The sequence below is a fragment of the Flavonifractor sp. An92 genome (genome assembly GCF_002159175.1).
Classification (GTDB): Bacteria; Bacillota; Clostridia; order Oscillospirales; family Oscillospiraceae; genus Pseudoflavonifractor_A.
Genome location: NZ_NFGZ01000004.1, coordinates 55,144 through 111,786, shown reverse-complemented (window position 1 = coordinate 111,786; position 56,643 = coordinate 55,144). Strand labels below are relative to the sequence as shown.

Annotated in this window: 51 protein-coding genes and 2 tRNA genes (2 of these 53 cut by a window edge); 29 read left to right on the top strand and 24 right to left on the bottom strand. The window is 64.1% G+C overall.

All coding sequences use genetic code 11. The annotated features are described in order from the left end of the window. Positions 1-461 carry the 5' portion of a molybdenum cofactor guanylyltransferase gene (locus B5G43_RS04720; RefSeq protein WP_087259320.1) on the bottom strand. Its footprint begins 130 nt before the window's first position, so 461 of the gene's 591 nt are visible here — the first part of the coding sequence; its start codon is at positions 459-461; its stop codon lies beyond the left edge, outside the window. Positions 462-614: 153 nt separating this feature from the next. On the opposite strand from B5G43_RS04720, the gene B5G43_RS04715 reads away from it, so the two are divergent. The 6 genes from B5G43_RS04715 (at position 615) to B5G43_RS04690 (ending at position 11,306) form a co-directional block, all read left to right on the top strand. Next, positions 615-1,748 carry a D-alanyl-D-alanine carboxypeptidase family protein gene (locus tag B5G43_RS04715; RefSeq protein WP_087259319.1) on the top strand — a complete coding sequence of 378 codons (1,134 nt, stop codon included), beginning with the start codon at positions 615-617 and terminating at the stop codon, positions 1,746-1,748. Between the two features lie 258 nt (positions 1,749-2,006). Further along, entirely contained in the window at positions 2,007-4,082 is a 2,076-nt protein-coding gene (glgB, locus tag B5G43_RS04710) for a 1,4-alpha-glucan branching protein GlgB (RefSeq protein WP_242960461.1), read from the top strand. Positions 4,083-4,198: 116 nt separating this feature from the next. Continuing rightward, the gene (locus B5G43_RS04705) at positions 4,199-5,413 is read left to right on the top strand and encodes a glucose-1-phosphate adenylyltransferase (RefSeq protein WP_087259317.1); all 1,215 of its coding nucleotides are present in this window, start codon (positions 4,199-4,201) and stop codon (positions 5,411-5,413) included. Further along, entirely contained in the window at positions 5,410-6,525 is a 1,116-nt protein-coding gene (gene glgD, locus B5G43_RS04700; RefSeq protein WP_087259316.1) for a glucose-1-phosphate adenylyltransferase subunit GlgD, read from the top strand. The genes B5G43_RS04705 and glgD overlap by 4 nt, the downstream gene beginning before the upstream one ends. A gap of 173 nt (positions 6,526-6,698) precedes the next feature. After that, positions 6,699-8,699, top strand: coding sequence for a glycogen synthase GlgA (gene glgA / locus B5G43_RS04695; RefSeq protein WP_242960456.1), 2,001 nt, complete (start codon positions 6,699-6,701; stop codon positions 8,697-8,699). 159 nt (positions 8,700-8,858) lie between these two features. Further along, the gene (locus B5G43_RS04690) at positions 8,859-11,306 is read left to right on the top strand and encodes a glycogen/starch/alpha-glucan phosphorylase (RefSeq protein WP_087259315.1); all 2,448 of its coding nucleotides are present in this window, start codon (positions 8,859-8,861) and stop codon (positions 11,304-11,306) included. A 460-nt stretch (positions 11,307-11,766) separates the two neighbouring features. Here the strand turns inward: B5G43_RS04690 and B5G43_RS04685 are convergent, their stop codons facing one another. From B5G43_RS04685 to B5G43_RS04660, 6 genes are all read right to left on the bottom strand, one after another. After that, positions 11,767-12,207 carry a helix-turn-helix transcriptional regulator gene (locus B5G43_RS04685; protein ID WP_087259314.1) on the bottom strand — a complete coding sequence of 147 codons (441 nt, stop codon included), beginning with the start codon at positions 12,205-12,207 and terminating at the stop codon, positions 11,767-11,769. Positions 12,208-12,352: 145 nt separating this feature from the next. Further along, positions 12,353-13,102 (bottom strand): DNA repair protein RecO, encoded by a 750-nt coding sequence (gene recO, locus B5G43_RS04680; protein ID WP_087259313.1) that lies wholly within the window; start codon positions 13,100-13,102, stop codon positions 12,353-12,355. A gap of 1 nt (position 13,103) precedes the next feature. Next, a complete protein-coding gene (era, locus tag B5G43_RS04675) occupies positions 13,104-13,997 on the bottom strand; it encodes a GTPase Era (protein ID WP_087259312.1) in 894 nt (297 codons plus the stop codon). Between the two features lie 29 nt (positions 13,998-14,026). Continuing rightward, the gene (locus B5G43_RS04670) at positions 14,027-14,779 is read right to left on the bottom strand and encodes a hypothetical protein (protein ID WP_087259311.1); all 753 of its coding nucleotides are present in this window, start codon (positions 14,777-14,779) and stop codon (positions 14,027-14,029) included. Continuing rightward, positions 14,766-15,278, bottom strand: a complete 513-nt coding sequence (ybeY, locus tag B5G43_RS04665; protein WP_087259310.1) for an rRNA maturation RNase YbeY — start codon at positions 15,276-15,278, stop codon at positions 14,766-14,768. Before ybeY ends, B5G43_RS04670 begins: the two co-directional genes overlap by 14 nt. Positions 15,279-15,359: 81 nt before the next feature. After that, positions 15,360-15,436: transfer RNA gene (locus tag B5G43_RS04660), tRNA-Pro, on the bottom strand. A gap of 248 nt (positions 15,437-15,684) precedes the next feature. Between B5G43_RS04660 and B5G43_RS04655 the strand changes: the two genes are divergently transcribed. From B5G43_RS04655 to B5G43_RS04625, 7 genes are all read left to right on the top strand, one after another. After that, the gene (locus B5G43_RS04655; protein WP_087259309.1) at positions 15,685-16,866 is read left to right on the top strand and encodes an ABC transporter ATP-binding protein; all 1,182 of its coding nucleotides are present in this window, start codon (positions 15,685-15,687) and stop codon (positions 16,864-16,866) included. Beyond that, entirely contained in the window at positions 16,856-17,710 is an 855-nt protein-coding gene (locus tag B5G43_RS04650; protein WP_087259308.1) for an ABC transporter permease, read from the top strand. Before B5G43_RS04655 ends, B5G43_RS04650 begins: the two co-directional genes overlap by 11 nt. Before the next feature lie 32 nt (positions 17,711-17,742). Further along, positions 17,743-18,573, top strand: a complete 831-nt coding sequence (locus B5G43_RS04645) for an ABC transporter permease (RefSeq protein WP_087259393.1) — start codon at positions 17,743-17,745, stop codon at positions 18,571-18,573. A 52-nt stretch (positions 18,574-18,625) separates the two neighbouring features. Further along, the gene (locus B5G43_RS04640; RefSeq protein WP_242960455.1) at positions 18,626-19,723 is read left to right on the top strand and encodes a spermidine/putrescine ABC transporter substrate-binding protein; all 1,098 of its coding nucleotides are present in this window, start codon (positions 18,626-18,628) and stop codon (positions 19,721-19,723) included. A 125-nt stretch (positions 19,724-19,848) separates the two neighbouring features. Continuing rightward, complete coding sequence (locus B5G43_RS04635) at positions 19,849-20,241, top strand: thioesterase family protein (RefSeq protein ID WP_087259307.1); 393 nt, start codon at positions 19,849-19,851, stop codon at positions 20,239-20,241. 1 nt (position 20,242) lies between these two features. Beyond that, positions 20,243-20,719 (top strand): YbaK/EbsC family protein, encoded by a 477-nt coding sequence (locus tag B5G43_RS04630; RefSeq protein ID WP_087259306.1) that lies wholly within the window; start codon positions 20,243-20,245, stop codon positions 20,717-20,719. 16 nt (positions 20,720-20,735) lie between these two features. Beyond that, positions 20,736-21,323 carry a DUF308 domain-containing protein gene (locus B5G43_RS04625; protein ID WP_158097355.1) on the top strand — a complete coding sequence of 196 codons (588 nt, stop codon included), beginning with the start codon at positions 20,736-20,738 and terminating at the stop codon, positions 21,321-21,323. Positions 21,324-21,360: 37 nt separating this feature from the next. Here B5G43_RS04625 and B5G43_RS04620 read toward each other — a convergent pair whose 3' ends face one another. From B5G43_RS04620 to B5G43_RS04605, 4 genes are all read right to left on the bottom strand, one after another. After that, complete coding sequence (locus tag B5G43_RS04620) at positions 21,361-23,445, bottom strand: diguanylate cyclase (protein ID WP_087259304.1); 2,085 nt, start codon at positions 23,443-23,445, stop codon at positions 21,361-21,363. A gap of 168 nt (positions 23,446-23,613) precedes the next feature. Continuing rightward, positions 23,614-24,282, bottom strand: coding sequence for a TIGR03936 family radical SAM-associated protein (locus B5G43_RS04615; RefSeq protein WP_087259303.1), 669 nt, complete (start codon positions 24,280-24,282; stop codon positions 23,614-23,616). A gap of 28 nt (positions 24,283-24,310) precedes the next feature. Continuing rightward, the gene (locus B5G43_RS04610) at positions 24,311-26,152 is read right to left on the bottom strand and encodes a TIGR03960 family B12-binding radical SAM protein (protein WP_087259302.1); all 1,842 of its coding nucleotides are present in this window, start codon (positions 26,150-26,152) and stop codon (positions 24,311-24,313) included. Positions 26,153-26,246: 94 nt separating this feature from the next. Then, on the bottom strand, positions 26,247-27,362 hold the full coding sequence (locus B5G43_RS04605) for an SLC13 family permease (protein WP_087259301.1): 1,116 nt from the start codon (positions 27,360-27,362) through the stop codon (positions 26,247-26,249). Positions 27,363-27,586: 224 nt separating this feature from the next. Between B5G43_RS04605 and B5G43_RS04600 the strand changes: the two genes are divergently transcribed. Genes B5G43_RS04600 through B5G43_RS04585 form a run of 4 tightly spaced genes read left to right on the top strand, consistent with a single transcriptional unit; the run spans position 27,587 to position 31,681 of the window. Continuing rightward, positions 27,587-28,573 carry an ABC transporter ATP-binding protein gene (locus tag B5G43_RS04600; protein WP_087259300.1) on the top strand — a complete coding sequence of 329 codons (987 nt, stop codon included), beginning with the start codon at positions 27,587-27,589 and terminating at the stop codon, positions 28,571-28,573. Further along, positions 28,570-29,274, top strand: coding sequence for an ABC transporter permease subunit (locus B5G43_RS04595; protein WP_087259299.1), 705 nt, complete (start codon positions 28,570-28,572; stop codon positions 29,272-29,274). Before B5G43_RS04600 ends, B5G43_RS04595 begins: the two co-directional genes overlap by 4 nt. Positions 29,275-29,285: 11 nt before the next feature. Next, positions 29,286-30,689, top strand: coding sequence for a GldG family protein (locus B5G43_RS04590; RefSeq protein ID WP_242960454.1), 1,404 nt, complete (start codon positions 29,286-29,288; stop codon positions 30,687-30,689). Further along, a complete protein-coding gene (locus B5G43_RS04585; protein WP_087259298.1) occupies positions 30,689-31,681 on the top strand; it encodes a DUF4340 domain-containing protein in 993 nt (330 codons plus the stop codon). Before B5G43_RS04590 ends, B5G43_RS04585 begins: the two co-directional genes overlap by 1 nt. A 100-nt stretch (positions 31,682-31,781) precedes the next feature. Here B5G43_RS04585 and B5G43_RS04580 read toward each other — a convergent pair whose 3' ends face one another. Together B5G43_RS04580 and B5G43_RS04575 are read right to left on the bottom strand one after the other, a co-directional pair. Then, positions 31,782-33,173, bottom strand: a complete 1,392-nt coding sequence (locus tag B5G43_RS04580) for an AbgT family transporter (protein WP_087259297.1) — start codon at positions 33,171-33,173, stop codon at positions 31,782-31,784. A gap of 34 nt (positions 33,174-33,207) precedes the next feature. Beyond that, entirely contained in the window at positions 33,208-34,566 is a 1,359-nt protein-coding gene (locus tag B5G43_RS04575) for a carboxylesterase family protein (protein ID WP_087259296.1), read from the bottom strand. Between the two features lie 223 nt (positions 34,567-34,789). Between B5G43_RS04575 and B5G43_RS04570 the strand changes: the two genes are divergently transcribed. After that, on the top strand, positions 34,790-35,515 hold the full coding sequence (locus tag B5G43_RS04570; RefSeq protein ID WP_087259295.1) for a GntR family transcriptional regulator: 726 nt from the start codon (positions 34,790-34,792) through the stop codon (positions 35,513-35,515). Positions 35,516-35,571: 56 nt separating this feature from the next. On the opposite strand, the gene B5G43_RS04565 is transcribed toward B5G43_RS04570, so the two are convergent. Together B5G43_RS04565 and B5G43_RS04560 are read right to left on the bottom strand one after the other, a co-directional pair. Next, positions 35,572-36,705 carry a DUF4317 domain-containing protein gene (locus tag B5G43_RS04565; RefSeq protein ID WP_087259294.1) on the bottom strand — a complete coding sequence of 378 codons (1,134 nt, stop codon included), beginning with the start codon at positions 36,703-36,705 and terminating at the stop codon, positions 35,572-35,574. Positions 36,706-36,804: 99 nt separating this feature from the next. After that, positions 36,805-37,578 carry a hypothetical protein gene (locus tag B5G43_RS04560; protein ID WP_087259293.1) on the bottom strand — a complete coding sequence of 258 codons (774 nt, stop codon included), beginning with the start codon at positions 37,576-37,578 and terminating at the stop codon, positions 36,805-36,807. A gap of 189 nt (positions 37,579-37,767) precedes the next feature. Between B5G43_RS04560 and B5G43_RS04555 the strand changes: the two genes are divergently transcribed. The 4 genes from B5G43_RS04555 (at position 37,768) to B5G43_RS04540 (ending at position 41,133) form a co-directional block, all read left to right on the top strand. Continuing rightward, complete coding sequence (locus B5G43_RS04555) at positions 37,768-38,820, top strand: FAD:protein FMN transferase (protein ID WP_087259292.1); 1,053 nt, start codon at positions 37,768-37,770, stop codon at positions 38,818-38,820. Beyond that, a complete protein-coding gene (locus B5G43_RS04550) occupies positions 38,789-39,214 on the top strand; it encodes a NusG domain II-containing protein (protein ID WP_158097354.1) in 426 nt (141 codons plus the stop codon). Before B5G43_RS04555 ends, B5G43_RS04550 begins: the two co-directional genes overlap by 32 nt. Before the next feature lie 48 nt (positions 39,215-39,262). Then, positions 39,263-39,763, top strand: a complete 501-nt coding sequence (locus tag B5G43_RS04545) for a Gx transporter family protein (RefSeq protein ID WP_087259290.1) — start codon at positions 39,263-39,265, stop codon at positions 39,761-39,763. Positions 39,764-39,867: 104 nt separating this feature from the next. Next, complete coding sequence (locus B5G43_RS04540) at positions 39,868-41,133, top strand: hydrolase (protein WP_087259289.1); 1,266 nt, start codon at positions 39,868-39,870, stop codon at positions 41,131-41,133. A gap of 43 nt (positions 41,134-41,176) precedes the next feature. Here the strand turns inward: B5G43_RS04540 and B5G43_RS04535 are convergent, their stop codons facing one another. Beyond that, positions 41,177-41,764: a LysE family transporter gene (locus B5G43_RS04535; protein WP_087259288.1), complete on the bottom strand. Its 588-nt coding sequence runs from the start codon at positions 41,762-41,764 to the stop codon at positions 41,177-41,179. A 123-nt stretch (positions 41,765-41,887) separates the two neighbouring features. Between B5G43_RS04535 and B5G43_RS04530 the strand changes: the two genes are divergently transcribed. Then, entirely contained in the window at positions 41,888-42,439 is a 552-nt protein-coding gene (locus tag B5G43_RS04530; protein WP_087259287.1) for an XRE family transcriptional regulator, read from the top strand. A 45-nt stretch (positions 42,440-42,484) separates the two neighbouring features. Here B5G43_RS04530 and B5G43_RS04525 read toward each other — a convergent pair whose 3' ends face one another. Next, on the bottom strand, positions 42,485-44,644 hold the full coding sequence (locus tag B5G43_RS04525; RefSeq protein WP_087259286.1) for a UvrD-helicase domain-containing protein: 2,160 nt from the start codon (positions 44,642-44,644) through the stop codon (positions 42,485-42,487). Positions 44,645-44,672: 28 nt separating this feature from the next. Beyond that, positions 44,673-45,362, bottom strand: a complete 690-nt coding sequence (locus B5G43_RS04520) for a FadR/GntR family transcriptional regulator (RefSeq protein ID WP_087259285.1) — start codon at positions 45,360-45,362, stop codon at positions 44,673-44,675. Positions 45,363-45,471: 109 nt separating this feature from the next. Between B5G43_RS04520 and ilvD the strand changes: the two genes are divergently transcribed. The 3 genes from ilvD (at position 45,472) to B5G43_RS04505 (ending at position 47,921) form a co-directional block, all read left to right on the top strand. Further along, entirely contained in the window at positions 45,472-47,133 is a 1,662-nt protein-coding gene (gene ilvD / locus B5G43_RS04515; RefSeq protein WP_087259284.1) for a dihydroxy-acid dehydratase, read from the top strand. Between the two features lie 75 nt (positions 47,134-47,208). Then, positions 47,209-47,550, top strand: coding sequence for a DUF4234 domain-containing protein (locus B5G43_RS04510; protein WP_087259283.1), 342 nt, complete (start codon positions 47,209-47,211; stop codon positions 47,548-47,550). Next, complete coding sequence (locus B5G43_RS04505) at positions 47,550-47,921, top strand: DUF2752 domain-containing protein (RefSeq protein WP_087259282.1); 372 nt, start codon at positions 47,550-47,552, stop codon at positions 47,919-47,921. The genes B5G43_RS04510 and B5G43_RS04505 overlap by 1 nt, the downstream gene beginning before the upstream one ends. Positions 47,922-47,962: 41 nt before the next feature. On the opposite strand, the gene B5G43_RS04500 is transcribed toward B5G43_RS04505, so the two are convergent. Genes B5G43_RS04500 through B5G43_RS04485 form a run of 4 tightly spaced genes read right to left on the bottom strand, consistent with a single transcriptional unit; the run spans position 47,963 to position 51,767 of the window. Further along, complete coding sequence (locus B5G43_RS04500) at positions 47,963-48,730, bottom strand: DUF975 family protein (RefSeq protein WP_087259281.1); 768 nt, start codon at positions 48,728-48,730, stop codon at positions 47,963-47,965. 12 nt (positions 48,731-48,742) lie between these two features. Continuing rightward, positions 48,743-49,822 carry a TPM domain-containing protein gene (locus B5G43_RS04495; RefSeq protein ID WP_087259280.1) on the bottom strand — a complete coding sequence of 360 codons (1,080 nt, stop codon included), beginning with the start codon at positions 49,820-49,822 and terminating at the stop codon, positions 48,743-48,745. 21 nt (positions 49,823-49,843) lie between these two features. Further along, on the bottom strand, positions 49,844-51,040 hold the full coding sequence (locus B5G43_RS04490) for a toxic anion resistance protein (protein ID WP_087259279.1): 1,197 nt from the start codon (positions 51,038-51,040) through the stop codon (positions 49,844-49,846). A 28-nt stretch (positions 51,041-51,068) separates the two neighbouring features. After that, positions 51,069-51,767, bottom strand: coding sequence for a 5-bromo-4-chloroindolyl phosphate hydrolysis family protein (locus B5G43_RS04485; protein WP_087259278.1), 699 nt, complete (start codon positions 51,765-51,767; stop codon positions 51,069-51,071). A 142-nt stretch (positions 51,768-51,909) separates the two neighbouring features. Between B5G43_RS04485 and ilvA the strand changes: the two genes are divergently transcribed. Further along, positions 51,910-53,121 (top strand): threonine ammonia-lyase, encoded by a 1,212-nt coding sequence (gene ilvA / locus B5G43_RS04480; protein WP_087259277.1) that lies wholly within the window; start codon positions 51,910-51,912, stop codon positions 53,119-53,121. 317 nt (positions 53,122-53,438) lie between these two features. After that, the gene (gene recR, locus B5G43_RS04475; protein ID WP_087259276.1) at positions 53,439-54,041 is read left to right on the top strand and encodes a recombination mediator RecR; all 603 of its coding nucleotides are present in this window, start codon (positions 53,439-53,441) and stop codon (positions 54,039-54,041) included. Positions 54,042-54,088: 47 nt separating this feature from the next. On the opposite strand, the gene B5G43_RS04470 is transcribed toward recR, so the two are convergent. Continuing rightward, the gene (locus tag B5G43_RS04470; RefSeq protein WP_087259275.1) at positions 54,089-55,684 is read right to left on the bottom strand and encodes a potassium/proton antiporter; all 1,596 of its coding nucleotides are present in this window, start codon (positions 55,682-55,684) and stop codon (positions 54,089-54,091) included. Between the two features lie 183 nt (positions 55,685-55,867). On the opposite strand from B5G43_RS04470, the gene B5G43_RS04465 reads away from it, so the two are divergent. After that, positions 55,868-55,943 (top strand) — tRNA-Thr (locus B5G43_RS04465). Between the two features lie 81 nt (positions 55,944-56,024). Here B5G43_RS04465 and ispE read toward each other — a convergent pair. Beyond that, on the bottom strand, positions 56,025-56,643 hold the 3' portion of the coding sequence (ispE, locus tag B5G43_RS04460) for a 4-(cytidine 5'-diphospho)-2-C-methyl-D-erythritol kinase (protein ID WP_087259274.1). Its footprint extends 242 nt past the window's final position; the window shows 619 of its 861 coding nt (coding positions 243-861); its start codon lies off the right edge, out of view; its stop codon occupies positions 56,025-56,027.

Sequence of the window (56,643 nt, the reverse complement as noted above, 5' to 3'; positions counted from 1 at the left end):
AGCCCGTGGACGAAGGACCGCTCCCCCGCCGCCAGGCCCTCCCGCACAGCGGGGAGGCAGCCGGGGCCGTACACGGCAAAAAGGGGCTCCAGGCGGCCACTCTCCCGGCGGATGAGGCACACGTCGTCCTCCCCCAGCCGCGCCGCCAGCGCCCGGGCCAGGTCCGGGTCCCCGAAGGGCATGTCCACCGCGGTGAGGAACACCCCGCCGGGGAAGGCGGACAGACCCGCCTCCAGCCCCGCCATGGGGCCCGCGCCGGGAAAGCCGTCGGACAAAGCCGCCGTGTCCGGGGGGAGCGGACGGGGATGTTCCCCGATGGACACTGCGACGCCGGAAAAGACGCCCTGCCAGCGCGCCACCTGGCGCTCCAGCAGCGTGGCGTCCCCCGCCCGCAGATTTCCCTTGTCCTGTCCCATCCGGCGGGAGGCCCCGCCCGTCAAGATCACCGTGGTCAGTTCCATGTGTTCCTCCTGTATCGCGCTTGTCTCAATTATGGTTTGCAGAGCTGATTGTATCAGTCTTTGCGCCGTCTGACAAGTTTTTCCCCCTGCATAGAATGGCCCGTCCTTCCATATCCTCTGAAATAGAAACTTCTCTAGACTGGAGGAACCGCCATGAAACGATGGTGCGCGGCCCTGGCGGCCGTGATGCTGCTCTCCTTCCCGGCCGGTGCGGCGGAGGCCACGCCGACGGTGGAGGCGGGAGCCGCCGTACTGATGGAACAGGAGACGGGCACCGTGCTCTGCGAGTCCAACGCCCACGACAAGATGGAGCCCGCCAGCGTCACCAAGGTGATGACCATGCTGCTGGTGATGGAGGCCCTGGACAGCGGGCAGCTGTCCAAGGAGGACATGGTGACCGTCAGTGCCCACGCCGCCTCCATGGGCGGCAGTCAGGTCTATTTAAAGGAAGGGGAACAGATGACGGTGGACGATCTCATGAAGGCCGTGGCGGTGGCCTCGGGCAACGACGCCGCCGTGGCCCTGGCCGAGCACCTGGCCGGCAGTGAGGAGGCCTTCGTCACCCGGATGAACCAGCGGGCCCGGGAGCTGGGCATGCACGACACCACCTTCTTCAACTGCACCGGCCTGCCCGCTGCCGGGCACCTGACCAGTGCCTACGACATCGCCCTCATGAGCCGGGAGCTGATGGTCAACCACCCCGGCATTCAAGCGTATACCACCATCTGGATGGACTCCCTGCGGGACGGGGCATTCCAGCTGGCCAACACCAACAAGCTCCTGCGCCGCTACCAGGGGGTCACCGGCCTGAAAACCGGCTCCACCGACTCGGCGGGCTACTGCCTGTCCGCCACCGCCGAGCGGGACGGCATGGCCCTCATCGCCGTCATCCTGAAGGCCCCCACCTCCGACGCCCGGCTGGCCGCCGCTGAGACGCTGCTCAACTACGGCTTTGCCAACTACACGCTGGTGGACGTGGGACCCGGCCAGGCCCTGCCCCCGGTCACCGTGCGCCTGGGCGTCACCAGCCAGGTCCAGCCCATCCTCTCCACCCCCGGCCGGGTGCTGGTGGAGCGCAGCCAGGTGGACTCGGTGACCACCCAGGTGGAGCTGGCCGCCGACGTGGAGGCCCCCGTGGAGCCGGGTCAGATCCTGGGCCGGCTCTCCGTCCGGGTGGACGGCGAGGAACGACAAAATCTCCCTCTCGTGGCCGACCAGGGCGTGGCCCGGATCTCACTGGGAGGTATTTTTTCCAATTTGCTGCAGCGTCTTCTGATGGTCGCATGACCAGGCGGGAGGGCCCGAATGGTGGGCCCTCCCGCCTGGTTTTCCCGGTTTTATTCACTTTTTATGCGAGAATAAACCAATTCTTCTGGAAAAGACCTGCTCTTGACGCGCCCTGGATTCTGTTGTATAATTTATACAAAATAGCCATTCATCCTTTTGAGGGCTATTATCATCTATGACAACAAAAAATCCGTCTGAAGCGCCGAATTTATGGTTGTTTTTACCAGTAAGGAGAGATTGCCTATGAATCCCAAACCGATGACATCCGTGAGCGCTCTCGAGGCTTTCGCCAGTGGAAACGCCGTGCGTGCCCAGGACTATTTGGGTTCCCATGCCGAGACCAGAGACGGGACCGCCGGTTATGTCTTCCGTGTCTGGGCCCCCCACGCCACCGCGGTGGCCGTGATGGGCGACTTCAACGACTGGGATCAGGCCAGCCACCCCATGAAGCTCATCGGCGATGGCGTGTGGGAGGGGTTCGTCCCCGGCCTGAAGCGCTATGACAGCTACAAATATGCCGTCACCGCCCGCGACGGGCGCATTTTGGCCAAGTCCGACCCCTACGCCTTCCACGCCGAGACCCGTCCCGGCACCGCCTCCAAGATCTATGACCTGGGGGACTACCAGTGGGGCGATCAGGGCTGGATGGCCGCCCGGAAAGCCAATCCCATCTATCAGAATCCCCTGAATATCTATGAGATCCACCTGGGCTCCTGGCGGCGCACCGGCGAGGATACCTTCCTCAGCTACCGGGACATCGCCCAGTACCTGGTCCCCTACGTCAAGGAGATGGGCTTCACCCATGTGGAGCTGCTGCCCGTCAGCGAGCATCCCCTGGACGCCTCCTGGGGCTACCAGTGCACCGGCTACTTCGCCGCCACCAGCCGCTTCGGCACCCCCGATGACTTCATGTACTTGGTGGACCAGCTCCACCGGGCCGGCATCGGCGTCATCCTGGACTGGGTCCCCGCCCACTTCCCAAAGGACGCCTTTGGCCTCTATGAGTTCGACGGCGAGCCCTGCTACGAGTACGCCGACCCCCGCAAGGGTGAGCACGCCGACTGGGGCACCCGCGTCTTTGACTACAGCCGCTACGAGGTCCGCTCCTTCCTCTTCTCCTCCGCTCTCTTCTGGCTGGAGCAGTACCACATCGACGGCCTGCGGGTGGACGCCGTGGCCTCCATGCTGTATCTGGACTACGGCCGCCAGGGCGGCGAGTGGTGCCCCAACATGTTCGGCGGGCACGAGAACCTGGAGGCCGTGGACTTCCTCCAGGCCCTGAACACCCACATCTTCACCGCCCACCCCGACGTCATGATGATCGCTGAGGAGTCCACCGCCTGGCCCCGGGTCTCCCATCCCGTGGGACAGGGCGGTCTGGAGGGGGGCCTGGGCTTCAACCTGAAGTGGAACATGGGCTGGATGAACGACATCATCCACTACATGAAGCTGGACCCCTACTTCCGCCAGTTCAACCATCGGGACATCACCTTCTCCCTGATGTACGCCTTCTCGGAAAACTTCGTGCTCCCCCTGTCCCACGACGAGGTGGTGCACATGAAGGGCTCCTTCATCAACAAGATGCCCGGCACCGACGACGAGAAGTTCCCCGGCGTGCGGGCCTTCTACACCTACATGCTGACCCACCCCGGCAAGAAGCTGCTCTTCATGGGCGCCGAGTTCGGTCAGTTCAACGAGTGGCACTATGAGCACTCCCTGGACTGGCACCTCCTCAAGCAGGAGCGGCACAAGAAGCTTCAGAAGTTCTTCAAATCCGCCAACCAGTTCTACCTGGCCAATCCCGAGCTGTGGCAGCTGGACTTCTCCTGGGAGGGGTTCCAGTGGATCTGCGCCGACGACAACCAGGGCAACTGCGCCGCCTTCCTCCGCAAGGACAAGAAGGGCCAGTTCCTGCTGGTGGTGTGCAACTTCTCCCCCGTCCACCGCAAGGGCTACCAGGTGGGCGTCCCCTTCCCCGGCCGGTACGAGCTGGTGTTCAACACCGACGACGAGTCCTTCGGCGGCACCGGACTGGGCGACAAGGAGCCCCTCAAGACCGAGTACATCGCCTGCCATGGCCAGGAGCAGTCCATCTCCATCGATCTGCCCCCCATGAGCGCTGTCATCTATAAGTGCGTCAAGAAATTCCCGCCCCGCCGCAAGAAGGCGGAGCTTCAGCCGGCGGCCGAGCCCAAGAAGGCGGTCAAGCGTACGGCCAAGACCACCACCCGGACCCGGTCCACCAAAACCGATGCAAAGGACAAGGACACCCCCGCGAAACCCAAGGCTGCCGCCAAAAAGCCCGCGGCCAAAAAGCCGGCGAAGCCGTCCTGAGTCGATCCGAGAAGAGAGGAGAGGGTAAACGGAAAGCCAATCGCTCCCGGGCCGACCGGAGAGAGGGAATGTATGGAACCGAGTCGTCGGTATCTGCAATAAGAGGTGAACGTGTTATGAAAAAGGAATGTGTCGCCATGCTTCTGGCTGGCGGACAAGGCAGCCGTCTTCACGCGCTGACCAGTCACGTGGCAAAACCCGCCGTCCCCTTTGGCGGCAAGTACCGTATCATTGATTTTCCCCTGTCCAACTGTGTCAATTCCGGTATTGATACGGTGGGCGTGCTGACCCAGTACCGTCCCATGGAGCTCAACGCCTATCTGGGCAACGGCCAGCCCTGGGACCTGGACCGCTCCGACGGCGGCGTCCATGTGCTGCCCCCCTACATGCGTGAGGGCGAGAAGGGCACCTGGTACAAGGGTACTGCCAACGCCATCTATCAGAACCTGGACTTCCTGGAGCTGTATGACCCCGAGTACGTGCTCATCCTCTCGGGTGACCATATCTATAAAATGGACTACTCCAAGATGCTGGCCCACCACAAGGAAGTGGGCGCCGCCTGCACCATCTCGGTGCTGGAGGTCACCCTGGAGGAGGCCACCCGCTTCGGCATCATGAACGTGGATGACCACGACACCATCTACGAGTTCGAGGAGAAGCCCAAGCACCCCAAGAGCAACCTGGCCTCCATGGGCATCTATATCTTCACCTGGAAGAAGCTCAAGCAGTACCTCATCGCCGACGAGGCCGACGAGAAGAGCGCCAACGACTTCGGTAAGAACATCATTCCCGCCATGCTGAACGCCGGCGAGAAGCTGGTGGCCTACCGCTTCAAGGGCTACTGGAAGGACGTGGGCACCATCGACTCCCTGTGGGACGCCAACATGGACATGCTCTCTCCTGAGAACGGCATCGACCTGTACGATCCCGAGTGGCCCATCTACGCCCGCACCCCCACCAAGCCTCCTCTCTTCACCGGCTCCAGCGCCAAGGTCTCCCACTCCATGCTCACCGGCGGCTGCAACGTCAACGGTACCGTGGAGAACTCGGTGCTCTTCCACTCGGTCACCGTGGAGGAGGGCGCCAAGGTCAGCTACTCCATCCTCATGCCCGGCACCGTGGTCAAGACCGGCGCCGTGGTGGAATACGCCATTGTGGCGGAGAACACCGTCATCGGCAGCAATGCCCGGGTGGGCGCGCCCCCAACGGCGGAGAATAACGCCGACTGGGGCATCGCCGTGGTGGCCCAGAACCTGAAGGTGGGCGACAATGCCATCATCTCCCCCAAGGCTATGATCACCAAGAATGTGAAAGGAGGCGATGTGAAATGATGAACAAACTGCATGGCATCGTCTTCGCATATCGCTCCAACCCCAACCTGCGGGAGCTGACCCAGCCCCGTAACACCTGCTCCGTGCCCTACGGCGGCCGCTACCGCGTGGTGGACTTCATGCTCTCCAACATGGTCAACGCCGGCATCACCGATGTGGGCCTCATCGTTCACACCAACTATCAGTCCCTGCTGGACCACGTGGGCTCCGGCAAGGACTGGGATCTCTCCCGCAAGCACGGCGGTCTGCGCATCCTGCCCCCCTTCAGCTACGCGGACAAGCGCGAGAGCCTCTACCGGGGCCGCATGGACGCTCTGGCGGGCGTGCGCTCCTACCTCGCCAACATCCGGCAGGACCATGTGGTGCTGGCCGGCGGCGATCTGGCCGTGAACCTCCCCCTGCGGGAGATCTACGCCTCCCACATCAAGAGCGGCGCCGACATCACCGCCGTCTGCACCGCCACCCCCAAGGGCGCGCCCCACAGCTGCGACTACTTCACTGTGGACTCCAAGGGCTTTGCCTCCGACATCGCCATCCACCCCGAGACTCCCTCCGGCTGTGAGTCCCTGGAGGTCTACATCCTCTCCAAAGAGCTGCTGCTCAACCTGGTGGACTACTGCTCCGCCCACAACATCTCCTCCTTCAGCGAGGGCGTGCTCTCCCGCATGTGGGGCCAGCTGAAGATCCACGTCTACATCCACGATGGCTACGCCGCCCGGCTGCAGTCGGTGTCCGGCTACTTTGAGCGCAGCATGGAGCTGCTGGACCCCGCCGTCCGCTCCCAGCTCTTCGTGCCCGAGCGCCCCGTCAAGACCAAGGACCAGTCCAACCCCTCCACCTACTACGGCCCCGAGGCCAAGTCCACCAACTCCCTGGTGGCCGACGGCTGTATCATCGAGGGCGAGGTGGAGAACTCCATCCTCTTCCGCGGCGTCAAGGTGGAGAAGGGCGCCCGCGTGTCCAACTGCGTCCTGATGCAGGGCACCACCATCCAGGCCGGCGCTGTGCTGAAGTACACCATCACCGACAAGAACGTCCGCGTCAACGCCGGTCGTATGCTCATGGGCCACTCCTCTTATCCTCTGGCCATTGCCAAGAATGAAATCGTATAATTATTGACGAATTTTCCTGTATCATGCGAGAGACGAAGGCGTTTTTTCAACACTTCGTCTCTCGCATTGATGTACCGTTTCTGCTATAATGAGAGAAGCATCGGCCCTGCACCCGTAAAGCGTGGGTCTTGTTGTGTCATTCGGCGGGCGAAGGGCTACGAAAGGAGTCTTTTATGAACATCCTGTTTGCCTCTTCCGAGGTTGCCCCTTTTATTAAGACCGGCGGTCTGGCCGACGTTGCCGGCAGCCTTCCCAAGGCGCTGGCCGCCGCGGGCCACGATGTGCGCGTCATTCTCCCCCTCTACGAGGGCATTGGCTGGGAGTGGCGCAACCAGATGAACTATCTGTTCAACTTCAATGTCACGCTGGCCTGGCGCACCCCCTACTGCGGTATCTTTGAGCTGAAGCGGGACGGCGTCACCTACTACTTCGTGGACAACGAGTACTACTTCAAGCGCGCCGGCCTCTACGGCCACTACGACGACGCCGAGCGCTTCGCCTTCTTCTCCCGCGCGGTGGTGGAGACTCCGGGCTACCTGAACTGGCATCCCGACGTCATCCACGCCAACGACTGGCAGACCGCTCTGGTGTGCATCTACCTGCTGGAGGAGCGTCACCGCATCCCCATGCTCTACGGCACCCAGTCCGTGTACACCATCCATAACATCGAGTATCAGGGCCGCTACGGCAAGGACCTGATGGTGGATCTGTTCGGCCTGAACTCCGGCTACTTCCACGAGCATATGCTGGCGTATCACGGGGATATCAACCTGATGAAGGGTGCCATCTATGCCGCTGACTATGTGACCACCGTCTCCCCCACCTACGCCGAGGAGCTGCAGTACGCCTTCTACGCCCACGGCCTGGAGGGCGTCATCGCCGACAACCGCCACAAGATCCGCGGCATCCTCAACGGCATCGACACCTCTCTGTACGATCCCTCCAACGGCAACGGCCTGGCCGCCGCCTTCAACGCCGACGACCTGAGCGGCAAGGCCGCCTGTAAGGCCGCCCTGCAGCAGGCCGTGGGCCTGCGCCAGGAGCCCAATGTGCCCATCATCGCCTGCATCTCCCGCCTGGTGAAGCACAAGGGCTTCGACATGGTCACCGCCGCCATCCACGACATCATGGCCATGGATGTGCAGATGGTGGTGCTGGGCACCGGCGACTGGGGCTATGAGGAGGCCTTCCGTCAGGCTCAGGCCCAGTACCCCGGCCGTTTCTCTGCCAATATCATGTACTCCGCCGCTCTCTCCAACGCCATTTACAGCGGCGCCGACATCTTCCTCATGCCCAGCGAGGCGGAGCCCTGCGGCCTGTCTCAGATGATCGCCATGCGCTACGGCACCATCCCCGTGGTCCGGGAGACCGGCGGCCTGAAGGACTCCGTCATCCCCCACGGCGTGTTCGGCGACACCGGCTTCACCTTCACCAACATCAACGCCCAGGATATGGTCTGGGTGCTGGGTGAGGCAGTGGGCCTCTACTACAACGACAAGGCCGGCTGGAACGTCCTCCAGCGCAACGGCATGACCGCCGACTTCTCCTGGAGCCGGTCCGCTGAGGACTACCTCCAGATCTACAACTGGATCACCGGCAAGGAGATGCATCCCGGCCACCCTTTTGAGGAAGGCCCGGCGGAGGAGCCTGTGGTCTCCGTCGAGGCCGCTCCGGTGACTGAGGAACCCGCCCCGGTGGAAGAGAAGGCGGAAGAGCCCGCCCCCGCCCCGGCGGAGGAGAAGCCCGCTCCCGCCAAGAAGCCCGCGGCCCAAAAGACCACCACCCGCAAGAAGGCCCCCGCCAAGGCGAAGGCCGCTGCGGCCAAGGAGCCCGCTCCCGCCGAGGAGAAGGCTGCTCCCGTGGAAGAGAAAAAGGCTCCCGTGACCGAGGAGCCCGCTCCTGTCGCGGTGAAGGCTCCGAAGGCGGAAAAGGCTGCTCCTGTCGAGGCAAAGGCCCCGGAGGCGGAAAAGGCCGCTCCTGTCGAGGTCAAAGCCCCGGTGGAGGAAAAGGCCCCCGTGGCCGAGGAGCCCGCTCCCGCCGAGGAAAAGGCCCCCGCCAAGAAGCCGGCCGCGCGCAAGACCGCGGCCAAGAAGCCGGCGGCCAAAAAGACCACCACCCGCAAGACTTCGACCAAAAAGGCCCCGTCTAAGGCCTCTTCCGCTGAGGAAAAATAAATAGACCTGCTCACCCCCACCCCGCAATCTTTTCACCCTCCGCCCGTTCCCCCGCGTCCGTGGCCGGAGGCATCGGACAATGCGCGAGCCCGCGGGCACGGCTCCTCACCTGCCCGCGGGCCATTTGTCTGATTTTGAACCGAATGGAGGTATATTTCCATGCATCAGTATACAAAGAAAGAGCTTATGGACCTGATCACCGGCAAGCTGCGCCGCAACTTCGGCCGGGACATTGACGAGGCCACCAGTCTGCACATGTTCAAGGCCTGCGCGCTGGTCCTGCGCGACATCATGTCCGCCCAGCAGATGAAGACCCAGGACAAGGTGCAGGCTACCCACGCCCGCCAGGTCCACTACCTCTCCCTGGAGTTCCTGATGGGCCGCTCCCTCATGAAGAACGCCTACAACCTGGGCGTGCTGGAGCCCCTGAAGGAGGCCATCGAGGGCCTGGGCTTCTCCGCTTCCGACCTCTTCGAGTCCGAGCCGGACGCCGGCCTGGGCAACGGCGGCCTGGGCCGTCTGGCTGCCTGCTACCTGGACTCCATGACCACCCTGGAGATCCCCGCCACCGGCTATTCCATCTGCTACGAGCTGGGTATCTTCAAGCAGAAGATCGTGGACGGCGAGCAGGTGGAGCTGGCCGACAACTGGCTGGGCCTGGGCGACGCCTGGCTCATCCCCAAGATGGATGAGGTGGAGGAAGTCCGCTTCGGCGGCCAGGTGAAGGACGTGTGGGACGATCAGGGCCATCACTCCATCCAGCACACCGGGTATACTTCCGTTCTGGCCATCCCCAAGGATATGGAGATCGCCGGCTTCAAGACCGAGCACGGCAACACCCTGCGCCTGTGGGACGCCAAGAGCCCCACGCCCGTGGATATGTCCCTCTTCTCCCGCGGCGAGTACCTGAAGGCCGTGGAGCAGCGGGCTATGGCCGAGACCATCTCCAAGATCCTCTACCCCGATGACAACCACTACGAGGGTAAGTCCCTGCGTCTGAAGCAGCAGTACTTTTTCGTCTCCGCCACCGTGCAGTCCATCGTGCGCAAGCACCGCGCCGAGTACGGCACCCTGCGCAACTTCCACCTGAAGCACGTGCTGCAGATCAACGACACCCACCCCACCCTGGTCATCCCCGAGCTCATGCGCATCCTGCTGGACGAGGAGGGCTACGGCTGGGACGAGGCCTGGAACATCGTCACCCACTCCGTGGCCTACACCAACCATACCGTCATGGCCGAGGCCCTGGAGCGTTGGCCCCAGCAGCTGGTCATCGACCTGCTGCCCCGCATCTGGCAGATCATCGTGGAGATCTCCAACCGCTACCAGAATGAGCTGACCACCTACTTCCACGGCGACATGTCCAAGGTGGAGCCCATGGCCATCATCTGGGGCGGCGACGTGCGCATGGCCAACCTCTGCATCTGCGCCTGCTACGCCGTCAACGGCGTGTCCGCCCTCCACTCCGACATCCTGAAGAAGGAAGTCTTCCACGACGCCTACGTCCGCACCCCCGCCAAGTTCAAGAACGTCACCAACGGCATCGACCACCGCCGCTGGCTGGCCGAGTGCAACCCCAAGCTGAACGCCCTCATCCAGGAGTGCACCGGCGGGGACCGCTACCTCCTCCAGCCCGAGGCCATGAAGGACCTGGAGAAGTACAAGGACGACGCCTCCGTGCTGGAGCGCCTGGAGAACATCAAGAAGGAGAACAAGCGCGCCTTCGCCTCCTGGGTGGCCCGCGAGAGCGGCATCGTCCTCAACACCGACGCCATGTTCGACGTCCAGGTCAAGCGCCTGCACGAGTACAAGCGCCAGCTCCTCAACGTGCTGCACATCATCTACGAGTACCAGCACCTGAAGGATGACCCCAACTTCATGATCACCCCCAAGGTGTACCTCTTCGGCGCCAAGGCCGCCCCCGGCTACTATGTGGCCAAGGAGATCATCCACCTCATCAACTCTCTGGCCGACACCGTCAACTCCGACCCCGTCTGCAAGGATAAGCTGCAGGTGGTCTTCCTGGAGAACTACCGCGTGAGCCTGGCCGAGAAGCTGATGCCCGCCAGCGAGCTCTCCGAGCAGATCTCCACCGCCGGCAAGGAGGCCAGCGGCACCGGCAACATGAAGTTCATGATGAACGGCGCGGTGACCATCGGCACCCTGGACGGCGCCAACGTGGAGATGCACGAGGTGCTGGGCGACGAGAACATCTTCCTCTTCGGCCTGAAGGCCCACGAGGTCACCGAGCTGAAGAACAAGAACTATCGCTCTTACGAGTACTATATGCACAACGCCGACCTGCGCGCCGTCATCGACAACCTGTCCCACGGCTTCAAGGACGGCGTGAGCTACGACAACCTGACCAAGCGCCTGCTCTTCGGCAACGGCAGCCCCGCCGACGAGTATATGCTCCTGGCCGACTTCGACAGCTACCGCAATGCCCACAAGCGCGCCGCTGAGCAGTATCTGGACCGCAAGACCTGGAACCAGATGTCCCTCATCAACGTGGCCCGCTCCGGCATCTTCGCCGCCGACCGCTCCATCCGGGATTATGCCCGCGATATCTGGAACGTGCCGGTCCGCGATCTGAGCGAGAAGAAGTAAATTCCAAAATCATAATGAGCCGTTGCAGGGCCTCTTGCTCTGCAACGGCTCGTTTTCTATTCCGGGAGCCCGGAGGATTTGTCCTCGCCGGACGGGCCGCCTGCTCGGCGGGAGCACCGCTTTCTTTGCAAAGAAAGCGGTGGGAAAGAAAGCCCAGAGGGGGGATACCCCCCTCTGGACTCCCCCAAAACGCTCCCCGGCTTTCATTCTTCTGCGGCAATATTTCCAAAGTGCGGCGTGGCCAATTCCAGGCTTTCCGCCTATCCGGAAAGCGTTGTACCCCGGCAATCAAGGCGGCCCCCGAAATGGCCGTCCGCTGGAGGGGAGTGGAGAGGGGAACGAGAAGTTCCCCTCTCCGCCTTTTCTTTCCCCGGTTTCTTTTCGAGAAAAGAAATCGGGTCCCCGCTGGATAAGCGGCCCGCCCGGCGAGGGCAACTGTTCCGGGCTTCCCGGGAATCCTCTATCCCTCCTGCTCCTCCAGCCAGGCCTCCACCGCCGCGTCATACCGGCTCCGGCGGTACCACCCCACCGCGATCAGAATGAGAGACACCACAATCACCAGCGTCCTTTGCACCGAATCCGGGGAGAGCAGGCAGGACGCCAGCGCACCGGTCCCCCCGCCCGTACAGAACTCCGTAATAGATTTTGCCCGCTTCGCCTGTTTGCCCCACAGCCGTTCCCGGTCCATGGTCCGTATCATCGTCCGATCCCCCTTCATCAGCTGGTCCAGCGTCACGCCGAACTCCTCGCTCAGTCTCACCAACGTCTCCAGGTCCGGATAGCTCTTGCTGTTCTCCCAGTTGGACACGGTCTGCCGGGTCACATGGAACAGCGCCCCGAACTCCTCCTGGGTCATGCCCCGCTCCCGGCGCAGCCTGCCGATCTCTTCTCCCACACGCATGGCCGCTCCCTCCTTTCGCCCCTATTATCGCCAGATGTACCTCAAAAGGCAAGCAAAGATCCTTTGACACGGCTGATAAGTGCCGAAAATGAGCTAGTTCATACAAAAACAAGCCCTCCCGCGCCGCAGCGCAGGAGGGCTTGTTTTATCTTCCCATTAAACTCCGGTAAAAGTCCAGGGTGGAAAATCCCCGGTCCAGCTGAGCGGTGAGGAACCCCTCACACACCCGTCCAAACTGCTTCCAGTCCTCGCTCGGCAGCCGGAAGGAGAAGAGCCGTTTGGGGTCGCCGTACACCACATGGCGCATGGCCGCCAGAATGGCGGGGGTGAGGGCCAGTCCCTCCCCTCCCCTGCCCCGGCCGCAGGCTCCGCAGCGCAGTAACCCCTCCTGCCGGTCAAAGCGGGGCTCTACCGGCTCCAGAGCGCCGCACACGGCGCAGGAAGAGATGAGGGGCTCGTAGCCGATGAGGGCCATCAGCTTGAGCTCAAAGGCCCCCTTCACGATGGGCTGGGGCTTTTGCAGCTTGTCCAAAGCGTAGAGGGAGTTCAGGATCAGCGACAGCAGGGCGGGCTCGGGCTGCTCGTCCCCGGTCACCCGCTCCACCACCTCGGCGAAGTAGGAGCCCAGGGCCAGCTTCTCCACGTCCTGCCGCACCCCCCAGAAGAGCTCCAGGGGCTCGGCGCTGTTAAGGCCGTACCGCTCCCGGTAGCCGAAGAGGGTCACTTCCGACCAGGTCAGCAGCTGGCTGGAGGCCGCCAGGGGGCTCCCTCGGCGGCGGCAGCCCCGGGCCCGCACCGTCACCTTGCCCAGGTCCTGGGTGAAAAGGGTGAGGATGCGGTCGCTGTCCTTATAGTCCACGGCGCGGAGGACCAGCGCCTTGGTGTCGATGAGCATGTTACTCGTCCTTGTACCCGAAATTGTGGATCAGGTTCAGATTGTCCCGCCAGTTCTCCTTCACCTTCACCCAGGTCTGGAGGTAGACCTTGGCGCCCATGAAGCGCTCAATGTCCTGACGGGCCAGGGTGGAGATCTTCTTGAGCATGGAGCCGCCCTTGCCGATGATGATGCCCTTATGGCTCTCCTTCTCGCAGTAGATGGTGGCGTCGATCTCAATGACCTCGTCCCGCTCCCGCTCCACGAAGCGCACCAGCTCCACGGCGGTGCCGTGGGGGATCTCCTTGTCCAGGCAGAGCAGGAGCTTTTCCCGCAGAATTTCGGCACAGACCTGCCGCTCGGGCTGGTCGGTGACCATGTCCTCGGGGAAGAGCTGGGGTCCCTCGGGGAGGAACTCGTCCAGCACCTTCAGAAGCTCCTCCACGCCCTCGCCCTTCTTGGCGGAGATGGGCAGGATGGCGTTGAACTCATGGGCCGCGCCGTAGGTCTGCATGACGGCCAGGAGCTCCTCCTTCTCCACGGTGTCGATCTTGTTGATGAGGAGCAGGGACGGCACGCCCAGGGCCTTGATGCGCCCGATGAGCTCCTCCTCAGGGCCGCCGATGTGGGGGATGGGCTCCACGATGAGGCACACCGCGTCCACGTCGGCCACGCTGTCCTTGACCACCTTCACCATATAGTCGCCCAGCTTGGTGCGGGCCCGGTGGAGGCCCGGGGTGTCCAGAAAGACGAACTGGCTCTCCCCCCGGTTCACCACCGCGCAGATGCGGTTGCGGGTGGTCTGGGGCTTGTTGGAGACGATGGCGATCTTCTCGCCCACCAGGGCGTTGGTCAGGGTGGATTTGCCCACGTTGGGCCGCCCCACCAGGGCGATCATACCGGATTTTTTAATCATTTAGGTCATCCTCAACTTTCTTGAGCTTTTTAAACTTCTCCGTAGTAATTCAGGTCCTGCCAGGCCTCTTCCAACGGGACCCAGCCGCGGCCGTTCATATCGTACTCCTGGCGGACCACCTCGGTGAGGGCTCCGTCCACCCGGTCCTCCACGGTCAAAAGGACCCGGTCCTGATCGGAGGTCTCGCCGGGGAGCACCTGGCTGTCGGTGCGGCGGACGCACACCAGATTGCCGTCCTCCCAGCGGTAGAAGGCGTGGGTCCCCACCAGCCCGGCATAGCCGCCCCGGGCATAGCTGCGGACCACCTGCTCAGCACTGTCAAACTCCGGCGAGCAGACTTCCGCCAAGGCGGGCTCCTCCACAAACTGTCCCGCCTCCGGGTCCCAGAGCCAGTAGTTCCAATAGGTGGGCTGGTTGCCCATAAAGCGCAGGCATCCGAAATCGGGGTAGCCGTCGAAATTGGCGTCCACCACCTCGCTCACGCCGAAGAAGGAGGAGGTCTCCAGCTCCTGCTCCATCGTCTGGAGGGGGGCGGACAGGTCGGCGGGGTCCCACACCTGGATGTGGGACTGGTTCTCCTCCACATGGTCCAGGGTGACCCAGAAGTCCCCCACCTGGAGGGCCCTGTGGTTTTCATCCGCCAGCCACCGGACCGCGGTCTGCTCCGTGGCATGGTTGGCCTCCGCCGTGGGCGTGGGCTCGGCCTCCGGGGCCGAGCAGGCGCACAGCCCGCCCAGCAGCAGGGCGGCGCTCAGGGCCAGGGGGAGTTTATTCCGCGCCATGGTCCTCCTCCCGGGTGATGCCCAGCGCGCCCAGGATGGCCTCCTCCCGGGCTCTCATCTGCTTTTTCTGCACACCCTCGTCCAGGTGGTCGTACCCCAGCAGGTGGAGCACCGAGTGGACTGCCAGGTAGCACAGCTCCCGGCGCTCACTGTGGCCGAACTCCGCCGCCTGGGCCTTGATGTGGTCCACCGACAGCACCATGTCCCCCAGGGGCAGCAGGCCGCTGCCCGGGTCCAGAAGGTCGGTGTCCTCCGCCGTGGGAGGCTCCCCCGGGTTGAACTCGAACATGGGAAAGGAGAGCACGTCGGTGGCGCGGTCCACGTCCCGCTGCTCCTGGTTGATCTGGTGGATGCCTTCGTCGTCGGTGAACAGTACGTCGATCTCGCAGGGCAGGCCCACCCCTTCGGCCGCCAGGGCCGCGGGGATCACCTCCCGCAGGGCGTCGGCAAAGGGCTCCACGCCCTCCACCTCAGTCTCGATGATGATCTGGTGCTCCATGCAGGCTTTCTCCTTTCTTTCTGCGTCGAGCGGTGAAAAAACGAAAAGCCGCCGTGAACGATGCAGCGTTCACGGCGGCGGTGGTCGGAGTGCCGGGATTCGAACCCGGGGCCTCTTGGACCCGAACCAAGCGCGATACCAAACTTCGCCACACCCCGATAGGACAGTTTCTAATTATAAGTGCTCTTTCTCCGTTTGTCAAGCCTTCCAGACAAATCTTCCCGCTTCGTCCGTCCGGCGCGGACATTCGCCCACTTGCCTCCCCACTTCTTTTTACAAGGTAAAAAACTTGGGAATATTATTGACATTTTGGGCAGAAGCATATATAGTTGTGTCGTTCGAAAAGGCGTACCCAACCGCCAATTGGGTGCGCCTTCTATTTCTAATGTGAAATGGGGGAGGATACATGGCTAAGGAGCTGATCCGTCTTTCGGACTGTTTTGTCCAGTTCGATGACGACATCATCTTGGATCATATCAATCTCTACATCAATGACAAGGAATTCCTGACACTTCTGGGCCCCAGCGGCTGCGGGAAAACCACCACCTTGCGCCTCATTGGAGGGTTTTTGAAACCGACCTCCGGCGAGGTGCTTTTTGACGGCGAACGGATCAACGACGTGCCTCCCCACAAGCGGGCGGTCAACACTGTGTTCCAGAAGTACGCCCTCTTTCCCCATCTGAACGTGTTTGAAAATATCGCCTTCGGCCTGCGGATCCCCCAGGCCGCGCCCGGCGAGAAAAAGAAGCGCAAGCTCCCCGAGAGCGAGATCCAGCAGCGGGTCATGGAAATGCTGGAGATCGTCAACCTGAAGGGCTTCGAGAAGCGCTCCATCGCCTCCCTCTCCGGCGGCCAGCAGCAGCGTGTGGCCATCGCCCGGGCTCTGGTCAACCAGCCCAAGGTCCTGCTGCTGGATGAGCCTCTGGGCGCGCTGGACATGCGCCTGCGCAAGGACATGCAGAACGAGCTCAAGCGCATCCAGCAGACCATGGGCATCACCTTTATCTATGTCACCCACGATCAGGAAGAGGCCCTGGCCATGTCCGACACCGTGGTGGTCATGGACGGCGGCCACATCCAGCAGATCGGCACCCCCGAGGACATCTACAACGAGCCCAAGAACGCCTTCGTGGCCGACTTCATCGGCGAGTCCAACATCATCGACGGCATCATGCGCGCCGACGGGGTGGTGGAGATCTTCAATCGGAAGTTCCAGTGCCTGGACAAGGGCTTTGAGAAGGACGAGCCGGTGGACGTGGTCATCCGGCCCGAGGACGTGGACATCGTGCCCGAGGATCAGGGTCAGCTCCGGGGCACCGTCACCTCCGTCACCTTCAAGGGCATGCAGTACGACATCATCGTGGATTTCTACGGCTTCAAGTGGCTCATCCAGACCACCGACTTCTGCCCCGTGGACTCCCGCATCGGCATCAAGATCGACCCCGACGGCATCCACGTCATGAAGAAGAGCCAGTACTCCGGCATGTTCGGCGATTACAGCTCTTACAGCGAGGAGTACGAGGAGATCAGCGACGCCGAGTACGACCCGGAGGCCGAGGAGGAGCAGGAGGACGGCCATGAAGAATAGGCTCTCCCTCTTCGCCGGCCCCTATGTGGTGTGGATGGCCCTCTTTGTGGTCATCCCCATCCTGATGATCGTCTTTTACGCCTTCTCCAGCGCCGACGGCGGCTTCACGCTGGACAATTTCACCCGTATCGGGGAATATCTCCCCGTCTTTCTCCGCTCCTTTGAGCTGGCGTTCCTGGCCACCCTCATCTGCCTGCTCATCGGCTACCCCATCTCCTGCGCCCTGGCCCGGGAGGGGGCTCAGTTCCAGCGCATCGCCATGATGCTCATCATGCTGCCCATGTGGATGAACTTCCTCCTGCGTACCTACGCCTGGATGTCCATCCTGGAGAACACCGGCCTTCTGAACCGCTTCTTCTCCGCCATCGGGCTCTTTGATCTCATCAACAGCATCTTCGGCACCGACATTCAGTACTTCAAGATGATCAACACCCCCGGCGCCGTGGTGCTGGGCATGGTGTACAACTTCCTGCCCTTCATGATCCTGCCCATCTACTCGGTCATCGTCAAGCTGGACCACCGGCTCATCGAGGCCGCCCGGGATCTGGGCGCCGACTCCGCCACCGTGTTCCGCCGGGTCACCCTCCCCCTGTCTCTGCCGGGTGTGCTCAGCGGCATCACCATGGTGTTCGTCCCCGCGGTGTCCACCTTCGCCATCTCCCAGCTGCTGGGCGGCGGCAAGCAGATGCTGCTGGGCAATCTGATCGAAATGCAGTTTAAGGGCGCGGCCTACAACCCCTATCTGGGCTCCGCCGTGGCTCTGGTCATGATGATCGTGGTGGTCATCTGCATGGCCGTGATGAATCGCTTCGGTGAGGGCGAGGAACAGGCGGTGGTCCTGTGAAAAACAAACCTTCCGTGTTCAGCCGGGTCTTTATGGCCCTGGTGTTCGTCTTTCTGTACGCCCCCATCTTCGTTCTCATCGTCTTTTCCTTCAATGACTCCAACTCCCGCTCGGTGTGGGCCGGGTTCACCCTGGACTGGTATGTGGAGCTCTTCAAGGATCAGCAGATCATCGACGCCCTCTACACCACCCTGGCCGTGTCCGCCCTGGCCTCGGTCATCGCCACTGTGGCGGGCACCTTCGCCGCCATCGGCTTTTACAACATGCGCCGGCGCTGGCGCACTCCCCTGATGACGGTGAACAACATCCCCATGATGAACGCCGACATCGTCACCGGCGTGTCCCTGTGCCTGTTCTTCGTGGCCGCCTTCGGGCTGTGGAGCACGGTGGCCTCCTGGCTCAACGCCAACCTGGGCACCGCCCTCCCCACGACGCTCTATCTGGGCTTCGGGACTATGCTGGTGGCCCACATCACCTTCAACATTCCCTATGTCATCCTGTCCGTCATGCCCAAGCTCCGGCAGATGGACAAGAACCTGGTGGATGCCGCCCAGGACCTGGGCTGCACCTGGATGCAGGCCTTCTGGAAGGTCGTGGTGCCCGAGATCAAGCCGGGCATCGTCAACGGCCTCCTCATCGCCTTCACCATGAGCGTGGACGACTTCGTCATCTCCTACTTCACCGCCGGCTCGTCCACCGCCAACCTGGCCATGCGCATCTACGCCATGACCAAGAAGCGCATCAGCCCCAAGGTCAACGCCGTGTCCACCCTGCTGTTTGTCACGGTGCTGGCCCTCCTCATCGTCATCAACGTGCGGGAGGCCCGGCAGGCCAAGGCCGAAGAGCGGCGCAAAGCGGCTTGATTTTTACCCTGCGGGGTGAAAATAGATTCTTACACATTGGAGGAATGATCAATTGAAGAAAACAGTATCCCTGACGGTGGCTCTGGCCCTGTCCGCCGGCCTGCTGGCCGGCTGTTCCGGCACGGCGTCCAATCCCGGTTCCGGTTCCGAGGACCGCGTGGTCAACGTGTGCAGCTGGGGGGAATACATCGACGAATCGCTCATCTCGGAATTCGAGGAGCAGACCGGTATCAAGGTCAACTATCAGACCGTCCCCAGCAATGAGGAGCTCTACTCCATCCTCAGCCTGGGCGGCGCCAACTATGACGTCATCGTTCCCTCCGACTACATGATCTCCCAGCTCATCGAGGAGGACATGCTGGCCGAGCTGAACTATGACAACATCCCCAACTTCGACCTGATCGCCGACCGGTTCAAGAACCTCTCCTACGACCCCGAGAACAAATATACTGTTCCCTATGCCTGGGGCACCCTGGGTATCATCTACAACTCCTCCATGGTGGACGAGGAGATCACCAGCTGGGACGCCATGTTCGACACCAAGTATGCCGACCAGGTGCTGATGATCAACAACTCCCGGGACGCTCTGGGCATCGCCCTGATGGACCTGGGCTACTCGGTGAACACCGACAGCGAGGAAGAGCTCCAGGCCGCCTACGAGCGCCTGGCCAAGGCCAAGGAGGACGGCGTCTATCAGGCCTTCGTCATGGACGAGATCTTTGATAAGATGGAGTCCGGCGAGGCCGCCATCTCCACCTACTACGCCGGCGACTACCTCTCCATGCTCCAGAACAACCCCGATCTGAAGTATGTGGTCCCCGAGGAGGGCTCCAACTGGTTCGTGGACGCCATGTGTGTCCTCAAGGACGCCGAGAACAAGGACGAGGCCGAGGAGTGGATCAACTTCATGTGCTCCACCGAGGCCTCCCTGCGGAACATGGACTACATCTGGTACGCCTCCCCCAACGAGGAGGCCCTGGAGCAGTACCCCGCCTACTACGAGGAGAACTACGGCGAGCCCCTGGACCAGGAGCTCTATGAGATCATGGCCGCTCCCCAGGAGGTGCTGGACCGCTGCGAGGCCTATCTGGTCCGCCCCGTAGAGACCCGCACCCTGTACAACGACCTGTGGACCCAGCTGAGCATCTGATCCCACAACACCATGACCGGCGACAGCCTTTGGGCTGCCGCCGGTTTTTTCTTCTCTTGCAAAGCCGGGAAAAAACGTGTACACTTGCCTTGTTATCCCAAAATCAAACTGGAGCGTGATCACCCATGTCCATTTCCGTCGGCGCTCGTGGCTGTGCTGAGACCACCGTCACCGAGCAGAATACCGCCCTTGCCATGGGCAGCGGCCTGCTGCCCGTGTTTGCCACCCCCGCCATGGCCGCCCTGCTGGAGGCCGCCGCCGTCAACGCCTGCCAGGCCGGCCTGGAGGAGGGCCAGGGCACCGTGGGCACCCATCTGGACATCAGCCACGACGCCGCCACCCCCGTGGGCATGACCGTCCGGGCTGAGGCCGAGGTCACCGCGGTGGACGGCCGGGCCGTCACCTTCGCCGTGCGGGCCTTTGACGAGGCCGGGCAGATCGGCGGGGGCACCCACCAGCGCTTTGTCATCGACAACGATCGCTTCCTCAGTAAGGCGCAGAAACGGGGGGCGAAGTAACATGTCCATCGAAGCCTGCCGCGCCTACTTCCGGGCCCTGGGCCGGGAGAGCGACATCCTGGAGTTCAGCGTGTCCAGCGCCACCGTGGAGCTGGCCGCCCAGGCCGTGGGGGTGGAGCCCGCCCGCATCGCCAAGACACTCTCCTTCCTGGTGGAGGACGCCTGCGTCCTCATCGTGGCCGCCGGGGACGCCAAGATCGACAACAGCAAATTCAAAGCCCAGTTCCACACGAAAGCCAAAATGCTCACCCCCGAGCAGGTGGAGGCCTTCACCGGCCACGCCGTGGGCGGCGTGTGCCCCTTCGGCATCCCGGAGGGCAGCGCCGTGACCACCTACCTGGACGTGTCCCTCCGCCGCTTCGAGACGGTCTACCCCGCCGCCGGCAGCTCCAACTCCGCCATCCAGCTCACCTGCGACGAGCTGGATGCGTACGCCCACAGCGCCGGCTGGGTGGATGTGTGCAAAAACTGGGCCTGAGAAAGGAACCATTATCATGCGCCGTTTTCTGCAAAACTTCCAGCTGAATTTCCTGCTGGCCTCGGTCCTCTATATCGTGCTGGGCGTGGTGCTCATCCTGCGTCCCGGCTTCACCGGCATCCTGCTGTGCCGCCTGTTGGGCGGCGGTCTGCTGCTCTACGGCCTCTTCGCCCTGGGCGGCTACCTCATCCGCAGCCGGGAAATGGAGGCCTTCCGCCTGGAGCTCTTCTTCGGCGTGGTGGCCGCCGCGCTGGGACTCTTCTTCCTGCTGAATCCCACCGCCATCCTCTCCATCCTCCCCACCATCCTGGGCGTCTATGTGGTCATCGACAGCCTGGTGGCCCTCCAGCGGGCCATGCGGCTCTACCGCATGGAATACCCCCGGTGGTGGGCCAGCCTCCTGATGGCCCTGCTGGGCGTGGTGCTGGGCGTGCTGCTGGTACTGCGTCCCTTTGGCGCCACCCGGCTGCTCATCCGCTTCATCGGCGTGGTGTTCGTCTACCTGGGCATCTCGGACCTGTGGTCCCTGCGCAAGCTCTCTGCCCTTATCCGGGATCTGCGGGAGCGCGCCCCCATTGAGATCGACCCTATTGACCTGGAATAAGCATGAAAAAACGCCGGGCTTGCCGCCCGGCGTTTTTTTACTGATCTTCGTAGAAGCTGATGCGGCCCCGGCCCGCCCGCTTGGAGGCGTAGAGGGCCTTGTCCGCCTTGCGGAGCAAGTCGTCGAACTCGGCGCCGTCCTTGGGGAAGAAGGCCACCCCGATGCTGCTGCTGATCTCCAGGGGGGAGTCCACGCAGGCGATCTTCACCGTCTGGCGGCACAGCTGTCCCAGCTTGTTCTCAGCAAAGGTGCGCTCCCCCATCCCCTTCATCACCACCAGGAACTCGTCGCCGCCGAAGCGGGAGACGATGTCATCCGGGCGGAAAAGGCGGCGGACGCTGTGGCCGAAGGCGGTGAGGATCTGATCCCCCGCCTCGTGGCCCAGGGTGTCGTTGAGGGTCTTGAAGCGGTCGATATCCATAAAGGCCACCGTCAGCTCCAGCGGGGTCTGGCGGCTCTCCTGCCGCAGTTCCTCAAAGAGGATGTGGGCCCCGGCGCGGTTGTAGAGCTGGGTCAGCGCGTCGGTGTTGGCCCGCTTCTGCCACTCGGTGGCCTCCTTCTTGATGCGGTTGATGTTGGTCAGCTTTCCCACGTACCCCAGCTCCCGGGTACGGTCGTTCTTGTCGTTGATGGCGTGGATCACCAGGTGGAACCAGGGCCGACTACCGCTGGGCAGCGGGAGGCGCAGGTCCATCTCCATCTCGGGCACCGCCCAGGTGAGGCCCCGGCGCTTTTTCAGCAGCTCCTCGTACTCCTCCGGGTAGAAGGTCCGCTCCGAGAGGGGGCGCTTGCTGTACGCGTTGACGTAGGCCGGGACCTGGAACACCTTGCAGAACTTCTCGCTGAACTCCATGGAGTCGAAGAGGGCGTTGTAAGTAAAGATCATATCCTCCGAGAGCTCGGCGATGATGCGGTACTTCTCCTGCTCCAGGTCGAAGAGGAGCTGGGCCTCCTCCGAGCTGGTCACCGACTCCGGCGGCTTGGCGATGGGGGGCAGCATCTCCTCCCGAAGGGAGAACGGCGCGTGCTTTTCCTCCCACTCGGCCTCGCCCGCCACCTCCTTCACCAGCTGCGGGGAGATCCGCCGGAGGGATTCCAGGATCTTGGGGTTGAAGGCGCCGCACTCCCCGTACAGGATCATCTGCACCGCCTCGTTGGCGGTATAGGCCGCCTTATACACCCGGCGGCTCACCAGCGCCTCGTAGGCGTCGGCGATGGACACCGCCTGGACCCAGATGGGGATCTCCTCTCCCTTCAGGCCGTCGGGGTAGCCGCTGCCATCCCAGCGCTCATGGTGGTGGCGGCAGATCTCATAGCAGTACTGCCGCCCCTCCTCCCCGGTCTGGAAGTCCATCCGCTCGGCCAGCTCGCCGCCGTAGATGGTGTGGGACTTCATGCACTCGTACTCGTCCTCGGTGAGGCGGCCGCTCTTGTTCAGAATGGCGTCGGGCACACCGATCTTGCCGATGTCGTGGAGGATCGACAGCTCCGCCACCCGCTTCACCAGCTCCTCGGTGAGCTGGTACTCGGGGAAGTGCTCCATCACATCGGTGAGGAGCAGCCGGGTGATCTGCCGCATCCGGCGCACGTGGACTCCCGAATTCACGTTCCGGAAGCCGATGGCCGCACTGAGGGTCTCCACGATGGATTTGTTGGTCTTGCGCAGGCGGGCGTCCTGCTCCCGGATGCGGGCGGTCTGCTCCTCCACCGCCTGCTCCAGCTCGTAGCGGTGGCGGTAGAGCTCCACCATGCTGTCCACCCGGCGGCGCACCACCTGGGGCCAGAAGGGCTTGGTCAGGATGTCCATGGCCCCCAGCTCATACCCGCGCTCCAGGACCTCCTCCGCCCGCTCCTCGGCGATGAGAAAGACCGGGACGGCCCGCAGCCAGCCCTTCTGCCGGGCGATCTGAAGCACCTCGAACCCGTCCAGGCCCGGCATGTCCACGTCCAGCAGCACCGCCGCCAGCTGAAGGCAGTAGGTCTCCATCATCTGGATGCCCTCGTTGCCGTCGGCGGCCTCCACGATCTCATACTCCGGGCTGAGCAGCTGCCGCAGCTGGGCGCGGTCCTCGGACTGATCGTCTACCAGTAAGATTGTCCCTCTCTCCTGCACTGTGTTCACATCCTTGTCACTCCGCGGGTCTGATCCGGCATTACCCCTGTGGCCGTATCACTTTCATTTTACCTTTTTCAGAGCATTGTTGCAAGCTTTTTCTCCGCTGCCATGGGAAATTATTCGCGAAAAAGTGACAAAAACGCCCCTGTCTCCTTCTGACAGGGGCGTTTTCTCTTATTCCCAGATCTGGAAACTGTCATCCAGCACCGCGCGGCGGTGGAAGGTGACGAAGTCGGGCGCGGCCTCGGGCAGCTCCTCCCGGATGGCGTTCAGGATGAGCTCCGGGTTGAGGCCGGGGTTCTGGGCCCGCAGCACCAGGTCCAGACACACCACGTCCCGCCGCTCCTCAATGGAGGTGCGGGCGATGAGGGGGATCAGGTCCACCTCGGTAAAGCCGCTCTTGGCCTTCTTGGAGCGCTTCCGGACCACCAGGCTCTCCCGGCCCAGCAGCTCCTGAATGTCGGTGTCCACCCCGAAGGGGGCGCCGCTCTCGTACTCCAGGGTGACGATGTAGTTGACAAAGCACAGCTCCTTCACCGGACGCTGGGCCTCGTAGCAGCGGTGGACCAGGATGCCCTCGGGCAGCACCGCGTTCAGCCGCTCCGGCACGGTGTCCAGGTCCACCTCCCCCAGCAGCTGGCACTCCAGCACCTCACAGGCGCTGGAATAGCCCACCGACAGGGGCAGCGGGATGGACACGAAGGCGTGGGGGTTGAAGCCCTCGGTGTGTTTGATGGCCAGGCCCGCCCGGAGGAAGGCCCGCTGGAAGGTCCGCATCAGGTCCAGATGGGAGATGAATTTGGCGGTATCCACTTTGGAAAAGGCCAGTCTGTGTGTGGTCACAGGTCCTTCCCCTCCTTTTCACGCAAAATCAGCACTCGGCGTCGCACACGCCGTTGGGATAGAGCTTATCGGCCCCGCAGCCGGTGCACTGCTGCCGGCAGTCGGGGGTAATGACGCCCTCGTAGGCCCGCTCCCGCTCCCGCCAGAGGAACCGGGGGCTCACGCCGGTGGAGGTGATGCTCCAGGGCAGGATCTCGTCCTTGTCCCGCTGCCGGCAGGCGTAGAAGGCGGGGTCGATGCCGCACTCCTCCATGGCCTCCACCCAGCGGTCGTAGGAGAAATATTCGTTCCAGGTGTCCAGCTTGGCGCCCTTGTGCCAGACGCACTCCAGCAGGTCGGCCAGCCGCCGGTCGCCCCGGGCCAGCACGGCCTCCAGCACGCTGGTGTCGGCCTCGTGCCAGTGGTAGACGGTGGAGCGGCCCCGCATGTGCTCCCGCAGGAGCTTCACCCGGCGCTCATACTCCTCCCGGGTGATCTGCCCCTCCCACTGGAAGGCGGTGTGGGGCTTGGGGACGAAGAAGGCGGTGGAGACGGTGATCTTCACGCCCCGGGCCCGGTTGGGGGTGACCTCCCGCCAGACGCGGTAGACCTTGTCGGCCAGGTCGGCGATGCCCAGCACGTCCTCGTCGGTCTCGGTGGGCAGGCCCAGCATGAAGTAGAGCTTCACGGTGGACCAGCCGCCGGCGAAGGCGGTACGGCAGAAGTTGAGGATGTCCTCCTCGGTGACGTTCTTGTTGATGACGTCCCGCAGGCGCTGGGTGCCCGCCTCGGGGGCGAAGGTGAGGCCGCTCTTGCGCCCGTGCTGGAGCCGCTCCATGAGGCTCCAGGAGAAGTTGTCCGCCCGCAGGGAGGGCAGGGACAGGCTCACCCCGTTGGGGTCGCACCACTCCTGCAGCCCGTCACACAGGTCCAGCAGCCGACGGTAGTCGCTGGTGGACAGGGACGAGAGGGTCATCTCCTGATAGCCGGAGTTCTGGCAGGACTCGATGCCCTGCTTCACCAGGGTCTCGGGCTTCTTGCACCGCACCGGGCGGTAGGCGTACCCCGCCTGACAGAACCGGCAGCCCCGGATGCAGCCCCGGAACACCTCCAGCATCACCCGGTCATGGACGATCTCGGTGGAGGGGACGATGGTCTTGGTGGGGAAATAGGCCTTGTCCAGATCCTGCACGATGCGCTTGGTCACCACCGCGGGGGCCCCGTGGGTGGGGGTGATGGAGGCGATGGTGCCGTCCTCCTTGTACTCCACCTCATAGAGGGAGGGTACATACAGGCCGGGGATCTGAGCCGCCGCAATGAGCAGCTCCTCCTTGGTCCAGCACTCCTCCTTGGCCTTGCGGCACAGCTCGATGAGCTCCACCGTCACATCCTCGCCCTCGCCCAGGGAGAAGATGTCGATAAAGGGGGCCAGCGGCTCGGGGTTGAAGGCGCAGGTGCCGCCGGCGATGACCAGGGGCGAGAGGCCATCCCGGTCCTCGCTGCGCAGGGGCAGCCCCGCCAGATCCAGCATGTTGAGGACGTTGGTGTAGGACATCTCATAGCCCAGCGAGAAGCCGATCACATCGAAGTCGGCGATGGAGTCGCCGCTCTCCAAGCCGTAGAGGGGGATGCCCTCCCGGCGCATCTCGGCCTCCATGTCCCCCCAGGGGGCGAACACCCGCTCGCACCACACCCGGTCCATCTCATTCATCACGCCATAGAGGATGCGGATGCCCAGATTGGACATACCGATCTCGTAGGTGTCCGGGAAGCAGAGGGCCACCCGGATGTCCACCTGGCTGCGGTCCTTCATCACCGCATTATACTCCCCGCCCGTGTAGCGCGCAGGCTTCTGCACGCGGGGCAGGATATGCTCCAAAGTACGATTCATCTCGTTACCGTCGCTTTCTTTCCCAGACTGTGCCTACTCAAAAAAGTCAGCTTTTTATTTTACCTGTTTTTTTGTCGTATTGCAACCCTAATCCTTAAAAATGTGCAAACACTGCGGCGCATATCCCGAGCAGCACCAGACCCGCCACATTGGCGGCGGTGAAGAGGGCCAGATACTTCCCGCCGTTAGCCCCCGGGGTGCGCAGATAGAGCTTCAGGGAGATGAGGCTGGCCAGGGAGGCCACCGGGGTGCCCAGGCCGCCGATGTCGGTGCCCAGCAGCAGCCCCCGCCAGTCGTCGGTGAAGCCGGAGAGGAGGAGCGCGGCGGGCACGTTGCTGATGACCTGGCTGGCGAGGCCCGAGACCACCGCCGCGTTCCAGTCCAGCGCCTTGGTGAGAAGCTCCCGCAGGGCGGGCACCACGCCGATGTTGCCAGCGAACACGAAGAAGCACACGAAAGTGGCCAGGAGCGCGTAGTCCACCCGGGGCAGCAGGTCCCGCCCGGCGATCAGCAGGCTCACCAGCACCACCGCCAGCAGCACCCACTCCCCGATGACGTGGAACACGCACAGCAGGCACAGGGCGAAGAGCACCACCAGCAGCACCAGCCGGCGCACATGGCGGACGGTGGCTTTTTCCGGGAAGCGGACCTCGATGGTCTCGTCCTTCCCCACCAGACACGCCGCCGTCAGGGCGATGAGGCTCACCAGGGTCAGCGGCAGGATGACGGCGAAGAACTGCCCCGGAGCCATGGCGTATGTATTATAGAGGTACAGGTTCTGGGGATTGCCCACCGGGGTGGCCATGCTGCCCAGGTTGGCCGCCAGGGTCTGGAGCACCACCACCGGGATGAGCCGCTCCTGCCGTCCCACCAGCCCCAGGGTGAGCACCGCGAAGGGCACGAAGGTCAGCAGGGCCACGTCGTTGGTCACCAGCATGGACGAGAAGAAGGGCAGCAGCACCAACAAGAGGGTGAGCACCTTCATCCGCCGCCGCCCGGAGAGCAGCTTCTGGGCCAGCACTTCAAAGAGACCGCAGTCCTGGAGCCCCGCCACCACCGCCATCAGGCTGAAGAGCAGGATGAGGACGCGCTGGTCGATATAGCCGAGATAGGCCGCCGACGGGGGCGTCAGCAGCATGGACGCCAGGGCGCACAGCGCCGAGATCACCAGCACCGGCTCCCCCCGCAGCCAGGCGAGTACCTGTTTCATACCATTCCCTCCATAGACAAAGGCCATCCCGGCGGACGGCCTTTCTTATTCGTTCCACGGTAGTTTATCCCATTTTTCGCCCCTGGTCAAGAGCGCGGCCCCTCCCGGAGCCGGGAAATCCTTCACAAATTATTTACACAAGTTTCAGCCTAATTTCAGCTTGCCGGGCTACACTCCTACCCAGTGCAGATTGATCCAACCCAACAGAAGGAGGAACCACAACCGTGATCGAAGTACGCAGTCTGGTCAAGCGCTACGGCCGGCACCTGGCGGTGGACCACCTGGACTTTACCGTGGAGGACGGCCAGATCTTCGGCTTCCTGGGCCCCAACGGCGCGGGTAAGTCCACCACCATGAACATCATGACCGGGTACATCGGCGCCACCGAGGGCGACGTGCTGGTGGACGGCCACTCCATCACCCAGGAGCCGGAGCTGGCCAAGCGCTCCATCGGCTACCTGCCCGAACAGCCTCCCCTCTACACCGACATGACGGTGGAGGAATACCTGCTTTTCGCCGCCGGGCTGAAAAAGGTCCCCCGGCACGAGCGAAACGAGCAGGTGGACCAGGTGATGGACATGACCGGCACCTTTTCGGTGCGGGGACGGCTCATCCGGAACCTCTCCAAGGGCTACAAGCAGCGGGTGGGCCTGGGCCAGGCCCTGCTGGGCTTCCCCAAGGTGCTCATTCTGGATGAGCCCACCGTGGGCCTGGACCCCAAGCAGATCCTGGAGATCCGCACCCTGGTGCGGCGGCTGGCCAAGGACCACACCGTCATTCTCAGCTCCCACATCCTCTCGGAGATCCAGGAGATGTGCGACCACCTGCTCATCATCCACCACGGCAAAAAAGTGGCCGTCGGCGCCCCCGACCAGCTGGAGCGGGAGCTGGCGGGCGCCCCCGCGCTGGAGGTCACCCTCCGGGCCGACCCCGCCGCCGCGTCCGGGCTGCTCTTGGGCCTGAGCGGCGTCAACACCCTCGCCCCCCGCCCCTGTGAGGAGGCGGGCTGCTGCTCCTTCCGTCTGGAACAGCTCCCCGGGACCGACCTGCGGGAGGCCGTTTTTACCCGCTGCGCCGAAGCGGGGCTCCCCCTGCTGGAGCTGCGGCGGGACGCCATCACCCTGGAGGATCTGTTCCTCCGCCTCACCTCCGACGACCCCGACCAGGAGCTGCCGGAGGAGTCCGCCCCGGAAGAGGAGGAAGTGTCATGATCGCCATTTACAAACGGGAGCTGAGCTCCTACTTCAACTCCATGATCGGCTATGTGTTCATCGCCGCCCTGGTGTGCTTTACCGGCATCTACTTCATGGCCTACAACCTGTACAGCGGCTTTCTCGACTTCTCCTACGCCCTGATGAGCCTGATGAACATCCTCATGTTCACCGTGCCCATCCTCACCATGCGCTCCATGGCGGAGGACCGGCGGGGCCGCACCGACCAGCTCCTCCTCACCGCGCCGGTGCCCCTGTGGGCGGTGGTGCTGGGCAAATACCTGGCCATGGTGACGGTCCTGTTCGTGCCCGTGTTCCTGGCGGCCTTCTGCCCCCTCATCATCGCCGCCAACGGCGAGGCCCATCTGGTCTCCGACTACGCCTCTCTCCTGGCCTTCTTCCTGATGGGGTGCGTGTTCCTGGCCATCGGCATGTTCATCTCCTCCCTCACCGAGAGCCAGATCATCGCCGCTGTGGGCACCTTCGCCGTGCTGCTCATCCTCTTCCTGTGGGAGGATTTAATTGGCTTCCTGCCCAGCGCCCTGAGCGGCGTGCTCTCCGCCTTCTCCTTCCGCACGGTCTTTTATAACTTCGCCCAATACCACGTCTTTGATGTGGGCGGCCTCATCCTCTACCTCTCCCTCACCGCCCTCTTCGTGTTCCTGACCATCCAGACGCTGCTCCGGCGGCGCTGGAACTAGGAGGTGCCCCTTTGAAACGGAAGAAACGGAACTTCAACCGACGCGCCCTGGCCCGGGGCGGCTACCTGGCCGCCATCACCGCCATGGCGGTGGCCCTGGTCATCGTGGTCAACCTCATCGCCAGGCAGCTCCCCAGCCACCTGAAGGAATTTGACCTCACCGACAACCAGCTCTATGAGATCACCGACACCTCCCGGGAATTCCTGGCCGGGCTGGACCAGGACGTGGAGATCGTGGTCCTGGCCAAGGAGGGGGCCACCGACCAGCGCATCCTCAAGTTCCTGGACGAGTACGCCGCCCTCTCCAGCCACATCACCGTCACCGAGGTGGACCCGGTAGCCCACCCCGCCCAGGCCGCCGCTTATGACGCCGACAGCAACTCCCTGGTGGTCATCTGCGAGGCCACAGGCAAGACCGACGTGATCTCCTACAACGACATCATCACTTACAGCTATGACTCCTACTACTATATGTCGGAGGACTCCTTTGACGCTGAGGGTCAGCTCACCTCCGCTCTGGACTATGTGACCAACGACACCAACAAGGTGGTCTACACCGTCACCGGCCACGGCGAGGAGGAGTTGTCCTCCATCATCACTGACGCCATCGACAAGGCCAACTTCTCCCTCTCCTCGGTGAGCCCCGCCCTCAACGGCGGCGTGCCGGAGGACTGCGACCTGCTGCTGGTCAACGGACCGGCCACCGACCTCTCGGAGAGCGAGCTCTCCCTGCTGCTGGACTACCTGGACGGCGGCGGGCAGATGGTCCTCCTCCTGCCCAGTGAGTACGCCGAGCTCCCCAACTGGAACGCCCTGATGGAGCACTACGGCCTCACCATGGCCGAGGGCTACATCGCCGACACCGCCAACTACTACCCCCAGCTGGGTTCCGCCTTCGCCATCTGCGCCACGCTGGACCTCACCGACCCCATCACCAGCGAGTTTAACCACGACACCCTCACGCTGCTCACCAACTCCCTGGGCTTCACCCAGACCGCCGAGACCCCCGAGGGCGTCACGGTGACCCCCTTCATGTCCACCACCTCCGACGGCCTGGCCGTCACCCTGGACGGCGGACAGACCGCAGGCACCTTCCTCCTGGGCGCGATCTCCGAGCGGACCGACAGCGCCGACAGCGAGACGGTGGGCCGCCTCACCGTCTTTGGCAGCACCTCTTTTATTTCCCAGGACATCCTGGCCGCCAATCCCTCCATCGCCAACCAGACCATCTTCATGAACGCCCTCACCGCCGGATTTGACGATGTGTCCAACCTGTCCATCCCCGCCAAGAGCCTGGCCATCACCTACAACACCATCGCCAACCCCGGAATGTGGAGCACCCTCTATATGATCGTGCTGCCGGTGCTGATCCTGCTCTTCGGCCTGATCTTCTGGATGAGGAGGCGCAAACGCTGATGAAACAGGGAAAGACCCTCCTCGTGCTTCTGGTCCTGCTGATCCTGTGCGGCGGCGTATACTTTGCCCTGCGCAGCTACAACGAAAACCAGGAGGATGTGGACGACACCATCTACCTCACCGACCTGGGGGAGGTCACCACCCTCTCCTTCACCGGCACCGACGGCTCTGACCTCTCCTTCACCAAGGCCGACGACGTCTGGACCTGGAACGGCGACAGCACCTTCCCCGCCGACCAGGACGCCCTGGACGCCCTGGCAGAGGACCTGGGCCAGCTGGCCACAGTCCGGGTCTTTGACGAGCCCGACAGCCTGGACTCCTACGGGCTGGATACCCCCGCCCTCTCCTGCACCGCCTCTAACTCCGACGGCGACACCGTCACCGTTCTGCTGGGCGACGAGGTGGACGGCAACCACTACGCCATGGTGGAGGGGGAGAGCCGGGTAGCCACGGTGGCGGCCACCCTGGCCGATGAGCTGCAGGTGTCCCTGATGGACCTGGCCGAGCCGGAAAACATCCCCGACGTCACCCAGGGCACCCTCGCCTCCATCCGCTGGCAGAGCGGGGACACCGATCTGCTGCTGGAGAAGGAGACCATCACCGAGGAGACCACCGATGACGCCGGTGAGACCACCACCAACACCACCTACGCCTGGACGGTCAACGGGGTGGACATCCCGGAGGACAACAGCACCCTCAATGACCTGGTCTCCGAGCTCACCTACCTCTACTTCACCTCCTGCTACGACTACAAGGCCGACGCCGACACCCTTGCCGCCTGCGGCCTGGACGACCCCAGCCTCCTCACCATGACCGAGGAGGACGGTACCGTCATCACGCTGTCCATCGGCTCCACCACCGACGACGGCGGCTATTACTACGCCATCCTCAACGACTCTTCTGCCATCCACCGGCTCTCCGTGTCCGTGGTGGAGACCCTCACCGGTCTCACCCAGGACCAGCTCACCGCAGAGCCGGAAGCCGCAGAATGAGCCAAAGGCCCGCTGGGTTCCCTTCCCCGGCGGGCCTGTTGTTTTCCCACAGCCGCGGCACCTTGTGTGCCGCGGCTTTCTGTTTTGGCATGCGCCGGTCTTACGACCAGCCGATGGTCTGCAAAATGGAGAGTGCCACGATGGAAATGACAAAGGTGATGAGCACATAGGGCAGCACATACTTCAGCCACTTGCCGTAGTTGACCCCCGTCATACCCAGGGCCGCCGCCAGCACGGAGGACACCGGGGTGATGTAGTTGGTCAGGCCGTCGCCCAGCTGGAAGCCCAGGCACATGACCTGCCGGCTGATCCCCAGCACGTCGGCCACGGGGACAAAGAGGGGGACCATCATGGAGACCTTGGCCGGTCCGTTGGGCACCAGGAGGTTAAAGAGGGTGGTGAAGAGGAAGATGCCGCTGGCCGCCGCCGCGCTGCCGAAGGAGCCGATCACTTCCGCCGCCGCGTGGGCGATGGTATCCATGATGAGGCCGTTTTCCAGCACGTTGCCGATGACCTTTGCAAAGCCGATCATCACACACACGCCGCCCATGGAGGACGCGCCGGTCACGAACATGCTGGAGAGCTTGCTGGGGCCGATGCGGTTGACGAGGCCCACCACCATTACCGCCAGGATGGCAAAGCCCATCAGCTGGTTGAAGCCCCAGCCCAGGGCCGCCGCGCCGTAGGCGTAGATCGCAAAGGGAACAAACATGCAGCAGATAGTGACCACATCCTGCCAGCCCAGCTTGGGGGCCTCCTGTCCAAAGGTATCGTCGGGGTCAGGCGCTTCCAGGTAGCCCACGATGCTCTTGCTGGGGGCCCGGGAAATGCGCAGGCAGTAGCGGGTGGTGTACAGCGCACAGGTGAGGGTCAGCACTGCCCACACCACCAGGCGGCAGCCCAGGCCGGACACCGACTGAAGCCCGGCGATCTCCTGCGCCATGAGGATCATGGTGGTAGTCGGTCCAGCGGCCTGGCCGGTCAGGTAGGAGAGATAGAAGATGGACATGGCGGCGATGCGGTCCAGCTTCAGGCGCTTGACCAGGATAAGACCCACCGCCACGAAGGCCACCAGGGAGTCCTGGCCCGCCAGAGCGCCGATAACCGACATGAGCACCACGATGGAAGGGACCAGGACCTTGATGCTCTTGTCCTGGAGGCGGTAGACGGCGAAATTGATCACCGAGCTCACCGCGCCCGACTCAATGATGACCGAGATGGTGCCGCCCATGATGAGCAGCAGCGCCATGATGGAGCCCTGGGCGGCAATTCCGTTCGACACATCCATCAGGGCGTCCCACAGGGAGACGGGGCTCTGTTCTACATAGTGGAAGGAATCCGCGATGACATATCCCGCCTCGTCCGTCTCATACACGCCCGCCGGCAGAATGTACGTCAGTGCGCAGCAGATCACGATGAGGCCGACGATGAGGACCAGTACATGGGGAACGGTAAAGGACTTTTTCTCGCGTTGAATGGCCTTGGCTGGCATAACGATCCCTCTTTCTCAGTAGATTGAAGCGCCCTTACGGCTCCACGTCCTCCGGGCAGACCGGATTTTCCCGGTTGTCAAAGTGCTTGACCTGCGGCGCAGTGGCAGTATAGCGGGGCCACTCCTCCTCCGGCAGGTCCTCCCAGCGGAAGAAGGCGCCCCACAGACGCTGGAGCGTGGCTGTGAGCCGCTCCATCTCCTCCCGGCCCGCGCCCTGGAGCATGGGGGCGTCCCAGGCGTCCAGATTGCCGAAGAGGAAGGGCAGCTCCAGACAGTGGCAAGCCCCGTAGATGGAGTCGGGGGCGCTCCAGTCGAAGCGGTACTTGTACACGGTGCAGCCGCCCTCTGCCGCCGCCCGGGCAAAGGCCCGGCCCGGCTTCTCGTAGCGGTTTTCCTGCTCGGCCAGCACCGCCGGGTCCTGCACACCGTTCCGGCGGGGGATAAAGGCGTCCATCTCGTCCCGGACAAAGCCGGTCATCACCCGGATGCCCCGGCGGATGGCCTCCCCGGCGGCGGCGGCCGCGGTCTGCTCCGGCGTGTGCCAGGCGTCCATCACCGGCTTGAAGATCATACCCTTGTGCCGGCGGCGCAGCTCCTCCGGTACCCGGTCGGCGGCGGCCAGGATCTCCTCTGCCGGGAAGGCAGCCACCCGTCCGGCAAGGCCCTCCAGATGGTCCGGGTCCGCCCCCAGCTGTTTCAGGACCGCCCGGCCCACCTCGTTGGCGTCGGCCAGGGTGTGGTTGCCCCGGCCCAGGGAGGCGCTCTGGAGCACGATCTGTCCAAACAGCCCCTCCGAGTCCGGCCGGGCGAGGATGTGGGCGATGGCATTGCCTCCCGCCGACTGTCCGAAGAGGGTCACCCACTCGGGGTCGCCGCCAAAGGCCGCGATGTTGTCCCGCACCCAGCGCAGGGCGCACATCCCGTCCTCAATGCTCAAATTGGCCTGGTTCAGCCCCGGGGCGTGCAAAAATCCCAGAGGCCCCAGCCGGTAGTCCAGGTTGACCACCACCACATGGGCGGCCCGGGCCAGCGCCCCGCCGTCATACCAGGGCAGGTCCCCGCCGTTGTAACAGTTGGCCCCGCCGTGAAGCCACACCGCCACCGGCAGGCGCTCCGTCAGGGACGGGGTGCTCACCGCCAGGGTCAGGCAGTCCTCGCTCTGCGCCTGGGCCACCGGGCCCATGGGCTTGTCCAGGTCCGACGGGCCCTGGGGCGGGATGGGAGCGCGGTCCACAGCGTCCCGCGCCTGGGTACAGGGCTGCGGCGGAACGGGCATCCGAAAGCGGCGTTCCCCCACCGGCGGCGCGGCGTAGGGTATGCCGTGGAACTGGAACACACCGTCCGCCTCCACCCCGCGCACCGGGCCGTACTGCGTTGATACCAGTTGCTCCATGCGAATCCTCCTTTGATTTGGCGATTGAATGATTGAGTGAATTGTTCGCCCTTTATACTAGTGATATAGTCCAAAGTTGTCAAGCGTCTTTCCTTATTTTTGTCGTATAAGACGAAAACCGGCAGTTTATTTTGTGCAAAAAATGGATTCCGCTTGACAATTGGTTCCAGATTGGCTACGCTGGACGAAAAGGTACGGTGGTCTGCCGACCGGGGAGGTCCGTATGGCGCAGAGCTATAAAATCAAAAAACAGTCCGCCGCCGATCTGGTGTGCGAGAAAATGAAGGAGCTCATCCTCCAAAAGGAGTGGGCGGTGGGGAGCAAGATCCCCTCTGAGCTGGAGCTGGCCGAGAGCTTCGGGGTCAACCGCCTGACGGTGCGCATCGCTCTGCAGCGGCTGCACACCCTGGGCCTTCTGGATATCCGGGTGGGCGACGGGACCTACGTGCGTCCCTTTGACCTGGGGGGTCATTTAGAGGAGCTGTCCGACTTCTATGTCAACGGCAAGACCGTGCAGGACGTGGTGGAGTTCCGTCTGGTGATGGAGCTGCCCTGCGTCCGTATGGCGGTCCAGCGGCGCACCGAGGAGGAGTTGGAGCAATTTGAGGCTCTGTGCCACCGCTTCCAGGCGGAGCTGGTGCAGCACTACGCCTGCGAGGACCCGGAAGAGGCCCGGCGCTACTTCCTGGCCACGGTGGACACCTCGGTGGAGCTCCACATGGCCCTGTGCCGCATGGCGCACAACGATCTGATCACCTACTCCTTCTCCGTGGCCCGGGAGCCCATGCGCCGGCACATGCAGCACAACGCCTCCCGGCGCATCCATGAGCGGCTGGACCAGAGCCACACCAACACCTGGGTCCGCTGCTGGATGGAGCTGGCCCGCGGCCTGCGGGAGCGGAATGAGGAACTGGCCACCGAGATGCTCCAGCGCATCATTGACTCGTAACGCAAAAAATCCCCCCGCGCGGCAATTGCCGCGCGGGGGGATTTTTTTGATCTGGCTCAGCCGATGCGGATCTCCACGCCGTTGACCTGCACGTCTCTGTCCGCCCGGATGAGGATGTACTTCACACCATCGATGATCCGGGTCTGGACCCGGTCGCTCTCCTCGGGGGAGACCTGGATGGTGATGCCGGGGGTCCGGATCTCCAGGCGCTTGGTCTCCATCAGGTTCTGGGGAGTCAGCCGGGTCTCCTCCCCGAAGGCCGCCTCGTACTGCTGCTCGAAGGCCTCCACCTGGGTCTGGCTCATGCCGCAGGACACCAGCATCTGGCCCACCTGCTGGGGGGAGATCTCCAGCGGCTCCTCCTCCCGGCTCTCCTTGTAGGCCTCGATGCGCTCCCGCAGCTCCTCCTGGACCGCCTGCACCACCTGGAAGCCGTCGTCCTCTTCCTCCAGCACGTCGGCCAGGATGGTCTGGAAGGTCTCCCGCTGCTGGTCGGCGGGCATGGGCAGGGGGGCCTTGAACACCGCTTCCGCAAAGTCGGCGTGGCTGGAGCCGGAGTCCTTGGTGTAGTAGAGGGCCCCGTACAGGTTGGTGGTCCGGTCGTCAAAGGCGGGGAACAGGAAGCCCGCCTGGGGGGGCGACACCAGCCAGCCGGCAGCCCGGCTGTGCAGCTCGTTCTCCGACAGGTCGTAGCCCAGGGCCGACTTGCTCAGCTTCACCGGGCAGACGGCGCACAGCAGGTAGCGGAACACCTCGTCCCCCGCGTCGTCCTGCCGGTCCCCGTCCTTGGAGCGGTAGGGCACGTCGTACTGGTCCCGGGCCAGGAGGATGAGGTAGCTCCCCTCCAGATCCAGGCTGTCGATGGCGATGCGGTAGAAGCGCTCCACCGCCTCCCCGTCCTTCAGGTCGGAATCCCGCAGGGCCATGAGCAGCCGGTGCTCCTCGCTGTCCGCCACCTGGGCGGTGGTGAATTCCACATCCAGCAGGTTGCGGCCCAGGCCGCCCGTCAGCGTCCTGCGCAGGAGGGCCAGGACCTTGTCCCCCTCCTCCTCCGACATGAGGGCCAGGGACTGCTCAAATTCCCCCACGATCTCCCGGTTCTCATTGACGTAACAGCCCCGCACATGGGTGATGGCGCTCTTGTCGTGGCGGAAGCGGCGGCGCAGCTCCGCGATCTCTTTTTCCTTCATGGCAGTGAACCTCCCTGCGCCCAGCGGCGCGTGTGATTGAAACTGAAAAGCGCCCGGCCTCGTCAGAGACCGGGCGCCGTACTTCCCCGTATTTTCGCCTTACATGAGCCGGACCGTGTAGTAGACCGCCATGGCCAGCAGCCACACGATCACCACGCCGTAGAGCACCATCATGGCGCCCAGAGCCAGCGCGGCCGCCTGCACCAGCAGGGCCACAGCGCAGGACACGTAGAGCATGGTGTAGTTGGAGTTCTTGGAAAACACCCGGACCAGCTTGCCCTTCACGGAGAGCAGGCCGCCGCTGGCCTGGAGCTTCCGGGTAAAGACCACCACGGCCGCCAGGATCAGGACCTCCACCACCAGATAGGCGTAGACGACGATCTCATGGCCCACACGGCGGTCCAGCAGCCACAGGCCCAGACCGCTCATGACGCCCAGCAGGGTCACCAGGAAGAACTCGTGCTGATAGAGGTAGTACACCAGCGCCAGCACAGCCAGACAGGGCACGCCCACATACAGCGCGCTGATGCCGGTCTTGTTGGGGTAGAGCCGGGCCACCACCGCGCACACCGACAGGATGAGCAGGACCGTGGTCAGGATCTGGGGCAGCAGACGGTGCTCCCCCTTCCGCCAGGTGAGGACCCACCAGGCGGCGCAGGCCAAGAAGGCAATGGGCAACACGATAGCCAGCACGCCGAACATCTGATACAGTCCCTGCTTGATGGCCAGTTCGCTCACGCGGGTATTAACATAATAACGATCGAGAAGGAGGAGCAAAGCCTCTAAAACCACCGAACCGGCGATCCAGATGAGGACCCGATTCAGAATCGCGTCCTCCTGCTTGGCCCGTTCCGCTCGTTCTCTCTTATCCATGTGTTCATCTCCTGTGCCTGAATCATTGGTCTCGCATTTGTATATTTTAGCAGAAGCCGGCGCGTTTTGCAACAGGAAAAACCCCCAATCGGCGGGAGAAGTCTTTGCTCTCCGTTCATCGGTGTGTTACAATAGGGGCAAACCATCCGCTGCGGGTCCGCCGCCGGTCTTTTGATTGGAGTTTATCGCATGAAGCTGAACCGTACCACACCCCTCTTGATTCTGTTAACTGTTCTCCTGGCCGGCTGTTCCGGCGCCGCGCAGCCGGAGAGCGCCAGCCGGGAGCTCTTCGCCATGGACACCCTCATGTCCCTGCAGATCTCCGGCCCTGACGGCCAGGAGGCCCTGGACGCCGCCGTCACTGAGCTCCAGCGTCTGGACGCCCTGCTGGACCGGAACGAGCCGGACAGCGACCTCTCCCGCCTGAACGCCGCCGCGGGCAGCGGCACCCCCGTGGCGCTGGAGGAGGCGACTCTGGACGTACTGGAAGAGGCCCTTCTCTGCTCCGCCGATTCCGGCGGAGCCTTTGACTGCACCATCGCGCCGGTGATGGACGCCTGGGGCTTCGGCGGCAGCGGGGACAACTACCGGGTCCCCGGGGACGAGGAACTGGCCGCCCTCCTGCCCCTGGTGGACAGCAGCGCCCTCCTGGTGGACCGGGACGCCGGCACGGCCCAGCTCACCCAGGCCCACATGGAGGTGGACCTGGGCGGCATCGCCAAGGGCTACGCCGCCGACTCCCTCACCGCTCTCCTGGCAGAGTACGAGGTCTCCGGCGCGCTGCTGGACCTGGGCAGCAGCACTATGGCCGCGCTGGGGGAGCGCCCCGGCGGCGGCGCCTGGCGCATCGCCCTGCGGGACCCCGCTGACGCCGAGCAGCGCCTGGGGGTCCTCTCCCTCCAGGACCAGAGCCTGTCCACCTCGGGGAGCTATGAGCGCTATTTTACCCAGGACGGGGTCACCTACCACCACATCCTGGACCCGGAGACCGGCTATCCCGCCGAGACCGGCATCCTGTCGGTGACGGTGGTGGGCGAGAACGCCGCCCTGGCCGACGCCTGGTCCACCGCCCTCTTCGTTCTGGGCGAGGACAAGGCCCTGGAGCTCTGGAAGAGCCGGGACGATTTCGACTACATCCTCTGCTGCTTCGACGGCCGGGTCCTGGTCACCGAGGGGCTGGAGGACTGCTTTGCCTTTGAAGGAGATGCCTATGGCTACACCTGTGAGATCCTCCGGCGCTGAGGGGCTGCGCCCCACCCCCGGAGACCTGGTCCTCATCCTGCTGGTGGCTGCCGCCGCGGTGGCGCTGCTCTTCGCTCTCCGCCCCCATGGCGGGACGGAGGCCCTCACCGTCCGGGTCACGGTGGACGGCGAGACGGTAGCCGAGTACGCCCTGGCCGACTACACCGAAGCGGTCCAGGTGGCGGTGGACGGCGTTTCCTGGCCGCTGGTGCTGGAGCTCTCCGCCGACGGGGTCCGGGTGGCCGAGAGCGACTGCCCCGGCGGCGACTGTCTGCGCACCGACGCCATCCACAGCGCCGGGGAACAGATCATCTGCCTGCCCAACAAGCTCATTGTGTCCCTGGAAGGGGCTTCCAATGCGCCCGCTTCTGATATTGACGCTGTGGCGGGCTGAAAGTTCCCCGCTCCCCCAGATTTTTTCCAATGAAGGAGGTGACCGCCCTTGCCGGTCCGCCGTCTCACCCGCTGCGCCGTCCTCACCGCCCTGGCGCTGGCCCTGTCGGTCGCCGAGGGGCTGCTCCCCCTCACCATTCTCTTTCCCCTGCCCGGCCTGCGGCTGGGTCTGGCCAACCTGGTAACGGTGTACGCCCTGTACGCCCTGTCCGGCCGGGAGGCTTTGCTCATTCTGCTGGCCCGGTGCGTGCTGGGCTCCCTGGTGGGCGGGAACCTCACCGCCCTGGCCTTCTCCCTCACCGGCGGGCTGCTGGCCCTGGGGACCATGGCCGCGCTGAAGCGCATCCCCGCCCTCTCCCTGCTGGGGGTCTCGGTGGGAGGCGCCGCCGCCCACAACACCGGGCAGATTCTGGCCGCCATGGCGGTGCTGGGCAGCCGGGCTCCCCTCCTCTATCTGCCGCCCCTGCTGCTGTGCTCCATCATCACCGGGGCCGTCACCGGTGCGGCCTCGGCCCTTCTGATCCGGCAGATCCCGCCCCCGCGAAACTGAAAGAAAATCTTAATACTTTGTAACTCCTTTGAGATTTCTTTCCCCGCCGCGTATTGTATGATAGAGCCACTCAATATTATTGTTTTTTCAAAGGAGTGCGACAAATGGCTATGTTACGACGCTTCGCGGCGCTGTCCCTGGCGCTGCTGATGGTTCTGCCCCTGGCCGCCTGTCAGGACAAGCCCGCCGGAGACGGCGGGAACAACCCCGACGCCCAGGCTACCCCCACGGTGGAGCCCACCCCGACTCCCACCCCCGACCCCTATGAGGCGGTGCGCACCTACTGGAGCGAGGACCAGCTCACCCAGGCCTGGGGCCCCAATCAGGTGGTGGAGCACCTCTTCTTCCACCCGGTCATCGCCTACCCGGAGTTCACCTTCTCCTCCGCCGTGCCGGAGAACCGCCAGAAGGGCCTGGACGACTGGATGGTCACCGCCGACGAGTTCAAGGCCATCCTCCAGAGCGTCTACGACCAGGGCTATATCCTGGTGCGCATGGAGGACGTGTGGAGCGAATACACCACCGACGACGGCCAACAGCGGATGCAGCGCAACACCCTCATGCTCCCCGAGGGGAAGAAGCCCCTGGTCATCTCCTTCGACGATGTGAACTACTACGAGTACATGCTGGAGGAGGGCTTCACCTCCAAGCTGGTGCTGGGCGATGACGGCCAGATCTGGGCCGAGACCCGGGACCCCTACACGGGGGAGGTCTCCCTCACCCGGGACCTGGACGCCACCACCATTCTGGACGACTTCGTGCTGGAGCACCCCGACTTCTCCCTCAACGGCGCCAAGGCCATCTACTCCCTCACCGGATATGAGGGCATCCTGGGCTACCGCACCCAGAACGACATCGACATAGCCGCCGATGACCCCGCCCGCCCCGCCTTTGACGCCAAGCGCCAGGCCGAGATCGAGGCGGTGAAACCCGTCATCGCCCGCCTGAAGGAGACCGGCTGGACCTTCGGCTCCCACACCTGGGGCCACATCAACCTGGACTCCCCCAAGGTGGACCTGGCCTGGATCCAGCGGGACACCGTCCGCTGGGCCGAAGAGGTGGGCAGCCTGGTGGGTCCCACCAACATCCTCTTCTACCCCCACGGCGCCCGGCCCGACGGCGACGACTGGCACAGCACCGGCCCCAAGTTCCAGTACCTGCAGAGCCAGGGCTTCCGCATCTTTGCCAGCGTGGGCATCAACTCCTTCTCCTACATCAAGAATGATATCTGCGCCGTCATCTGCGACCGGCTCCACCCCGACGGAACCACCCTCCGCTCGGTGCGGGCCCGGGAGTGGTACAAGCAGTTCTATGACCCCACCCAGATCATCGACCTCACCGTCCGGCCCGACTACGGCTGGTACAAATAAGCCAACAACCCCCGGAACTTCGGTTCCGGGGGTTATTTTTCGCTCAATTCAGGAAGAGGGACACCGCGCACCAGACCAGCAGCAGGGCCATCACGGTGTTCACCACCCGGGCGTGGGCGGTGAAGAGGCGCTGGAACACCGCACCAAAAGCCGACCAGCACAGGGTGAAGAAGAACCCCACGAAGGCCAGCAGCAGCGCGAAGGCCAGGAGCACCACAGGCCGCCCCTGGTAGTAGGGCAGGACATAGGCCTCCATGGACAGGATGCCGTAGAGGTAGATCTTGGCGTTGACGAACTGGAGCAGCAGCCCCGAGCCGAAGCCGCTGCGGGCCTGCCGCCCCTCCACCTCCGCGCCGGTACTGCGAAAGGTGCCCCAGGCCAGGTGGAGCATGTACGCCGCCCCCACCACCAGCATGGGGAGCTTGATCTGGGGGATAAGGGTGGAGAGCAGGGAGCAGCACAGGGTACACAGCACCATCACCACCGAGAAGCCCACCCAGATCCCCAGATTGAAGGGCAGCGCCCGCCGGAAGCCCAGGCGGCAGCCGTTGGAGAGGGACATCAGGTTGTTTGGCCCCGGCGTCACCGCCGTGACCACCGCGTAGGTGAGAAACGATCCCCAGGGAAACATGTTTGACAGCCCCTTTCCCGCCATGGTATGATAGCATCATGGCAGATTCGTCCAGGATATTGGATTCCTGTATATTGTACTCTTATTCTATTATCTTGTCAATCTCCCCGGAGGTGTCTTTGCATGGAGATCAACAGCATCATCGCCCAGCGGGCCCGGGCCATCCGCACCGAGCGGAAGCTGACCCTGGACAGCGCCGCCGCCCTCACCGGCGTGTCCCGGAGCATGCTGGCCCAGATCGAAAAGGGGGAGGTCAACCCCACCATCTCGGTGCTGTGGAAGATCGCCAACGGCTACAAGGTCTCCTTCACCGCCCTGCTGGACGGGTCGGGCCCCGCCGTGACGGTGCGGCGTGGGAGTGAGGCGGAGCCCCTGGCCGAGGACGGAGGGAACTATCTCAATTACCCCGTCTTTCCCTTTGACGAGGAGCGGCTCTTTGAGACCTACCGCATCGTCATCCGCCCCGGCGGACAGCTCCAGGCTCAGCCCCACCTGAGCGGCGCGGAGGAGTCCATCACGGTCTTTGCCGGGACCGCCGAGATCACGGTGGCGGAGGAGGTCTACACCCTGGAAAAGGGGGACTCCATCCGCTTCAAGGCCGACGTGCCCCACGGCTACCGCAACCCAGGCGGAACGGATGCGGAGCTGAGCATGCTCATCTACTACCATAAATAAAAGAACGGACCGCGGGCGGAGCAAACAGCTCCGTCCGCGGTCTTTCTATGCTTCGCGCTCCAGTTTGGCCCGGAAGGTAATGGCCCGTGGGGTCCGCATGTCGTCGAACTGGACCTGGTAGCACCCCCGCTCCGGGTCCACCCCCAGCACGGTGCCGGTGCCGAACACCCCGTGGCGCACCCGGTCCCCTGCCTGAAACCGGCTCACCTGCTCCTCCGCCGGGCGGAGGCGGGCGTCCCGCTGGTGGATGAAGCGCCGTGCCTCGGCCAACTCCTCCTCCGGCACCTCCCCGTCGAAGGTGAGGCACTTGGGGTCGATGTCCAACAGGAAACGTGAGGGGTACTTGGGGGAGCCGTCAAAGTTCCTTCCCCCTGCCGCCGAGAGGTATAACCCCTTCTGGGCCCGGGTGAGGGCCACGAAGGCCAGCCGCCGCTCCTCCTCCATGCCCTCCAGAGTGCGGACCTTCTTGGAGGGGAACACCCCCTCGTTGAGGCCGCACAGGAACACATAGGGGAATTCCAGGCCCTTGGCGGCGTGGACGGTCATGAGGCGCACCGCCTCTCGGCCGTCGTCCACGTCCTGGTTGGTGAAGAGGGCCACATGGGCCAGATAGTGCTCCAGGGTGGCCTCCTCACCGCAGGTGGTCTCGTACTCGTACACCGACTGCTTCAGCTCCGCCAGGTTGTCCAGCCGCTCCTGGCTGCCCTCGGTGCGGAGCATGGTCTCGTAGCCGCTGCGGTCCAGCACCTGGGCCAGCACCTCCGACACCGGGCGGCCCGACCAGGTCCGGCCCAGGTCCTCCACCAGCGCCGCCAGATCCGCCGCCCGGCTGCCCCGCAGCACCTCGCCGTCCAGCTCCTCCAGCATGGTCTGGTAGAGGGAAATGCCCCGGGCCGCCGCCTGCTCCTTCAAAAATCCCATCCGGCGCTCCCCCAGGTTACGACGGGGCACGTTGGCCACCCGCAGGAAAGACAGGTCGTCCCGGTAGGCGATGAGGCGCAGATAGCTCAGGGCATCCTTGATTTCCTTGCGCTGGAAGAAGGGCGCGCCGCTGGTGATGGCGTAGGGGAGCTTGGCCTTCAAAAAGACCTCCTCCACCGTCCGGGTCAGGTAGTGGGCCCGGTAGAGCACCGCGATGTCCCGCAGGGGCACACCCTGGTCCCGGAGGGCCAGGATCTGCCCACAGATCCACCCGGCCTCCTCCTCTTCGCTCCCCGCCAGACGGCAGAGCACCGGCTGCCCGTCGGGATGGCGGGGAATCAGGTTCTTCTCCATCCGGGCCTTGTTGCGGGAAATGAGGGAGTTGGCCGCCGCCAGAATCTGGGGCGTGGAGCGGTAGTTCTCCATCATGAGGATGGTCTCGGTGCCCGGGAATTTCTGGGGGAAGTCCAGCAAATAGCGCACATCGGCGCCTCGCCAGGTGTAGATGGTCTGGTCCGGGTCCCCCACCACAAAGAGGTTGCGGTGGTAGCCGCAGAGCACCTCCATCAGCCGGTACTGGGGCTGGTCGATGTCCTGGAACTCGTCGATCATGATGTACTCCAGCCGCTCCTGCCACTTCTGCCGGGCGGCCTCGTTCTGCTCGAAGAGGTAGAGGGTAAAGACGATGAGGTCGTTGTAGTCCAGGGCAAAGCACTTCTTCTCCTGGTAGAGGTAGCCGAAGAAAAGGATGTCCCGGGGTGCGGTGGCATCCAGGTACTTCTGGTGCAGCTGCTCCAGGTCCATGGACAGCACGTCCCGGTAGTACTCGGGATTCTCAAAGAGCTTGCGCACCTCGATCATGTCCCGGGCCTGACGGAAGGTCATGTCCCGGAGGGTGAGACCCCGCTCCTCGTAGAGGATGGCCAGCATGGCGTCGATGTCGGCGTTGTCCAGCACCAGGAAGCTCTTGGGGTACTGGATGACGTGGCTGTCCTCCTGGAGCACCGAGACGCAGAAGGAGTGGAAGGTACACACATACCCGGTGTCCTGGTCCCCGGTGAGGGCGTGGATGCGCTGGCGCATCTCGTTGGCCGACTTGTTGGTGAAGGTGACGCAGAGGATGTTGCCGGGCAGAATGCCCGCCTCCTCCACCAGATAGGCAAAGCGCCGGGCCAGCGCCCGGGTCTTGCCCGAGCCCGCCCCCGCCACCAGGCGCACATAGCCCTCGGTGGTGGTCACCGCCTGGCGCTGGGGCCCGTTCAGGCCCTCCAGATAATCGGTCACGGTCCTCCCCCCTTTCTGCTCCAGTGTATCATATCTCCCGCCGTTCCTCCAGCCCCATCACGTCCATGCTGTGGCGCATGTGGATGGTCATGGCGCAGGCCGCCCCCTCCCCGTCCCGGCGGCGGAAGAAGTCCAGCAGCAGGGCGTGGTCCCGGAGGGTGTCCTCGGCCAGCTGCTCCTCGTGGGCTCCGGCGGTCATGGCGGTGGCCACCGCCCGGTCGATGAGGGGCAAGAGGCGCACCAGGAACTCGTTGTGGGCCGCCCGGACGATGGCGGCATGAAACGCCCGGTCGGCCTGGGTGCGGTCCTCCCCGGCCTGGATGCACCGCTCCACCTCGGCCCCCCGGGCCAGGATGTCGGCCAGCTCCTCCTCGGTGGCCCGGCGGCAGGCCAGGCGGGCGGCGTCGGGCTCAAAGATGCTGCGCAGCTCGAAGAGGTCCCGCAGCTGCCCCTTCACCCGGCCCAGGTCGGCAAAGCCGTAGTCATCCAGCTCCCCCACCCGCTGGGCCACGAAGGTGCCCTTCCCCCGGCGCACCTCCAGCACCCCCCGGGCGGTGAGGGTGCGGATGGCGTCCCGGAGGGTGGTGCGGCTCACCCCCAGGCTCTCCGACAGCTCCAGCTCGTTGGGGAGCTTCTCCCCCGGCTGGAAACGCCCCTCCAGCACGATCCCCTCATAGAGCCGCCGGGCGGTCTGCTGCGCGCGATTTTCCCCTTCCATGTCCGTCCCTCCTCTTGACATCTCTTTTCCTATGATATACTATGTAGTCATACAACGCAAGTGTAATCATACAACTCATTGGAGTTTTCAGTTTGAAGGAGGAATCCCCATGCGCAGTGACGTTGTGAAAAAAGGTATCCCCGCCGCCCCCAACCGCTCCCTGCTGTACGCCCTTGGCTACACCAAGGAGGAGCTGGAGCGCCCCCTCATCGGTGTGGTCTGCTCCTACAATGAGATCGTCCCCGGCCACATGAACCTGGACAAGATCGCCGAGGCCGTCAAGGCCGGTATCCGCGCCGCCGGCGGCACTCCGGTGGAGTTCCCCGCCATTGCCGTGTGCGACGGCATCGCCATGGGCCACGTGGGTATGAAGTACTCCCTGGTGACCCGGGACCTGATCGCCGACTCCACCGAGGCCATGGCCATGGCCCACCAGTTCGACGGCTTGGTGATGATCCCCAACTGCGACAAGAACGTGCCCGGCCTCCTGATGGCCGCCGCTCGCGTGAACATCCCCACTATCTTCTGCTCCGGCGGCCCCATGCTGGCCGGACGGCTCCAGAGCGGCCGGCGCACCTGCCTCTCCCACATGTTCGAGGCCGTGGGCGCCTACTACGCCGGGAAGCTGGACGAAGCGGGCGTGGAGGAGTATGAGAACTGCGCCTGCCCCACCTGCGGCTCCTGCTCCGGCATGTACACCGCCAACTCCATGAACTGCCTCACCGAGGCCATCGGCATGGCCCTGCGGGGCAACGGCACCATCCCCGCCGTGTGGTCCGCCCGGCTGCGCCTGGCCAAGCACGCGGGCATGCAGATCATGGAGCTGGTGAAGAAGGACATCCGCCCCCGGGACATCATGACCGAGGCCGCCTTCCACAACGCCGAGACCATCGACATGGCCCTGGGCTGCTCCACCAACACCATGCTGCACCTACCCGCCATCGCCCATGAGTGCGGCATTGAGCTCTCCTTCGACATGGCCAATGAGATCTCCTCCAAGACCCCCAACCTCTGCCACCTGGCCCCCGCGGGCGAGACCTACATGGAGGACCTGGAGCGGGCCGGCGGCGTGTACGCCGTCATGGCGGAGCTCAACAAGAAGGGCCTTCTGGACACCAGCCTCATGACCTGCACCGGCAAGACCATCGCCGAGAACCTGGAGGGGGTGCGCAATCTGGACCCGGAGCTCATCCGGCCCATCGAGAACCCCTACTCCCAGACCGGCGGCATCGCCGTCCTCAAGGGCAACCTGGCCCCCGACGGCTGCGTGGTGAAGCAGTCCGCCGTGGCCCCCGAGATGATGGTCCACAGCGGCCCCGCCCGGGTGTTCAACAGCGAGGAGGAGGCCATCCAGGCCATCTACGCCGGGAAGATCGTGGCGGGCGACGTGGTGGTCATCCGCTACGAGGGCCCCAAGGGCGGCCCCGGCATGCGTGAAATGCTCAACCCCACCAGCGCCATCGCGGGCATGGGTCTGGACAAGGACGTGGCCCTCATCACCGACGGCCGCTTCTCCGGCGCCACCCGGGGCGCTTCCATCGGCCACGTCTCCCCCGAGGCGGCCAGCGGCGGCCCCATCGGCCTGGTGGAAGAGGGCGATATCATCTCCATCGACATCCCCAACCACTCCATCACCCTGGACGTCTCCGACGAGGTCCTGACCCAGCGGAAGGCCCAGTGGGTCTGCCCCGAGCCCAAGATCAAGACCGGCTATCTGGCCCGCTACGCCAAGCTGGTGTCCTCCGCCGACCGGGGCGCCGTGCTGGAGTAAATCCCCTTCCCTCTTGTAGAACGGGCGGTTATCTGGTATGATACGGATACCGAAAGAGCGAGAGGAGTTTTCACTATGAAACAGCGCAACATTCCCCTGTGCATTGTGTTCAGTGTCATCACCTGCGGTATCTACGCCATCTACTGGTTCATCTGTGTCACCGACGACGTCAATCAGGTCTCGGCCCGCTACACCACCTCCGGCGCCATGGCCTTTGTGCTCAGCCTCATCACCTGCGGCATCTATGGCATCTACTGGGGCTACAAGATGGGCGAATGTCTGGACGAAGCCCGCATGGAGCACGGTGAGCCCACCGGTAGCTTGGCCATCATCTTCCTCATCCTGAACATCTTCGGCCTGTCCATCATCACCATGGCTCTGGCCCAGAATGAGCTGAACAAGTACGACATCATTTGATGCGCCGCCGTCTGTTCCGGGTGCTCCGGGGGCTGGGGATCGTCCTCCTGCTGGGCCTTGGATACGCCCTGTGGGGCTCGGTCACCGGCCTCTGGCTCCCCTGTCCCTTCCACGCCCTCACCGGTCTGGAGTGCCCCGGCTGCGGGGTGACCCGGATGTGTCTGGCCCTGCTGCGGCTGGACTTTGCCGCGGCGTGGGCGGCAAACCCCGGTCTGCTGCTCCTCTCCCCCCTCATTCTGGGGCTGGTGGGGTGGCAGGCAATGGACTATGTCCGCACCGGTGACCGCCGTCCGGGCCGCGGCCAGCGCCTTCTGGGCTGGACCCTGGTGATCCTGGTGGTGGGGTACGGAATCCTGCGCAACTGCATATAAAAATAGCCTTCGGTCCTGGACCGAAGGCTATTTTTTATGGATCAGAACGTGAGGGGCATGTGCTGCTCCTGGCCGGGGCGGACCGCCGCCTCATAGAAGCGGGCCATGGTCACCCACAGGTAGGGCGTCACCCACAGGCCCAGGATGCCCAGCGTCAGGCAGGAGAGCAGTTGCCAGCCCAGGAAGGAGAGCTCCAGCTTCAGGCAGGCCCATTTGCGCTCCTTCATGGCCTCGATGCTCCGGGTGATGACCCAGTTGGCGCCCCGCTCCGGATAATCCAGCGCCACAAACCACACCAGCGCATAGCGCAGATACAGCCAGACCAGATACACCACGTACAGAATCCGGCACAGGATCATCAAACAGAACCCGACCAGCCCCAGATACTCCTGGGCCAGGGTGCCCGCCGTCATCACGATCCCGGCCGGGATCATCCACGGCAGGATGCGGAAAAACTGCACCACCGAGAGGAGCAAAATCCGCCCGGTCTGGGCAAAGCCCTCCAGCAGGCACCAGAACCCGGCGTTCTCGCCCCGGAAGAGGCGCATTGCGTAGCTGAGATAGCCCACCTGGGCCACCGATGTGTAAAAGGACAGCACCACCAGCAGCACGGTCAGCACCACCCAGCCGGTGATGGTGAGGTTCTCCTCGGAGGTCAGGCTCAGCGTCGCCAGCACGATGGCGGCCACAGGCGGCACCAGGGCCAGCAGGTCATACACAAGCGTCACCAGCATCACATGGGGATGGGCGCCGGACAGAGCGGCCCGGGCCTCCCGTTTGGCCTGCACACGGTCAAACTTCCACTCCATGGGGACCTCCGATCAGCGCCGACCGCCGCCGAAGCCGCCGCCCCGGGAACCGCCGCCTCCGCGGGAGCCACCGAAGCCACCGCCACGGGAGCCGCCAAAACCGCCCCCGCGGCTGCCGCCGAAGCTGCCGCCGCCGCGGGAACCACCGAAGCCGCTGCCGCCCCGGGAGCCGCCGAACCCGCCCCGGCTGCCGCCGGAGGGACGGCCGCCAAAGGTGCCGCCGCCACGGGGACCGCGGTTGCCCACGCCGCCGAAGCCGCCGGGGTCACCGCCAAAGCCGCCCGGGCCAGGCCCGCCATGGGGCGGACGGGGCGGGGGCGGGGCCCAGCGCCGCCGGTACCAGCCGTACCGGGGGCCGTGCCAGAAGAAGATGGGCCGGAACACCACCGGCGGGTTGGGCACGCCGTAATAGCGCCGGCGGTAGTCGTTGAAGCGGTACTGGTCGGCCACCGAGCACACCACCAGCACCAGCACCACCGCCACCACCAGCATGCTCACCAGACTGCTGCCCATCCGGACGGGATAGCCGCCGCCGGAGGTCAGCATGTCGTTGCCAGTGCTGAAGGCGTTCAGGTAGACCTGATTCATGCCCTCATAGAAGCTGAGGACGCCGTCCTCCCAGCTGTTCCCCGAGAGGACCCGGTCGTCCAGGTCCCGCTGGACGCTGCTGGTGAGGATGGTGGAAAACTCGTTGCCCGGATAGAGGTAATAGCTGTTGCTCTCTCCGTCGATGAGGAGGATGGCGTCCCCCTCGCCCAGGCCCATGTCGAGCGCCGCGTTGAGGGCGGCCGTCTCCAGGTCGCCGGAGGCGCTCTCCACCGTCACCAGGGCCACCACGCTGTTATAGCGGTGGTCCCAGTTGGCGTTATAGAGCAGCACGCTCTTCTCCGCAGTGTCGGAAAGCATCCCCGCCTGGTCGTCCAGGAATTTCGCCATCGAGGATGTGCTCAGGGAGGTATCCAGGGCCTGGGAACTGCTCAGCCCCTGGTTCACCTCATAGGACGGCCGGCGCAGCTGTCCGATGCCTACGGCGGCGGCGATGCACAGCGCCGCGATCAGCACTGCCACCCACGTTTTCTTCATGGCATTCATAGGGGTCTCCTTCCCGTGTGTTTAGCCCCGCAGCTCCAGCAGCTTCTGCTTCAGCTCGCCCTCGATGCGGCCCAGCTCGGCCTCGGCCTCCCGGCGCTTCTGGGCGCCGTCCTGCTGGATCTTCATCACCTCATCCAGGGTGGAGATGAGCTGCTGGTTGGTGTGCTGGAGGGTCTGGATGTCCACCACGCTGCGCTCGGCCTCCCGGGCGGTCTCCAGGGTGCCCATCTTCAGCATGTCGGCGTTCTTCTTCAGAAGCTCGTTGGTCATGTTGGTCACGGCGCTCTGGGCCGCGGTGGCCTGGCGGGAGTGCTCCAGCCCCAGGGACAGCACCAGCTGGCTCTTCCACAGGGGGATGGTGTTCACCAGGGAGGACTGGATCTTCTCCAGCATGAGGGCATCGTTATTCTGGATGAGCCGGGTCTGGGGGCCCATCTGGACGGAGATCATGCGGGTCAGCTCCAGGTCGTGGAGCTTCTTCTCAAAGCGGTTGCACATGTTCACCAGGTCGTTGTAGGCCTGGGCGTCCTCCTGGGCTCCGGTCTGGGTGGCCTTCTGCTTGAGCTGCTCCACGTCGGTTGCGCGCACCTGGGCCAGGCGCTTCTTGCCGGCCAGGATATACATGGTCAGCTCCTTGTAATACTTCATGTTCAGATCGTACATCTGGTCCAGCATGGCCACGTCCTTCATCAGGGTGACCTGGTGCTTCTCCAGGATGGAGACGATCTTGTCCACGTTGGTCTCGGCCTTGGAGTAGGCGATCTTCATCTCCTCCAGCTCGTCCTTCTTCTTCTGGAAGAAGCCGAGGATGCCGCCCTTCTTCTCCTCGGGGGTGCCCACATGCTTGAGCTCCACCACCAGGGAGGACAGGGCCTCGCCCACCTCGCCCAGGTCCTTGGTGCGCACGCTGTTGAGGGCGTTCTCCGAGAAGGAGGCGATGTTCTTCTGGGCGGCCGCGCCGTACTGGAGGACCATGTTGGCGTCGGTGATGTCGATCTTCTGGGAGAAGTCGTCCACCATCTTCCGCTCGGCCTCGGTGAGGCGGCTCTCGTCCAGCTTCACGGCATTGGCCTCCCGCTGGGCCTGGAGGGCGGCCTCATCGGCCTGGGCGTCGGCGTCCAGGGTCAGGGTGGGGGCCTCCGGCGCGGCAGGGGCCGCGGCGGTGTCGGCGTTGGGGGTCAGGGTGAGCTCCGGCATCAGATCCAGGTTTTCAGACATAGTGATCGTCCTTTCTGTTCAAGATTCGTCAGGCGTCGCCGTGGAGCTGGGTGCCGCCCAGGCCTTCCCGGGCCAGCATCTGCTCCAGGACCGTGATATCCGTGGAGATGTCCAGCGCCTCTTCTCCAAAGAGCGCGTCCAGCTGTTTGTCGAAGGCGGCCACCAGGGTGGTCATCATGGTCTCGATCTTCCCCTTGGTGCCGTCGATGTTGGTCCCCGAGACCCCGGCGCTGTCCATGCGGTCGTAGGCGTTGAGGATCTTCAGGGTGGTGGGCAGATAGTAATCCAGGAAGCGCCGGATCTGGGGCCGCTTCTGGGGATTATGGGCCACGTGGTCGATGATCTTGCCGGTGACCTCCTCCAGATGGTCGATCTGGGCCGAGATGACCGGGTCCTCAATGCTGTCGTTGAGGCGGCGCATCTCGCTCACCGCCTTGTCCCGCTCGGCCAGCAGAGCGGCCACCTCCGGGTCCTTGGGCGGCTCAGGCTGCTTGGGCTGGGCCTTGGGCGCCTCCTCCTTGGGCGGCTCCTGGGGCTCCGGGTCCGCGGTGACGATCACCCGGTCCCGCCAGAGGACCTTCCGTCCCAGCGCGTACACCAGCAGCGACACCACCGCCGCGGCCACATAATGCAAAGGCCGGTACAGCGGCAGCAGCAGCGCCCACGCCAGCCAGACCACGCCCACCGTGTAGATGGGGGCTACCGAACGTTTCCTGATTTTTGCCATATACGTCTCCTCCCAATCGTACCGGGACATACCTGAGCTTATTGTAGCTGGCCCGGTCTGTGGTGTCAAGAACACGTTGACTTTACCGAAAAAACTCATTATTATATAAGAATACCATCGTATCAGAGAGAGGAAGTCTGCCATGCTCACGCTCAATGAATTCAAGGCCGCCCGTTCGGTGCTCTCCGGCGTCATCCTGAACACCAATCTCATCTACAGCCCCGCCCTGTCCAAGGCCACGGGGAACCATATTTATATCAAGCCGGAAAACATGCAGGTCACCGGCGCGTACAAGATCCGGGGCGCCTACTACAAGATCAGCACCCTCACCGAGGAGGAGAAGGCCCGGGGCCTCATCACCGCCTCCGCGGGCAACCACGCCCAGGGCGTGGCCTATGCCGCCCAGGCCGCCGGCGTGAGCGCCACCATCGTCATGCCCACCACCACCCCGCTGGTGAAGGTGAACAACACCAAGGACTACGGCGCCGAGGTCATCCTCCAGGGCGAGACCTTCGACGACGCCGCCGCGCTGGCCGCCCAGCTCTCCGAGGAGCGGGGCCTGACCTATGTACACCCCTTCAACGACCCCGCCGTGGCCACCGGCCAGGGCACCATCTCCTATGAGATCTTCCAGGACCTGCCCGACGTGGACGTCATCCTGGTGCCCATCGGCGGCGGCGGACTGGCCACCGGCGTGGCCACCCTGGCCAAGCTCCTCAACCCCAACGTCACCGTCATCGGCGTGGAGCCCACCGGCGCGGCCAGCATGAAGGCCAGCCTGGAGGCCGGACATGTGGTGACCCTGCCCACCGTCAACACCATCGCCGACGGCGTGGCCGTGAAAACCCCCGGCGATCAGATCTTCCCCTATATCCAGAAGAACATCGACGACATCATCACCATCGACGACGACGAGCTGGTGGACGCCTTCCTGGACATGATGGAGCGGCACAAGATGATCGTGGAGAACGCGGGTCTTCTGCCCATCGCCGCTCTGAACCACCTGGACTGCAAGGACAAGAACGTGGTGGCCGTCCTCTCCGGCGGCAACATGGACGTCATCACCATCTCCTCCCTGGTGCAGCACGGCCTCATCAACCGGGGCCGGGTGTTCACCTTCTCGGTGCAGCTGCCCGACCGCCCCGGCGAGCTGGTGCGGGTGGCCCAGATCGTGGCCCGGGAGAACGGCAACATCATCAAGCTGGAGCACAACCAGTTCGTCAACATCAACCGCCAGGCCGGCGTGGAGCTGCGGGTCACCACCGAGGCCTTCGGCCACGCCCACAAGCGCGCCATCCTCAACGCCTTCCAGGCCGCCGGCTACGACGCCAAGGTGGTCAACACCGTCCTCTAAGACCCAATGCCGGCCGCCGGAGCACAATACCCCGGCGGCCGGCTATGATAAGCGGCGCGCGCCGGGGCGGGCCGGAGCCGGGCCCGGGTGGGCCGGGGAGAGCCTCCAGCCCCTCCGCCGCGCACAGCCGCCCCATGGGGCGGCCCTGCCGCGTGCCCTATCCTATGCCCGCCGGCGCCGGGCGGTGCTCCCCGCCTCCGGCGCCCCGGGTGCTGGGGACCAGTGTACGCCCCGCCTCTTACTCTGACATGAACAGAGGATGAAAAATCCATTAAATTTTTTCCCCGTCGGCCCATTCTAGTCTGGAGGTCCTACCCATGGAGTATTTTCCCCCCGCCCTGGAGCGGCTCACCGAGCAGTTTGCCCGTCTCCCCGGCATCGGCCACAAGAGCGCCCAGCGCCTGGCCTTCTTCATCCTCTCCCAGAGCGCCGAGGAGGTCCAGGCCTTCTCCGAGGCGCTGCTGGACGCCAAGCGCCTCATCGCCCTGTGCCCCGTGTGCCAGAACCTGACCGAGGGCGAGGGCCCCTGCGCCATCTGCTCCAGCACCAAGCGGGACCGCTCGGTGATCTGCGTGGTGGCCAGCCCCAAAGATGTGGTGGCTATCGAGCGGGCCCGGGAGTACGAGGGGCTCTACCACGTGCTCCACGGGGTCATCTCCCCCATGAACCACGTGGGCCCCGACGACCTGCACATCAAGGAGCTCCTCGAGCGGGTGGCCACCGGCGAGGTCAAGGAGGTCATCATGGCCACCAATCCCGACACCGAGGGGGAGGCCACCGCCATGTACCTCTCGCGGCTCTTGAAACCCTTCCAGGTGAAGGTCACCCGCCTGGCCTACGGCATCCCCGTGGGCAGCAATCTGGAGTACACCGACGACGCCACCCTCATGCGGGCTCTGGAGGGCCGGCAGGAGATCTGAAACAGCGCCAAAAGGCCGGGGCAAATGCCCCGGCCTTTTCGTTTGCATCAAAGCTGGCTGATGATAAGGATGTCGCCCTCCCGGATGACGGTGCTGCCGTTGGGGATCAGGAAGCTCCCCTCCCGCTGGATGGCGGCCACCAGCTTGTGCTGCCCCAGGCGGACCTGGGACAGGGGCTGGTCCCGCCATTCGCTGTCCCCGTCCACCGGCACCTCGGTGAGCTTCCCGGCGCTCTGGTCCTCGACGGAGAGGGCGCTGAGGACGACGCAGTCTCCCTCCTCCAGCACCGTGTCCCCGTTGGGGATGATGCGCTCCTCCCCTCGCCGGATGACCACCAGCAGCAGCCCCGGCAGCAGCTGGATCTCCCGCACCGCCCGGCCGGTCCAGGGGTGGCCCGGCTGCATGGTCAGCTTGACGAACTGCACCGGCATCTCCTCGGAGTAGTCGCTGAAGGTCTTCATGACATCGGCGTGGGCGTCGATCATGTCCAGCCGCCGTGCCATTACCGGCAGCAGGGTCCCCTGCACCGCGATGGAGAAGAGGACGATGAAGAACACGATGTGAAAGATGTCCTGATTGGTGTAGGCGGGGCTCACCACGGCGGTGATGGCAAAGACGATGGACGCCGCCCCCCGCAGCCCCGACCAGGCGATGAGGGCCTGCTGCCGCAGCGGGCAGCGGAAGGGGGTCAGCAGCGCGAACACCGTCACCGGCCGGGCCACAAAGGTGAGGAAGAGCACGATGGCCAGGGCGGGCAGCACCACCGCCGGCATCCGGGACGGGGTGGACAGCAGCCCCAGCAGGAAAAAGAGGAGCATCTGCATCAGGCCGGTCACCCCGTCGAAGAAGTTGACCAGGGCCTTTTTGTTGTTCACCGGCCCGTTCCCCAGGGCGATGCCGGCGATGTAAGTACTCAGGTAGCCGTTGCCCCCCAGCAGCGAGGCCCCGGCGTAGGAAATGAGGGCGATGCTGAACACGAAGATGGTATCCAGGCCCCCGGCGGGGAAGTTCGCCCGGGACAGCACCAGCGTGGCCGCCCAGGCGCAGAGCGCGCCGAAGAGCACGCCAAAGACGATCTGTGCGAACACCATCCAGGCCAGGGAGCCCCCGCTGGCCTCGCCGCTCAGGATGGCCAGGACCAGCATGGTGAGCATGTAGGCGCAGGGGTCGTTGCTGCCGCTCTCCAGCTCCAGCACCGACGCGGAGCCGCCCTTCAGGTTCAGCCGCCGGGAGCGCAGGATGGAGAACACCGACGCGGCGTCGGTGGAGCTGATGACCGAGCCCACCAGCATCCCCTCCCAGAAGGAGAAGTGCAGCACCTTCCAGCAGAACAGTCCCGTCAGCGCCGCCGTGAGCACGATGCCCACCGTGGACAGAAGCAGCGAGCGCTTCAGCACCGGCCGGGCCGTTTTCCAGTTGGTGCCGAAGCCGCCGTAAAACATGATGAAGATCAGCGCCGTGGAGCAGACCTGCTCGGCCAGGCGGTAGTCCTCAAAGTGGATCTTGAACAGCCCGTCGCTGCCAAAGACCATCCCCAGCACCAGGAAGGCCAGCAGGACCGGAATCCCCAGGCGGCTGGTGAGCTTGTTGAGCAGGAGACACAGCAGAATGACCGCTGCGGCCAGGAGAAGAAATGGGCTCATGGTACCTCCTTTTCGTGCCCGAATCCGGGCGGGATCTGATTCTCTACCACGTTAGCATACCATATCGCCGGAGATCCCACAATGTCGAAGGGACAAAAATTCTCTCCGGCCTGGGGATTGACAGCAGGTGGATGGTGTGCTATATTATATCAGTCATGTTTGGGTTTTTCCCAGAGCATGTTTGCTGGAATAGCTCAGTTGGTAGAGCAGCTGATTCGTAATCAGCAGGTCGCGTGTTCAAGTCACGTTTCCAGCCCCAAAATTCCCGTAAACTGCGGTTTACGGGAATTTTTTGTATCGTATGAAAAAGCGTTCCCTCCCGCGGGAGGGAACGCTTTTTTCATACGGTCACGGTGAGGAAGGTCTCCGGATGGAGGTTTTTCAGCATCTCGCAGGCGGTGCGGGCCGGTTCCAGCTCCGCAAAGAGGCCGAACACCGTCGGTCCGGTGCCGCTCATGCAGGCTCCCAGCGCGCCCGCCTGGATCAGCGCGGCCTTGATCTCGGCCACCGCCACGCCCACCGGGCGGGAGAGCACGTCCTCAAACACGTTGTACATCCGCCGGGCCGCGCCGGCCAGGTCGCCGGCCCGGAGGGCCTCCTCCATACCGGCCGTGTCGGGCCGGCAGGTCAGCTTCACGCCGTCGATGCGCCGGAAGAGGTCCGGCGTGGACACCGAAAAATTGGGCTTGCACAGCACCACATAGCACCAGGGCAGCGGAGGCAGCGGCGTCAGCACTTCGCCCCGGCCCTCGGCCCGCATGGTGGTCCCGTACACGCAGTAGGGCACATCGGAGCCCACCTGCTCGCCGATCTTGGCCAGCTCCTCCACGGAGTAGCCCAGCTCCAGCCCCCGGTTCAGCCCCCGCAGCACGGCGGCAGCGTCCGAGCTGCCCCCGGCCAGTCCGGCGCACACCGGGATGGTCTTGTCCAGGCGGATCTCCAGGCCGTTCCAGTCCCGC

Bases quoted from the DNA above. Each gene is read 5' to 3' on its own strand.
- B5G43_RS04715 (WP_087259319.1), top strand. From the start codon at position 615: ATGAAACGATGGTGCGCGGCCCTGGCGGCCGTGATGCTGCTCTCCTTC.
- glgB (WP_242960461.1), top strand. From the start codon at position 2,007: ATGACATCCGTGAGCGCTCTCGAGGCTTTCGCCAGTGGAAACGCCGTG.
- B5G43_RS04705 (WP_087259317.1), top strand. From the start codon at position 4,199: ATGAAAAAGGAATGTGTCGCCATGCTTCTGGCTGGCGGACAAGGCAGC.
- glgD (WP_087259316.1), top strand. From the start codon at position 5,410: ATGATGAACAAACTGCATGGCATCGTCTTCGCATATCGCTCCAACCCC.
- glgA (WP_242960456.1), top strand. From the start codon at position 6,699: ATGAACATCCTGTTTGCCTCTTCCGAGGTTGCCCCTTTTATTAAGACC.
- B5G43_RS04690 (WP_087259315.1), top strand. From the start codon at position 8,859: ATGCATCAGTATACAAAGAAAGAGCTTATGGACCTGATCACCGGCAAG.
- B5G43_RS04685 (WP_087259314.1), bottom strand. From the start codon at position 12,207: ATGCGTGTGGGAGAAGAGATCGGCAGGCTGCGCCGGGAGCGGGGCATG.
- recO (WP_087259313.1), bottom strand. From the start codon at position 13,102: ATGCTCATCGACACCAAGGCGCTGGTCCTCCGCGCCGTGGACTATAAG.
- era (WP_087259312.1), bottom strand. From the start codon at position 13,997: ATGATTAAAAAATCCGGTATGATCGCCCTGGTGGGGCGGCCCAACGTG.
- B5G43_RS04670 (WP_087259311.1), bottom strand. From the start codon at position 14,779: ATGGCGCGGAATAAACTCCCCCTGGCCCTGAGCGCCGCCCTGCTGCTG.
- ybeY (WP_087259310.1), bottom strand. From the start codon at position 15,278: ATGGAGCACCAGATCATCATCGAGACTGAGGTGGAGGGCGTGGAGCCC.
- B5G43_RS04655 (WP_087259309.1), top strand. From the start codon at position 15,685: ATGGCTAAGGAGCTGATCCGTCTTTCGGACTGTTTTGTCCAGTTCGAT.
- B5G43_RS04650 (WP_087259308.1), top strand. From the start codon at position 16,856: ATGAAGAATAGGCTCTCCCTCTTCGCCGGCCCCTATGTGGTGTGGATG.
- B5G43_RS04645 (WP_087259393.1), top strand. From the start codon at position 17,743: ATGGCCCTGGTGTTCGTCTTTCTGTACGCCCCCATCTTCGTTCTCATC.
- B5G43_RS04635 (WP_087259307.1), top strand. From the start codon at position 19,849: ATGTCCATTTCCGTCGGCGCTCGTGGCTGTGCTGAGACCACCGTCACC.
- B5G43_RS04630 (WP_087259306.1), top strand. From the start codon at position 20,243: ATGTCCATCGAAGCCTGCCGCGCCTACTTCCGGGCCCTGGGCCGGGAG.
- B5G43_RS04625 (WP_158097355.1), top strand. From the start codon at position 20,736: ATGCGCCGTTTTCTGCAAAACTTCCAGCTGAATTTCCTGCTGGCCTCG.
- B5G43_RS04610 (WP_087259302.1), bottom strand. From the start codon at position 26,152: ATGAATCGTACTTTGGAGCATATCCTGCCCCGCGTGCAGAAGCCTGCG.
- B5G43_RS04605 (WP_087259301.1), bottom strand. From the start codon at position 27,362: ATGAAACAGGTACTCGCCTGGCTGCGGGGGGAGCCGGTGCTGGTGATC.
- B5G43_RS04595 (WP_087259299.1), top strand. From the start codon at position 28,570: ATGATCGCCATTTACAAACGGGAGCTGAGCTCCTACTTCAACTCCATG.
- B5G43_RS04585 (WP_087259298.1), top strand. From the start codon at position 30,689: ATGAAACAGGGAAAGACCCTCCTCGTGCTTCTGGTCCTGCTGATCCTG.
- B5G43_RS04580 (WP_087259297.1), bottom strand. From the start codon at position 33,173: ATGCCAGCCAAGGCCATTCAACGCGAGAAAAAGTCCTTTACCGTTCCC.
- B5G43_RS04575 (WP_087259296.1), bottom strand. From the start codon at position 34,566: ATGGAGCAACTGGTATCAACGCAGTACGGCCCGGTGCGCGGGGTGGAG.
- B5G43_RS04570 (WP_087259295.1), top strand. From the start codon at position 34,790: ATGGCGCAGAGCTATAAAATCAAAAAACAGTCCGCCGCCGATCTGGTG.
- B5G43_RS04565 (WP_087259294.1), bottom strand. From the start codon at position 36,705: ATGAAGGAAAAAGAGATCGCGGAGCTGCGCCGCCGCTTCCGCCACGAC.
- B5G43_RS04560 (WP_087259293.1), bottom strand. From the start codon at position 37,578: ATGGATAAGAGAGAACGAGCGGAACGGGCCAAGCAGGAGGACGCGATT.
- B5G43_RS04555 (WP_087259292.1), top strand. From the start codon at position 37,768: ATGAAGCTGAACCGTACCACACCCCTCTTGATTCTGTTAACTGTTCTC.
- B5G43_RS04550 (WP_158097354.1), top strand. From the start codon at position 38,789: ATGGCTACACCTGTGAGATCCTCCGGCGCTGAGGGGCTGCGCCCCACC.
- B5G43_RS04540 (WP_087259289.1), top strand. From the start codon at position 39,868: ATGGCTATGTTACGACGCTTCGCGGCGCTGTCCCTGGCGCTGCTGATG.
- B5G43_RS04535 (WP_087259288.1), bottom strand. From the start codon at position 41,764: ATGTTTCCCTGGGGATCGTTTCTCACCTACGCGGTGGTCACGGCGGTG.
- B5G43_RS04530 (WP_087259287.1), top strand. From the start codon at position 41,888: ATGGAGATCAACAGCATCATCGCCCAGCGGGCCCGGGCCATCCGCACC.
- B5G43_RS04520 (WP_087259285.1), bottom strand. From the start codon at position 45,362: ATGGAAGGGGAAAATCGCGCGCAGCAGACCGCCCGGCGGCTCTATGAG.
- ilvD (WP_087259284.1), top strand. From the start codon at position 45,472: ATGCGCAGTGACGTTGTGAAAAAAGGTATCCCCGCCGCCCCCAACCGC.
- B5G43_RS04510 (WP_087259283.1), top strand. From the start codon at position 47,209: ATGAAACAGCGCAACATTCCCCTGTGCATTGTGTTCAGTGTCATCACC.
- B5G43_RS04505 (WP_087259282.1), top strand. From the start codon at position 47,550: ATGCGCCGCCGTCTGTTCCGGGTGCTCCGGGGGCTGGGGATCGTCCTC.
- B5G43_RS04500 (WP_087259281.1), bottom strand. From the start codon at position 48,730: ATGGAGTGGAAGTTTGACCGTGTGCAGGCCAAACGGGAGGCCCGGGCC.
- B5G43_RS04495 (WP_087259280.1), bottom strand. From the start codon at position 49,822: ATGAATGCCATGAAGAAAACGTGGGTGGCAGTGCTGATCGCGGCGCTG.
- B5G43_RS04490 (WP_087259279.1), bottom strand. From the start codon at position 51,040: ATGTCTGAAAACCTGGATCTGATGCCGGAGCTCACCCTGACCCCCAAC.
- B5G43_RS04485 (WP_087259278.1), bottom strand. From the start codon at position 51,767: ATGGCAAAAATCAGGAAACGTTCGGTAGCCCCCATCTACACGGTGGGC.
- ilvA (WP_087259277.1), top strand. From the start codon at position 51,910: ATGCTCACGCTCAATGAATTCAAGGCCGCCCGTTCGGTGCTCTCCGGC.
- recR (WP_087259276.1), top strand. From the start codon at position 53,439: ATGGAGTATTTTCCCCCCGCCCTGGAGCGGCTCACCGAGCAGTTTGCC.
- B5G43_RS04470 (WP_087259275.1), bottom strand. From the start codon at position 55,684: ATGAGCCCATTTCTTCTCCTGGCCGCAGCGGTCATTCTGCTGTGTCTC.